The 56,146-nt window shown below is 70.6% G+C and carries 50 protein-coding genes and 1 pseudogene (2 of these 51 only partly in view); 16 read left to right on the forward strand and 35 right to left on the reverse strand.

What is annotated here, in order from left to right; genetic code table 11:
* Positions 1–1,519: the 3' portion of a phosphoesterase gene (locus tag ACZ4WQ_RS11620; RefSeq protein WP_398372641.1), read on the forward strand. It extends 1,232 nt beyond the left edge of the window; only the last 1,519 of its 2,751 coding nucleotides appear in the window; the start codon falls outside the window, past its left edge; the stop codon is at positions 1,517–1,519.
* A 146-nt stretch (positions 1,520–1,665) separates the two neighbouring features.
* A complete protein-coding gene (locus tag ACZ4WQ_RS11625) occupies positions 1,666–3,033 on the forward strand; it encodes an ankyrin repeat domain-containing protein (protein ID WP_398372639.1) in 1,368 nt (455 codons plus the stop codon).
* A 17-nt stretch (positions 3,034–3,050) separates the two neighbouring features.
* On the opposite strand, the gene ACZ4WQ_RS11630 is transcribed toward ACZ4WQ_RS11625, so the two are convergent.
* Together ACZ4WQ_RS11630 and ACZ4WQ_RS11635 are read right to left on the reverse strand one after the other, a co-directional pair.
* On the reverse strand, positions 3,051–3,341 hold the full coding sequence (locus ACZ4WQ_RS11630) for a zinc-ribbon domain-containing protein (protein ID WP_311721530.1): 291 nt from the start codon (positions 3,339–3,341) through the stop codon (positions 3,051–3,053).
* A 200-nt stretch (positions 3,342–3,541) separates the two neighbouring features.
* Positions 3,542–7,819, reverse strand: a complete 4,278-nt coding sequence (locus ACZ4WQ_RS11635; protein WP_398372637.1) for a discoidin domain-containing protein — start codon at positions 7,817–7,819, stop codon at positions 3,542–3,544.
* 381 nt (positions 7,820–8,200) lie between these two features.
* Between ACZ4WQ_RS11635 and ACZ4WQ_RS11640 the strand changes: the two genes are divergently transcribed.
* From ACZ4WQ_RS11640 to ACZ4WQ_RS11650, 3 genes are all read left to right on the forward strand, one after another.
* Positions 8,201–8,560: a BlaI/MecI/CopY family transcriptional regulator gene (locus ACZ4WQ_RS11640; protein ID WP_311721528.1), complete on the forward strand. Its 360-nt coding sequence runs from the start codon at positions 8,201–8,203 to the stop codon at positions 8,558–8,560.
* Positions 8,557–9,237 (forward strand): M56 family metallopeptidase, encoded by a 681-nt coding sequence (locus ACZ4WQ_RS11645; protein ID WP_398372634.1) that lies wholly within the window; start codon positions 8,557–8,559, stop codon positions 9,235–9,237. The genes ACZ4WQ_RS11640 and ACZ4WQ_RS11645 overlap by 4 nt, the downstream gene beginning before the upstream one ends.
* 101 nt (positions 9,238–9,338) lie before the next feature.
* Positions 9,339–10,001, forward strand: coding sequence for a class I SAM-dependent methyltransferase (locus ACZ4WQ_RS11650; protein ID WP_311721526.1), 663 nt, complete (start codon positions 9,339–9,341; stop codon positions 9,999–10,001).
* Positions 10,002–10,025: 24 nt separating this feature from the next.
* On the opposite strand, the gene ACZ4WQ_RS11655 is transcribed toward ACZ4WQ_RS11650, so the two are convergent.
* The 8 genes from ACZ4WQ_RS11655 to ACZ4WQ_RS11690 all read right to left on the reverse strand — a co-directional run bounded on the left by ACZ4WQ_RS11655 (position 10,026) and on the right by ACZ4WQ_RS11690 (position 18,274).
* Complete coding sequence (locus tag ACZ4WQ_RS11655; protein WP_398372632.1) at positions 10,026–11,447, reverse strand: NADase-type glycan-binding domain-containing protein; 1,422 nt, start codon at positions 11,445–11,447, stop codon at positions 10,026–10,028.
* Positions 11,444–12,016, reverse strand: coding sequence for a phage tail protein (locus tag ACZ4WQ_RS11660; RefSeq protein WP_385342707.1), 573 nt, complete (start codon positions 12,014–12,016; stop codon positions 11,444–11,446). Before ACZ4WQ_RS11660 ends, ACZ4WQ_RS11655 begins: the two co-directional genes overlap by 4 nt.
* Entirely contained in the window at positions 12,013–13,980 is a 1,968-nt protein-coding gene (locus tag ACZ4WQ_RS11665; RefSeq protein ID WP_398372629.1) for a putative baseplate assembly protein, read from the reverse strand. The genes ACZ4WQ_RS11660 and ACZ4WQ_RS11665 overlap by 4 nt, the downstream gene beginning before the upstream one ends.
* The gene (locus tag ACZ4WQ_RS11670) at positions 13,980–14,459 is read right to left on the reverse strand and encodes a GPW/gp25 family protein (protein ID WP_358843471.1); all 480 of its coding nucleotides are present in this window, start codon (positions 14,457–14,459) and stop codon (positions 13,980–13,982) included. The genes ACZ4WQ_RS11665 and ACZ4WQ_RS11670 overlap by 1 nt, the downstream gene beginning before the upstream one ends.
* Positions 14,459–16,357, reverse strand: a complete 1,899-nt coding sequence (locus ACZ4WQ_RS11675; RefSeq protein WP_385342713.1) for a VgrG-related protein — start codon at positions 16,355–16,357, stop codon at positions 14,459–14,461. The genes ACZ4WQ_RS11670 and ACZ4WQ_RS11675 overlap by 1 nt, the downstream gene beginning before the upstream one ends.
* Positions 16,357–17,121 carry a CIS tube protein gene (locus ACZ4WQ_RS11680; RefSeq protein ID WP_358843473.1) on the reverse strand — a complete coding sequence of 255 codons (765 nt, stop codon included), beginning with the start codon at positions 17,119–17,121 and terminating at the stop codon, positions 16,357–16,359. Before ACZ4WQ_RS11680 ends, ACZ4WQ_RS11675 begins: the two co-directional genes overlap by 1 nt.
* Entirely contained in the window at positions 17,122–17,559 is a 438-nt protein-coding gene (locus ACZ4WQ_RS11685; RefSeq protein WP_352130082.1) for a phage tail protein, read from the reverse strand.
* A 73-nt stretch (positions 17,560–17,632) separates the two neighbouring features.
* Positions 17,633–18,274: an extensin gene (locus ACZ4WQ_RS11690; RefSeq protein ID WP_398372626.1), complete on the reverse strand. Its 642-nt coding sequence runs from the start codon at positions 18,272–18,274 to the stop codon at positions 17,633–17,635.
* A 2,449-nt stretch (positions 18,275–20,723) separates the two neighbouring features.
* Here ACZ4WQ_RS11690 and ACZ4WQ_RS11695 point away from each other — a divergent pair.
* On the forward strand, positions 20,724–21,044 hold the full coding sequence (locus ACZ4WQ_RS11695) for a hypothetical protein (RefSeq protein ID WP_398372624.1): 321 nt from the start codon (positions 20,724–20,726) through the stop codon (positions 21,042–21,044).
* On the opposite strand, the gene ACZ4WQ_RS11700 is transcribed toward ACZ4WQ_RS11695, so the two are convergent.
* The 5 genes from ACZ4WQ_RS11700 to ACZ4WQ_RS11720 form a co-directional block, all read right to left on the reverse strand.
* Positions 20,996–21,151 (reverse strand): DUF6760 family protein, encoded by a 156-nt coding sequence (locus ACZ4WQ_RS11700; RefSeq protein WP_352130080.1) that lies wholly within the window; start codon positions 21,149–21,151, stop codon positions 20,996–20,998. The genes ACZ4WQ_RS11695 and ACZ4WQ_RS11700 overlap by 49 nt on opposite strands.
* Positions 21,148–21,624, reverse strand: coding sequence for a hypothetical protein (locus ACZ4WQ_RS11705; RefSeq protein ID WP_398372621.1), 477 nt, complete (start codon positions 21,622–21,624; stop codon positions 21,148–21,150). The genes ACZ4WQ_RS11700 and ACZ4WQ_RS11705 overlap by 4 nt, the downstream gene beginning before the upstream one ends.
* Positions 21,624–22,067, reverse strand: a complete 444-nt coding sequence (locus ACZ4WQ_RS11710) for a phage tail protein (protein WP_358843477.1) — start codon at positions 22,065–22,067, stop codon at positions 21,624–21,626. Before ACZ4WQ_RS11710 ends, ACZ4WQ_RS11705 begins: the two co-directional genes overlap by 1 nt.
* 57 nt (positions 22,068–22,124) lie before the next feature.
* Complete coding sequence (locus tag ACZ4WQ_RS11715) at positions 22,125–23,714, reverse strand: phage tail sheath subtilisin-like domain-containing protein (protein ID WP_398372619.1); 1,590 nt, start codon at positions 23,712–23,714, stop codon at positions 22,125–22,127.
* A 148-nt stretch (positions 23,715–23,862) separates the two neighbouring features.
* Positions 23,863–25,320 (reverse strand): DUF4157 domain-containing protein, encoded by a 1,458-nt coding sequence (locus tag ACZ4WQ_RS11720; RefSeq protein ID WP_398372616.1) that lies wholly within the window; start codon positions 25,318–25,320, stop codon positions 23,863–23,865.
* 219 nt (positions 25,321–25,539) lie between these two features.
* Here ACZ4WQ_RS11720 and ACZ4WQ_RS11725 point away from each other — a divergent pair, with 219 nt between their 5' ends.
* Positions 25,540–26,973 (forward strand): RICIN domain-containing protein, encoded by a 1,434-nt coding sequence (locus ACZ4WQ_RS11725; RefSeq protein ID WP_398372614.1) that lies wholly within the window; start codon positions 25,540–25,542, stop codon positions 26,971–26,973.
* 27 nt (positions 26,974–27,000) lie between these two features.
* Here the strand turns inward: ACZ4WQ_RS11725 and ACZ4WQ_RS11730 are convergent, their stop codons facing one another.
* The 7 genes from ACZ4WQ_RS11730 to ACZ4WQ_RS11760 form a co-directional block, all read right to left on the reverse strand.
* Complete coding sequence (locus ACZ4WQ_RS11730) at positions 27,001–29,172, reverse strand: ATP-binding protein (protein WP_398372612.1); 2,172 nt, start codon at positions 29,170–29,172, stop codon at positions 27,001–27,003.
* Positions 29,169–29,819 (reverse strand): Pvc16 family protein, encoded by a 651-nt coding sequence (locus tag ACZ4WQ_RS11735; protein WP_385342733.1) that lies wholly within the window; start codon positions 29,817–29,819, stop codon positions 29,169–29,171. Before ACZ4WQ_RS11735 ends, ACZ4WQ_RS11730 begins: the two co-directional genes overlap by 4 nt.
* Positions 29,816–30,469 carry a helix-turn-helix transcriptional regulator gene (locus tag ACZ4WQ_RS11740; RefSeq protein ID WP_385342845.1) on the reverse strand — a complete coding sequence of 218 codons (654 nt, stop codon included), beginning with the start codon at positions 30,467–30,469 and terminating at the stop codon, positions 29,816–29,818. The genes ACZ4WQ_RS11735 and ACZ4WQ_RS11740 overlap by 4 nt, the downstream gene beginning before the upstream one ends.
* A complete protein-coding gene (locus ACZ4WQ_RS11745) occupies positions 30,447–30,989 on the reverse strand; it encodes a YybH family protein (protein ID WP_358843482.1) in 543 nt (180 codons plus the stop codon). Before ACZ4WQ_RS11745 ends, ACZ4WQ_RS11740 begins: the two co-directional genes overlap by 23 nt.
* Positions 30,990–31,119: 130 nt before the next feature.
* A complete protein-coding gene (locus ACZ4WQ_RS11750) occupies positions 31,120–31,497 on the reverse strand; it encodes a Dabb family protein (protein WP_385342735.1) in 378 nt (125 codons plus the stop codon).
* 174 nt (positions 31,498–31,671) lie between these two features.
* Positions 31,672–34,383: an ATP-binding protein gene (locus ACZ4WQ_RS11755; protein ID WP_398372609.1), complete on the reverse strand. Its 2,712-nt coding sequence runs from the start codon at positions 34,381–34,383 to the stop codon at positions 31,672–31,674.
* 74 nt (positions 34,384–34,457) lie between these two features.
* Complete coding sequence (locus ACZ4WQ_RS11760; RefSeq protein ID WP_398372607.1) at positions 34,458–35,135, reverse strand: GOLPH3/VPS74 family protein; 678 nt, start codon at positions 35,133–35,135, stop codon at positions 34,458–34,460.
* A gap of 118 nt (positions 35,136–35,253) precedes the next feature.
* Between ACZ4WQ_RS11760 and ACZ4WQ_RS11765 the strand changes: the two genes are divergently transcribed.
* On the forward strand, positions 35,254–35,754 hold the full coding sequence (locus tag ACZ4WQ_RS11765) for a hypothetical protein (RefSeq protein ID WP_398372605.1): 501 nt from the start codon (positions 35,254–35,256) through the stop codon (positions 35,752–35,754).
* Entirely contained in the window at positions 35,751–36,104 is a 354-nt protein-coding gene (locus ACZ4WQ_RS11770) for a transcriptional regulator (protein WP_398372603.1), read from the forward strand. The genes ACZ4WQ_RS11765 and ACZ4WQ_RS11770 overlap by 4 nt, the downstream gene beginning before the upstream one ends.
* A 131-nt stretch (positions 36,105–36,235) precedes the next feature.
* Here the strand turns inward: ACZ4WQ_RS11770 and ACZ4WQ_RS11775 are convergent, their stop codons facing one another.
* The 3 genes from ACZ4WQ_RS11775 to ACZ4WQ_RS11785 form a co-directional block, all read right to left on the reverse strand.
* A complete protein-coding gene (locus ACZ4WQ_RS11775) occupies positions 36,236–37,069 on the reverse strand; it encodes a PIG-L family deacetylase (protein ID WP_398372601.1) in 834 nt (277 codons plus the stop codon).
* A gap of 160 nt (positions 37,070–37,229) precedes the next feature.
* Entirely contained in the window at positions 37,230–38,462 is a 1,233-nt protein-coding gene (locus ACZ4WQ_RS11780) for a hypothetical protein (protein WP_398373006.1), read from the reverse strand.
* Positions 38,463–38,515: 53 nt separating this feature from the next.
* Positions 38,516–39,775 carry an MFS transporter gene (locus tag ACZ4WQ_RS11785; protein ID WP_358843489.1) on the reverse strand — a complete coding sequence of 420 codons (1,260 nt, stop codon included), beginning with the start codon at positions 39,773–39,775 and terminating at the stop codon, positions 38,516–38,518.
* Positions 39,776–40,257: 482 nt separating this feature from the next.
* Between ACZ4WQ_RS11785 and ACZ4WQ_RS11790 the strand changes: the two are divergent.
* Positions 40,258–40,359: pseudogene (locus tag ACZ4WQ_RS11790) on the forward strand (integrase); the annotation flags it as partial.
* On the opposite strand, the gene ACZ4WQ_RS11795 reads toward ACZ4WQ_RS11790, so the two are convergent.
* Both ACZ4WQ_RS11795 and ACZ4WQ_RS11800 read right to left on the reverse strand, forming a co-directional pair.
* On the reverse strand, positions 40,360–40,569 hold the full coding sequence (locus tag ACZ4WQ_RS11795) for a hypothetical protein (protein ID WP_361182109.1): 210 nt from the start codon (positions 40,567–40,569) through the stop codon (positions 40,360–40,362).
* A gap of 688 nt (positions 40,570–41,257) precedes the next feature.
* Positions 41,258–41,614 carry a MerR family transcriptional regulator gene (locus ACZ4WQ_RS11800; RefSeq protein WP_398372598.1) on the reverse strand — a complete coding sequence of 119 codons (357 nt, stop codon included), beginning with the start codon at positions 41,612–41,614 and terminating at the stop codon, positions 41,258–41,260.
* A gap of 76 nt (positions 41,615–41,690) precedes the next feature.
* Here ACZ4WQ_RS11800 and ACZ4WQ_RS11805 point away from each other — a divergent pair, with 76 nt between their 5' ends.
* Positions 41,691–42,770 carry an alkene reductase gene (locus ACZ4WQ_RS11805; RefSeq protein WP_398372596.1) on the forward strand — a complete coding sequence of 360 codons (1,080 nt, stop codon included), beginning with the start codon at positions 41,691–41,693 and terminating at the stop codon, positions 42,768–42,770.
* 264 nt (positions 42,771–43,034) lie between these two features.
* Here the strand turns inward: ACZ4WQ_RS11805 and ACZ4WQ_RS11810 are convergent, their stop codons facing one another.
* Complete coding sequence (locus ACZ4WQ_RS11810) at positions 43,035–43,826, reverse strand: alpha/beta fold hydrolase (RefSeq protein WP_398372594.1); 792 nt, start codon at positions 43,824–43,826, stop codon at positions 43,035–43,037.
* A gap of 258 nt (positions 43,827–44,084) precedes the next feature.
* Between ACZ4WQ_RS11810 and ACZ4WQ_RS11815 the strand changes: the two genes are divergently transcribed.
* Entirely contained in the window at positions 44,085–44,852 is a 768-nt protein-coding gene (locus tag ACZ4WQ_RS11815; protein WP_398372592.1) for an alpha/beta hydrolase family protein, read from the forward strand.
* A gap of 254 nt (positions 44,853–45,106) precedes the next feature.
* On the opposite strand, the gene ACZ4WQ_RS11820 is transcribed toward ACZ4WQ_RS11815, so the two are convergent.
* From ACZ4WQ_RS11820 to ACZ4WQ_RS11835, 4 genes are read right to left on the reverse strand one after another with little or no spacing between them, the layout of a single operon-like run.
* Positions 45,107–46,372: an ABC transporter permease gene (locus ACZ4WQ_RS11820; RefSeq protein ID WP_468022184.1), complete on the reverse strand. Its 1,266-nt coding sequence runs from the start codon at positions 46,370–46,372 to the stop codon at positions 45,107–45,109.
* Positions 46,369–47,058, reverse strand: a complete 690-nt coding sequence (locus tag ACZ4WQ_RS11825; RefSeq protein ID WP_311722323.1) for an ABC transporter ATP-binding protein — start codon at positions 47,056–47,058, stop codon at positions 46,369–46,371. Before ACZ4WQ_RS11825 ends, ACZ4WQ_RS11820 begins: the two co-directional genes overlap by 4 nt.
* A gap of 8 nt (positions 47,059–47,066) precedes the next feature.
* Positions 47,067–48,428 (reverse strand): peptidoglycan-binding protein, encoded by a 1,362-nt coding sequence (locus ACZ4WQ_RS11830; RefSeq protein ID WP_468022185.1) that lies wholly within the window; start codon positions 48,426–48,428, stop codon positions 47,067–47,069.
* Complete coding sequence (locus tag ACZ4WQ_RS11835) at positions 48,406–49,041, reverse strand: hypothetical protein (protein WP_398372586.1); 636 nt, start codon at positions 49,039–49,041, stop codon at positions 48,406–48,408. Before ACZ4WQ_RS11835 ends, ACZ4WQ_RS11830 begins: the two co-directional genes overlap by 23 nt.
* 146 nt (positions 49,042–49,187) lie before the next feature.
* On the opposite strand from ACZ4WQ_RS11835, the gene ACZ4WQ_RS11840 reads away from it, so the two are divergent.
* Positions 49,188–49,886, forward strand: coding sequence for a response regulator transcription factor (locus ACZ4WQ_RS11840; RefSeq protein WP_398372584.1), 699 nt, complete (start codon positions 49,188–49,190; stop codon positions 49,884–49,886).
* Positions 49,876–51,660, forward strand: coding sequence for a sensor histidine kinase (locus ACZ4WQ_RS11845; RefSeq protein WP_398372582.1), 1,785 nt, complete (start codon positions 49,876–49,878; stop codon positions 51,658–51,660). Before ACZ4WQ_RS11840 ends, ACZ4WQ_RS11845 begins: the two co-directional genes overlap by 11 nt.
* A 599-nt stretch (positions 51,661–52,259) precedes the next feature.
* On the opposite strand, the gene ACZ4WQ_RS11850 is transcribed toward ACZ4WQ_RS11845, so the two are convergent.
* Positions 52,260–52,823: a dihydrofolate reductase family protein gene (locus ACZ4WQ_RS11850; protein ID WP_311721512.1), complete on the reverse strand. Its 564-nt coding sequence runs from the start codon at positions 52,821–52,823 to the stop codon at positions 52,260–52,262.
* A gap of 204 nt (positions 52,824–53,027) precedes the next feature.
* Here ACZ4WQ_RS11850 and ACZ4WQ_RS11855 point away from each other — a divergent pair, with 204 nt between their 5' ends.
* Positions 53,028–53,441, forward strand: a complete 414-nt coding sequence (locus tag ACZ4WQ_RS11855) for a GFA family protein (RefSeq protein WP_361182007.1) — start codon at positions 53,028–53,030, stop codon at positions 53,439–53,441.
* Between the two features lie 395 nt (positions 53,442–53,836).
* Positions 53,837–54,724 carry an alpha/beta fold hydrolase gene (locus tag ACZ4WQ_RS11860; RefSeq protein WP_358843501.1) on the forward strand — a complete coding sequence of 296 codons (888 nt, stop codon included), beginning with the start codon at positions 53,837–53,839 and terminating at the stop codon, positions 54,722–54,724.
* Between the two features lie 216 nt (positions 54,725–54,940).
* Here the strand turns inward: ACZ4WQ_RS11860 and ACZ4WQ_RS11865 are convergent, their stop codons facing one another.
* Together ACZ4WQ_RS11865 and ACZ4WQ_RS11870 are read right to left on the reverse strand one after the other, a co-directional pair.
* Entirely contained in the window at positions 54,941–55,840 is a 900-nt protein-coding gene (locus ACZ4WQ_RS11865; RefSeq protein WP_398372579.1) for a dihydrodipicolinate synthase family protein, read from the reverse strand.
* Between the two features lie 68 nt (positions 55,841–55,908).
* A protein-coding gene (locus tag ACZ4WQ_RS11870; RefSeq protein ID WP_398372577.1) for an aminotransferase class I/II-fold pyridoxal phosphate-dependent enzyme crosses the window boundary here: on the reverse strand, positions 55,909–56,146 show its 3' portion. 1,082 nt of this gene lie beyond the right edge of the window; only the last 238 of its 1,320 coding nucleotides appear in the window; the start codon falls outside the window, past its right edge; the stop codon is at positions 55,909–55,911.

Here is a 56,146-nt window from a genome sequence, read left to right on the forward strand (position 1 = left end):
CGACGCCCGCCGCAAGGCCACCGGCGGCCGCGGCACCCACGACACGACGTCGAGCGTGCAGAAGTTCACGCTGCCCGACGACAGCGTGATCAAGTCCTACACCGGCAAGGTCTTCAAGCAGAACGGCTGGAACGGCGCGTCGCTCAAGAAGTCCGACGGCTCCCCGGCCAAGCCGGTGCCGGTCCCGGTCAAGCTCGGCGACCCCTCGACGATCAAGCACGTCTTCCTGCTCGTCAAGGAGAACCGGACCTACGACCAGGTCTTTGGTGACATACCGCAGGGCAACGGCGACCCGTCGCTGACCGAGTTCGGTGAGAACGTCACGCCGAACCAGCACGCCCTGGCCCAGCAGTTCGGCCTGTACGACAACACGTACGACATCGGCACCAACTCCGCCGAGGGTCACAACTGGCTGATGCAGGCCGACGACCCGGAGTACACCGAGTCATCGGCCGGTGAGTACACCCGCAGCTACGACACCGAGGACGACGCCCTCGGCCACCAGAAGACCGGCTTCATCTGGACCGGTGCGCAGGCGGCCCGCAAGTCGGTCCGGAACTTCGGTGAGTTCCAGCAGTTCCTGACCAAGCCGGCGGGCGCCAGCTGGCAGAACCTGTACTGCGACACCAAGAACATGGCGGCGACCGGTCAGGACACCGCCTACCCGCTGAACTCGACCTCGCCGATCCCGTCCCTCAACGACGTGTCGGTGCACGGCTTCCCGAAGTTCGACACCAGCGTCCCGGACGTCTACCGGGCACAGATCTGGAAGAAGGACTTCGAGAAGAACGGACCGGCGAACCTGAACATGTTCTGGCTCTCCAGCGACCACACCGGTGGTCCGGTGAGCCCTGCCTCGCAGGTCGCGGACAACGACCTCGCCGTGGGCCAGATCGTCGACAAGATCTCGCACAGCAAGTACTGGAAGGACTCGGCGATCTTCGTCGTCGAGGACGACTCCCAGGCGGGTCTCGACCACGTCGACGGCCACCGTGCCCCGGTCCAGATCATCAGCCCCTGGGCCAAGCACTCCACCGTGGACAGCCACTACTACTCGCAGATCAACATGGCGCGGACCATCGAGCAGATCCTCGGGATCCAGCCGATGAACCAGAAGGACACCGCGGCCACCCCGATGGCCTCGGCGTTCACCCAGCGACCGGACTTCACGCCGTTCAAGGCACTGCCCAACCGGACCTCGCTGACCGACGGTGTGAAGACCCCGCCCTCCTGTGGTCTGGACACCCCCGCGGCGCAGAACCTGAAGGCGGCGGCCGTGCCGTCGGCCTCGGTGCCGGCGGACATGAAGAACGTCGCCGCCCAGTGGGACCAGTGGAAGTCGAAGCAGCGGCTGACCGGTCCCAACGCCGTTCCGGACTACGCTCCCCCCGCCCAGATGAACCATCTCACGTGGTACGAGACCCACAACTGGGCGAAGCCGTACCCGGGTGAGAAGAAGATCTACGCTCCGCAGGACGTGCCGGGCGCCGCCATCCCTTCGGCGGAGAACGACGGCTGACGCGACCTCACGTGTCGGGTGGCCCCTGATCGGCGTTCTCTCCGGTCAGGGGCCCACCTGCGAAACACGAGGCGCCGTCCCGGCGGGCACGGTGCAGGGTGGAGCCGCGCCGTCTTGCCGTGGCGCACTGCTGCTAGCTTGACCCGATGCGAAGCGAAGGTGTGCACACCGAGGTGCTGCGTCAGATCGAGCGGCTCGGCGGGACCCTACCCGGGACGGTCGACGCGGGGGTGCACTGGACCGACGCGCCCAGGCCGCTGCCGCCGGAGATCGAGATGCTGATGGCAATCACGTGGCCGCCGCGTACTTTGCTGGTCACCGCCGAGTACGGCGACCGGGTGAGCTTTCCGCAGGGGATCAGCGGGGGCGATCCGTTCGGGGTGGACCGGCCGTGCTTCGTGATCGGGTTCAACGAGTCGACGCAGTGCTACTGGGTCGTCGACCTCGACGATCCGCGGCCCGGCGATCCCGGCGTCCACCGGATTGACCACGACGGGTCCGACGTGGAGGACGCCTTCGGTCATCCGCGGCGGTTGTCGCGGATGCTGGCCGAGCTGACCGTCTACGCGCCGCCGGACTCCGCCCGGCTGGCCAACGCCTGTGCCTACGGCGAGCTGGAGACCTTGGCCACCGCGATCGCCGCGGGTGTCCCGCTGGGGCCGGCCGAGGATGACCGCTCGGCGATGACCCCGTTGCACTTCGCGGTGATGTCGGGCTCGGCCGAGACGGTGAGCACCCTGCTGGCCGCGGGCGCCGACACCGGCGCGCGGACCCGCCACGACAGCCTCCTGACGGAGCTCGGCCTGCACCCCGCCGACTTCGGGATGGAGCGGATCGAGCGCAAGGTGACACCGCTCTGGATGGCCGTCAGAGGTCCGTTCCGTACCGACCGGCCCGGCCCCTCGGTGGAGGTGGTGCGGGCGCTGCTCGACGCCGGCGCCGACCCACGGGCGACCGACCGCCGCGGCAGGACGCCGCTGCATGTCGTGGCCGAGAGCCGGCTTCCCTACGAACGCGAGCGGCCGGTCGCCGAGCGGCTGGAGATCCTGCGCTGCCTCATCGACGCAGGCGCGGACGTCGAGGCCGAGGACCGGCTCGGTCTGACGCCGCTGCTGGTGGCGGTCGACGCGCCGGAGTTCGTCGCGGCGCTGCTCGACGCCGGCGCGGACCCGGCGCGGCGCACCGCGCACAAGGACCTGTTCGGGATCAAAGGCGTGTCCGCCCTGCACGCCGCCGCGAGCGACAGCCACCAGGAGGTACTCCGGCTGATGCTCGAACGCACCGGCGATCCCGACCCGCGCACGACGGCGGGCGCGACGCCCCTGCACTACGCGGTGTGGCGGGAAGCCGGGACCGGCGTCGTCGAAACGCTCATCGCCGCCGGGGCCGACGTCAACGCCCGGATCGCCGATCCGTCCGGGCTCAGGGTCGACAGCGACACGCCGCTCGGCATCGCCCGGGAGAGGGGCCGCGACAAGATCGTCGAGGTGCTCACACGGGCTGGGGCAGCCTGACCCGGCAGGCTCGGGCCTCAGGGCTGGGACGGCTGCTGTCGCGGTTGCCCGTACGTCTGACCGTCGTGGCCGCTCGCGCTCTGCGCCCGCAGCTGCTCCGCCTGTTCTTTGGTCACTTTCTGCTCCGCGCCGCAGAAGGTGCACTGCGTTGCGTACTTCGTGGAGAACGGAAACAGCGGCACGAAGAACAGCGTGAACTTCGTGACGCGCTTCCTGAGCGTGTGCGCGGAGGGGTTGCCACAGTGGCCGCAGACCAGCGTCAGTATGGCGAGTTGGTACAGGTATCCCTTGGTGCCAAAAATGATCACGCTGCTGGTCCTCCCGGGTCAGTGGCTGCCTGCACAGTGCCTGCGAGCGGCACGGTGCCGTCACGGAGCACAGTCTCACGCATGTCGATGTCCTCGGCGACCAGCACCGCCGACGGTGCCACTGTGCTCCGCCGGTGCACGACGGCGCGGGGTCTCTCTCCTCGAAGAGAGGCCCCGTGCCGTTCGGCGCTGTTCGCGGTCTACTCGACATTGATCCTGAACGTGCTGGTCGTGTTGCGGATGTCCTGGGCGTTGCCGCTCATCCGCAGGTTGCGGAAGGTGGCTTCACCGACGGCGGGGCCCTGACCGGGTTCCGGGAGTTCGTTGGCCCAGATGCCGAACCCGGACTTGGCGTCGAACGCGTCTCCGCTCTTCTTGGAGTTGGTGATGGTGATGTCGGTGAAGATCGTGTCCTTCACCGGGAACTGCGGCTGGCCGCCGACATAGTTGGTCTGGAACATCACGCCTCCGTAGGTGGAGTCGTCGATGTCGACGTCGTTGACGCGGATGCCCTGGAAGACCTTGGAGGCGGAGAACGCCCAGATGGCCGGGAAGACCTGCGCGCCCCAGAAGTGGCCGCCCGTCCTTTCCAGGGAGACGTTCTCGATCGTCGTGGGCTCGGTCCCGAAACCGTTCATCGGGTAGCCGAAGTCGAGCGAGGAGATCGTGATGCCGGAGTAGACCAGGGTGTCGGCGACCCGGATGTTGCGGAAGGTGTTGTTGTAGCCACCGTAGACGGCGATTCCGGCGGCCCGCCAGGTGAGTGTGGACGTCAGGTTCTCGTAGAGGTTGTTCTTCTCGTCGGCTCCGCCCGCGTCGATCGCCGAGAAGAGGGCGAAGCTGTCGTCGCCCGTGGCCCGGGCGTCATTGTTGACGACGTGGTTGTCCGTGGAGCCGTTCGTCATGTTGATGCCGTCGGCGAACATGTCCCGGATGCGGGAGTTCTGGATGGTCATGTTGTCGGTGTTCGCGCCCCAGTAGAGGCACACCATGTGCTCGACCCAGATGTTGTCGATGGTGATGTCGGAGACGCCTGCGAAGTCGAACACCTTGCCCGGGCCGTCGATGCGGGACGTGTAGTTGCCGAAGTAGGCGAATCCGGCGAACGTCGAGCCCTTGGCGGTGGCGTCGGCCCGGAAGCCGATGTCGGTGTTCTCCTGCGAGGAGGGCGCGTGGAAGCGGGTGAACCACGGTCCGGCTCCGACGACCTTGACCGCCTTGCCGTAGACCTGGAACTTGCTGGAGGTCTCGTAGTCCCCGGCGGGCAGGTAGACGCCGACGAGCTTGCCCGTCGTGTCCATGCGGACCTTGTCGAGCGCGTTCTGCACGTCCTGCTGCGAGAAGCCGGCCGGGACCGCGTAGGCGGCCGGGTCCGGGTTCGCAGCCGCGGTGGCCTGCTCGGTGTTGATGAAGTCGATGGCGTAGGCGGAGGTGTTGGCCGCGTCTTTCTGGAGCCGGATCTTGGAACCGGCCGGGACGGTCTTGCCGAGCAGCAGGTTCGCCTCGTCGTAGATGTGGCGGGGCGCACCGGAGCCGGGCGAGTTGCCGGGTGCGGTCTCGTTGCCGTACAGCCAGGCGTACTTCGAGGTCAGATCGATCGCCTTGAGGAACTGGCCGTCCACGTAGACGTTCAGCGTCGTGTTGGTGCCGTCGGGGATGGAGAAGCGGGTCACCAGGGTGTTGGTGGCCGCGCGGGTGGTCCACTCGACGTACTGGCCGGTCGCGCTGAGGGTGACCGCCTTGCGGCCGCTGGCCTCGCCGGCGAAGTCGCCGATGGTCCGGTTCGGGCCGACGACCTTGGCTCCGCCGCCGACCGTGCCGTCCTCGGCCTCGTACATGTCGTACGGCATGTCCGCGCCGCGGCCGACGAACAGGGGCTGCGTGGTGGTGTTGTTGGCCCGTTTGACCGGCACTTCGTTGGCGTCGTCGGCGATCACGGTCTTGACGGTGTACTTGCCGTTGGCGGCCGTCCACGAACCGAGGCTGACGGGTGCGGTCGTCTGACCGGCCGCGATGGCGCCGTTGTAGGAGCCGGTCAGGGTCTTGACGGTGGCGCCCTTGGAGTCCTGGATCGTCAGCGTCACGTCGTGGGCGCCCGGGGCCGAGGCCGTCGTGCCCTGGTTCTTGATCGCGACGGTGAACTTGACGTCGTCACCGGCCGACGGGCTGGACGGGGTCCACGAGACCGGTGCGGCGACCAGGTCGGAGCTGGAGACCGGCTTGACGACAAGGGCGTCGGAGCGGGTGAAGGCGTTGTTCGCCTCGTTCTGCTCGATGACCTTGTTCGACGGGTCCACCTCGGCGCCGACCGCGTAACTGCCGGCGTCCCGGGTGCCGATGCTCGCGGTGACCGTCTTCGACTCGCCGGCCGCGAGGGCCGGGACGTCCGCCGTGGCGGCCTTCGTGCCGCCGAGCGTGAAGTTCAGGTCGGTGGCCTTCGAGGCCTTGGTGCCGCTGTTGGTGACGGTCGCCGAGAGGCTGACGGCGTCGGTCTCCACCGGGGCGGCGGGCGTGTTCGTGATGCCGGTGACCTTGAGGTCCGGGTTGGCGGCCGGGGTGCCGATCACCTGGAACTCGGCGACCTGCGCGCCCGGAGCGCCGGAGTTGGCGGTGAACTTCAGCTGGATGTCCGCGGCCGTGCCGGTGACCGGGATCGTCACGGTGTTTCCGCCGGCCGGGTTGAAGGTGTAGTCCTTCGCCGCCACGAGGCTCGTGAAGGCCGTCGCGTCCTGGTCGCGGCCGAGCACCTGGATGTTCTGGGTGCGCGTGGACCAGGCCGCGTCGGGGTTGAGCTTGACGACGACCTGGCCGAGGTCGGCGTTGGCACCCAGCTTGGTGGTGAGGGTGGCCGGGTAGGCGCCGCCCGCGCTCTCCCAGTAGGTGCTGGTCTGGCCGTCGTTGGCGTTGGCGGCGACGTAGGTGAAGGTGTACGAGGAGGCCTCGATGGGCTTGCCCTGGGCGAGGTCGGAGCCGGAACCGGAACCGGGCCGGGTGACGCTGTTGCTCGCCGCCGACACGTTCCCCGCGGCGTCCTTCGCCTTCACGTAGTAGGTGACCGTCGCCGCGGCCGAGGGGGTGTCGGTGTACGTCGTGACGTCGCCCGCCACGGACTTGACGACCTCACCGCCCGCGTAGACGTCGTAGCCGGTGACCTTGACGTTGTCGGTCGACGCCTGCCAGGTGAGCTTCACGTCGCTGCCGGACTGTGTGTAGGCGAGGTTGCCGGGCGCCGTGGGGGCCTGGGTGTCGCCGCCCGTTCCCTTGCGGGTGACGCTGTTGCTGTTGGCGGAGACGTTGCCCGCGGCGTCCTTGGCCCGGATGTAGTACGTGATGTCGCTGTCGGCCGGCTGGGTGTCCGTGTACGTCAGGACGTTCCCGGCGACACTCGCCCGCAGCTGGCCGCCCGCGTAGATGTCGTAGCCGGTCACACCGGTGTCGTCGGTGGCCGCGTTCCAGGTCAGCTTGATCTGGCCGGTGGTCGGCTCGGTGTAGCTCAGGTTCGTCGGCGCGGTGGGTGCCTGGGTGTCGCCGGTGGCCGGTCCGTAGACCTCGAGCTCGGACAACTGCCCTGCGGGCCAGCCGGTGTTGGCGGTGATCAGCACGCGCAGGTAGCGCGTCGTGGTGGTGTCGAAGCCGATGGTCGCCGACTGGTCGTTGCCGCTGTCGTCCTCGAAGGTATATGCCTTCGAGGACGACAGGTCGGTGAAGTTCTGGTTGTCCGTCGAGCCCTGGATCTTGAGCGTCTGACTGCGGCTCGGCCATCCGCTGGGCAGCCGCAGGGTCACCTGGTTCACCTTGACCGACGATCCGAGGTCGACCTGGAGCCACTGGGGGAAGGCGTTGTTCTTGCTCTCCCAGTAGGTGGCCCGGTTGCCGTCACCGGCGTTGGCCGCCCCGTAGACGTCGGCGTGCGCGCTCTCGGTGAAGGTCTTGCCCAGGGCGAGGTTGGGGGTCGAGGCGGCGCCCGTGAAGACCTGCATCTCGCCGAGCTGGGCGGTGGAGGCGACCGAGTTCTTGCTGAAGTCGGCGCGCACGTACCGGGCGAGGGTCGCGGGGAAGGAGATCTTGACCGTGTTGCCGTTGCCGGGGCTGAAGACGTACTGGGCCGACGGCTTCAGCGTGGCGAAGCTCTTGCCGTCGGCACTGCCCTGGAGCGCCAGCGTCTGCTTGCGGGTCTTCCAGTCGGCGGGCAGACGCAGCACGACCTGGCGGACGCGCTCGGTCCGGCCGAGGTCGGTCTGCACCCACTGGGCGGACTTCTTTCCGGCCTGCCAGTAGGTGTCGGCGTCGCCGTCGGCGACATTGGCGGCCGAGTGGGTGCCGAGGGCGCTGCCGGACTTGGCCGGGGCGTCCGCGGCGGCGTTGGGACCGCCGGCCGCCTGCGCGCCGACGGCGGGCAGGCCCAGAACCATGACAGCGGAGGCGAGCGCAGCAGTTGCTGCGCGCCGTCTCCAGGATCTCGGCTTGTGTCGAGTCATGCGGGATCACTCCCTGCGGAGGTTCGCGCGCGCCGGAGGGGCGGCGAGGACGGCTCTTTCCTGGTCAGAGCGGTGGCGCGGTACGGCAAGGCGGCGAGAGCTCCCCGTATGGAGAGGACGAACCCACACGGGATGCCATGTTCGACTTTTTGCATTGTTTCCATCGGAATATTGCAGAACCATGTGCGTGCGTCTACGGTCACGACGGCATACTTTTCACCGCATACACCGAGGCCTCGGCCTGCCCTCGACAGCGCAAGCGCACGCAAGTAACGCAAATTCTTGCGTAGGCCAGTCAAGCGCGCATCCCATCGTCTTTCTCGGCGAACCCTCACGACCCCGCACGTCCTACGCTTGCGTAGTAGACAACGTTTCGAAGGGATGGTCGCAGTGGCCCTAGGAGCATTGGAGGGCGCGGTCATGCGGGTGTGCTGGGAGGTCCAAGCGCCTGTAACCGTCCGCGCCGTACTCGGCAGGCTCAATGAGGGCCGGGACCAGCCGCTGGCCTACACCACGGTGATGACGGTGATGAGCCGCCTCACCGAGAAGGGCCTGCTCGACCGGGCCCCGCAGGGTCGCGGCTACGTGTACACGGCGGCCGTCGCCGACGAGGCCGCGATCGCCGTACGGGAGGTCCTGCGGGCGCACGGGGATGCCGCGGTCACGCATTTCGCCGCCGAGGCGTCACTGGACCCGCAGCTGCGGGACCGTCTGCGGCGGCTGCTGGAGCAGTCGCCGTGACCGGCCACCGGGCGTTCTGGACGCTGGTCGCCATATCCGCGACCATCCGAGCGGCGGTGGCCTGTCTCGGCTGCTGCCTGGCGATGGCGCCGGCCTGGCGGATCACCCATCACGGGGTCGGTCCCGGCTTGCTGTCGAGCGCCGTATGGGCCGGTGCGGCGTTCGCCTACGGCTTGCTGCGTCCCCGGGTGGCGGTCAGCAGCGGACTGGTGGAGTCGGCAACCTCCGAGGAACTGCGCGCGGTTCTGGTCCATGAGGCCGAGCATGTCCGTGGCCGCGACCCGCTCAGAGCCCTGGTTGCCAGTTTTCTGACAGCACAGCACTTCGCGCTCCCATTGCTGGGCCACCTGCGGGCGGCGGTCGTTGCCGATCGCGAACTGGCCGCGGACCGCTGCGCGATGGCGCGCTGCGGCGCGGGCGCCGTGGCAGGGGCGCTGCTGAAGGTCGGCGACGCGCCGCGGTGGGCGCACGCCGCGCCCGCCGCGGCGATGGGGGGTCGTGCCCTGCTCGCCGCGAGGATCACCCAGCTGGAGGGCGATCCGCCACCACCCCCGCGCCCGGACCGTCGACAGGTGGCGGTCACCGCGGCCGGGGCCGCGCTCTACGCATGGGCGATCGCCGGCTCTGCCTGGCTGATTGCGGCGACTCCCCTGATCTGCCTGGGACGGGGGCACTGAGCGTCGAGTGCACGACGAGCCCTCTTCTACTACGAGCAGGTAGTAATTACTACGCGAGCGTAGTAGGTTATGGATGTTGCGCCCCGAGAGGAGTCATTGCCATGGCCGCCGCCCGGAACAAGCAGATTCGCCACCCGCTGTTCGCTCGCGTCTATCCGAGGATCAACGCCTTCGCCGAAGCTCACGGCGCGCTGGAACACAGGCGGGAACTGCTCGCCGGCGCCACCGGCCGAATCGTGGAGATCGGCGCCGGGTCCGGTGCCAACTTCCGGCACTACCCGCCGGAGGTCGAGCAGGTCATTGCCATCGAGCCCGAGCCCCGGCTGCGTGCACTCGCCGAACGCGCGGCGGCCGATTGTCCGGTGCCCGTGGAAATCCGGGCGGGCCGGGCCGAGGCGCTGCCCGTGCCCGACGCCTCCGTCGACGGCGTGGTGGCCTCACTTGTCCTGTGCTCGATCGCCGACGTCCCCGCCACACTCGCCGAAGCGGCCCGCGTCCTGCGGCCGGGCGGATATCTGTACTTCTACGAGCACATCAGGTCGACGCGGCCCGCCTTGGCCAGGCGACAGCGGATCGTCAACGTGGTGTGGCCGCTGCTGGGGGGAGGCTGCAACCTGACCCGGAATCCCGAACCAGCCATCACTGCCGCCGGATTCACGATCGAACGCGCAAGGCACTTCGATTTCCTCATCAACAGCCGCACCACACCCAGCTCTCCGTGTGTCATCGGCGTGGCCCGTAAAGCCTCGAGCCCAGCTGAGTAAGGGGCGTCCCTCGACGCATCGAGCTCAGCGAGTGGCATTGGAGGGGCCGAAGAACTCGATCTCGGCGATGGCCACCTGCTTCTTGGCGTCGGCTCCGTAGGCCGAACGGATCGTGAAGCGGACCACGGTGACGTTCTCGGCGCGGAAGGGGCGGTGCTGGAAGCCGACGCCCTGGTCGAGGTTGAGTTCCCTGGTGATGGTTTTGCCGTCGTCCGTGGTGATGCGGACCTCGACGCGGTGCGGGAGGGCGGACTTGGTGAGGGTGTCACCGCGGGCCGACTGGCCGGGGGTGATGCCGATGTCGAGCAGGCGTACCGGGTCCCGGAAGCGGGCCTCCAGCCATTCGCCCTCGGCGGACTGGGGGACCCCCGGACCCCACCAGGAGTTGCTGACCGCGTCGAATGCCTTGTCGGGGCCGTGCTCGGGGTAGGAGCGGGAGGCCTTGACGGAGTCCGGGACGAGCGGGGCGCGCTTGGCGAAGTGGTCGCGTACGGCAGTGACGGCCCGCGGGGTCTGGAAAAGGGCCCAGGCCACCAGCCCCAGCACCGCCGCGAGGGCCACCCAGCGCAAAATGCGGCCGATCTGGTGGCGCAGGCGGGGGCGGTCGCCCGCCCAGGGCACCTCCCTGTTGCGGTGGTCGAGCAACCGCCGCCACCAGGGGCGGCGGGCCGGGTTCTCCGGGCCCTCGGCCATCGGCATGGCACACCGGGCGCAGAAGTGGCGGTCGGGGCGGTTGGCGGTGCGGCACCAGGGGCACGCGACGCCGCCGTGGCTCTCCGGTTCTCCCGGGGTGCGGACCTCCGGGCGGGCTGGGGCGGGGCGGCCGGGGAGGACCGGGGCCACCGATGGGGGGCGTTCCGGTTCGCCCTGAGGGTCGGCCACGGGCACCAGGAGGTCTCTGGCCCGGTCCCGTTCCTGAGCCCGTTCCTGGTCCCGTTCCTGGTCCCGGGCGGCGGTGCCGTTTCCGGTGGTGGCCCACGCCCGGGGCGCGGGTCGGGTGGGGTGGTCGTCCGCGCCGGGATCGCCGGTGCCCGGCCGGTCCTCGGCGTCGGCCGAACCAGGCCGGCCCCGCGCGAGGTCAGGCCAGTCGGATCCGGGCGGGGCGGGGTGATCTGCCGTCATCGGGCCCGGCGAGCCGGGGACACCGGCCGCCGAGCGGCGTAACGCCGACGCGTCACCGGCCGGCCCGCTGCCCTCCGGCTCACCACCCACCGTTGCCCGCCCCGGCCACGGCTCGTGGGCGGCGCCGGACACGGGCTCGCCCTCGGAGCGGGACGCCGTCTCGCGGTCGGGGTGCGGGGCCGGGGGCCGGGCGGGGGGCCAGGGCAGCACCGCGCCGCAGCCGTCGCAGAAGGACTGCTCCGGCTCATATCGCGTACCGCACTCCGCGCAGGCCAGGGTCGGCTCCCTGGTGTCGCGGCCACCGGATGCCTGACTGGCGGTCATGTCTGAGGGGTCCTTTCCGCAGCGGTCACCTGGACCGTGTAGGGGACGTGGGCGGGGCGCGCGGCTGCCACGATCTCGTTCAGGCGGTGCTCGTCGGCCGGGGTCGGCGACGGGAGGCGCAGGGTGACGTGGAGCCCGGGGCGGGGTTCGCCGGGGAAGGCACCGCGGGGGCGGGCGCTCCAGGTGGCGCCGCCGCTTTCGGTGATCTCCGCATCGACGCCGAAGGCGAGCCGTATGGTCTCGGCCAGGCCGCCGCGGGTGCCGCGAACGCGGTGCAGATACGCCGCGGCGGCGACCGCGTCGCGCAGCCGGGCCACGCCCTCCGGGTTGTCGTCCTCGATGCCGTCGGTCTCGGCGCCGATCCAGATGCCGAGCCAGCGGGTGAAGTCGGTGGGGGCGAGGGCGGGGGTGAAGTAGCTGTCCTGGCAGTCCAGGACGTTGTGGAGGGGGGCCAGGACCTCGTCGAGCCCGGCGATGAAGCGCTGCATCAGGTCGTCGTCGGCGAAGACGGCGGGCAGCATCAGGGCGAGCGGGGTGGAGGAGGCAAGGCCGTCGATGGAGCCCCTCATGAGGCGTCTCCGATCACCCGGACACGGTGGTCGTAGGAGAAGACGAGGGACGGCGGGTCGAGGTCGATCCGGTCGGTCGGGTTGCCGCGTTTGCCGGTCAGCGGGTCGGCGGCGTGCAGCCGTACCTCGTCCACCAGTTCCACCCCGGGGACGCGCTGGAGTACGGCGAAGATCTCGCCCGCTTGGACGGGGCGGCCGAAGGGCCAGCCGGTGCCGTCGGCGCCGCCGGTGAGCGGGTCGATGTGGCGGTGGAGGGCGTCGTGGGCGTCGCGCCGGACCCGGTCGGCGTCGACGCCGCGGAAGGCGTGGACGGTGGCGACGACGGTGACGCCCTGGTAGTACGGCGGGCCGACCGCGAGCCGGGTGCCGATCAGCCGCCGGTCGTCGAGGTAGCGGGTGATGCGCTGGAGCAGCGCGTCGGCGGGGACGAGTTGTTCGAAGCGGAGCCGTCCGCCGGGGTCGGGGACGGCGCGGGGGACGACGAGGACGCGTACGGCGTAGGCGCCGTGGCTCTCGGGTTCGCCTTCCAGGCAGGTGATGCGGGCGGTCTCGGGCGCGGCGCGGCGGGCGAGTTCCTCGTAGTCGCGCAGGGTGACGGCGCGGTCCTGGGCGCGCAGCGTGATGGGGGCGCGGGCCTTGGCCTCCTCGACGGTCTCGCCGTCCACTCCGCCGTGGGCGGCCTCGCGGTTGACCACCTCGGCGACGTACGGGACGGAGTCGCGCAGGATACGGATGACGCCGCGGGCGACGTTGCCGGTGCGCCCGCCCCCGGTGCGGTAGCGGCGGGCACGGATCACGGCGCCCTTGGGCGGTACGGCCCCGTACTGGCGCAGGGTGCCGTCGGGTTCGCGGACGGCGGGGCCGAAGGCGATCTCGCCGGTCGCGGCGTCGAGGGTCAGGTGGCGGTCGTGCGGTCGGGAGGCGGCGAAGTGCGGGACGACCTCCCAGTCGATCCAGCCGTCCTCCCCGGCGTGGCCGGCCACCTGGAGGTGGAGCGGGGGTACGTCGCCGACGACCGGGGCGTGGGCGAGCCGCAGCCGCTGGCCGGGCAGCCCGGTGGACTCGCCCAGGGCCTCGTCGTCCACCGTCTCGGCGTGGACGGCGGGGACGGTGCCGCCCATGGTGAACGACTCGGCCGACCGCACCGTGGGCGAGGTGGCGTAGAAGGGCTGGCCGGGCTCGGGCTCGGTGACCCGGCAGCGCAGCCAGCCCGCTTCCTTCCGCCCGGTGCGGGAGAGAACGTGCCCGCCGGGGACGTGCAGGACGACGTCGCCAGGGCGGTTGAGGCCGCCGGTGGTGTCCTGGTCGACCTCGCAGACCACCCAGCCGTCGGCGGTCCACGCCTCCCAGACCAGCGGCGGCTGCCGGGGGTCCACGCCGACGCCGTCGACCTGGCTGTCGAGCCGCAGCGCGACCGCGCAGTGCGGGACGGCGGCGCTGAGCCCGAGCAGCATGCAGTCCCCGGGCGCCGGGGACTCGGCGAAGCACAGCACGTCGGTCCCCTCGACGAGGTCCGTGGTGCGGTCGGTGACCTGCTGCCCGCGGTGCTGCACGGCGAGATGGCGCAGTTCGCTGGGGACAACGGTCAGTTCGCGCTCGGTGGCGAAGACGACCGCTTCCTCGCTGTCGCCGCGCCGGGTGGCGGTCTCGGTGCCGAGCGGGACGCGGACCGGGTCCGCCTGCGGGGCGGACAGCCAGAAGGTGACGTCGGTGCGCGCGGCGGACGGCGGGAAGAGGGTGATGCCGACCAGGTCGAGGAAGGCCAGGTGGTTCTTCTCGGGGATCCGGTTGAGCCGGTAGACGATCTGGTCGGCCATGTGGGCGACCGTTTCCACGAGGGTGACACCGGGGTCGGACACGTTGTGGTCGGTCCACTCGGGGGCGCGCCGCTGGATGTAGCGCTTGGCGTCGTCGACGAACTGCTGGAAGCGCCGGTCGTCGAGTTTCGGGGAGGGCAGTGCCATCAGCGATCGCTTTCGGTGGCCGGTCCCGGTCCGCCGCCGGGGCCGTCGCCGTCGGGGCCGGCGGCGTCGGAGGACGGATCGGGTTCGTCGTGGGAGGGGATGACATAGAACGGGAAGACGAGGCTGCGCGGGTTGTTGGTGCCGCGGATGACGTACCGGACATCGATGAAGAGCACCCCCTGGTCGTCGCCCGCGGTCACCTCCACCTCACGCACCTCGATACGGGGCTCCCAGCGGTCGAGGGTTGTGTACACCTCGTGCTGGATCCGGCCCGCGGTGGCCTCGTTGACGGGCGCGAAGACCAGGTCGTGGATGGCGCAGCCGAACTCGGGGCGCATGCGCCGCTCGCCCGGGGCGGTCGCGAGCACCAGCCGGATGGCCTCCTCGATCTCCCGCTCCCCGCTGACCAGGGCGATGCCCCCGATCGGGCTGACGCGCAGGGGGAAGGACCAGCCGGAGCCGACGAACTGCCCGGCCATCAGAGGGGCACCGGCTTGGCGTTGACGGTGACCAGGCCGGTCAGCGCGACGGAGGTGCCCCCGATGGTGATGACGCCGGGCGTCATCATCTGGAGGGTCCCGGGGCGGACGTTCACGTTCCCGCCCGTCACGCTCAGGGTCCCGGCCTGGATGGATCCGGTGGCACCCTTGACGCTGAAGGCGCCGCCCGCGGTGGCGGACAGGGCCCCGCCCGCCGTGAAGGTCATCGCTCCCCCGGCCCGCAGGTTCATGGTGCCGTGCGACCTGAGGCTGAGGTCCGTGCCGGCCTCGACCGACACCGACCGGGTTCCCTTGATGACGACGGAGCCCTTGCTGTCCACGGTGATCTCGGTCTTGGTGCGGTCCAGGTTGATGGTGAGCCGGTCGTCGCCGGTCCTCAGCCGCACGCCACGCCTGCCGAGCCGCTGGCTGAGCAGGTCCAGGCGGTTGTTCTCCCGGTCGGCGACGGTGTGCCGGGTCGCCTTGCCCTTGAGGGAGTCGTACAGCGGTACGTCGCCGGGCTCCGGCTTGTCCTTGCCGCTGTAGAGGCCGCCGATGACGTACGGATGGTCCAGTGCGCCGCGGTCGAACGCCACCAGCACCTCGTCTTTGACGTCCAGCGGGAGGATGCTGCCGCCGTCCACCCCGCCGAACTGCACGGTGCGGGTCCAGTCGCTCTCGTAGGTGGCGTCCAGCCAGGGGAACTCCAGCTTCACCCGGCCCTGTTCCAGCGGGTCCTTCACGTTGGTGACGATCGCGTTGGCCACGGACGGCATCCGGGGCGCGGCCGCCGTTCCGCCGGAGGCGAGGCCGTACAGCGACCGCCACTGGCGGCCGCTGACGGTCACCCAGGTCTGGTAGTGGTTGCCCGGCTCGAAGACGTGGCGGACACCGGTCATCGTGTACTTGCCCTCGAAGGGTTTGCCGACGTCCTTGAGCGTCACCGGGATGTCGGGGCGCAGCTTGGGGTTGCCGCGGACGGTGACCTCCAGTTCGGCGAAGGCCGATGTCACGTCGTCGGCCAGCGACTCCGCCGCCCGCTCGACCTGTCCGTCCTGGTCGTACGGGATGGCCGTCTCGACCAGGTTGACCGGTTTGAACTTCGTCTTGCCGGAGCCGGGTCCGGTGCCGATGGCGAGCGCGGGGTTGCTCTTGGTCGACGCCTGGGCGGTGAGGGGCGCCTTGTCCTGCACGTTCCATCCGCGCGCCTGCGCCCGGGGAACCTGGTCGGCGGAGGTGACGGAGGTCCGGCAGCGCAGGATGTCCCGGCCGCCCTGGAGCACGAACGGGCTCCTGTCACCGTCCATGCTCAGCGGAGGCGCCCCGGCGGCGCTCTCACGGCTGACGAACTGGAACTTCCCCCGGGAGTCCAGGTACATCACCTTCTTGTTCTCGTCCGCCAGGCGGGCCAGGAAGTCCCAGTCACTGACGTTGTCCTGGGTGACGTGGTCGTACGCGGACCCGGTGGATTCGATCCGTCCCGCCCGGATCCCGCTCTTCTTAATCAGCTTCCTGACGATGTCGCCGGCGGACAGGCCCAGGTATCCGGCCACACGGCGCTGGCGCACCATGCGGTGGCCGAGGTCGTAGCCCCGTACGACGGTGAACGTGCCGGTGCCGTCGTAATCCGTCTCCAGCCCGGTGACCTCGCCGGTGAACAGCGGATCCTGCGCCCCCTGGCCGTCCGCCACGGGCGCCAGCACGACCTCGCTGCCGATGGTGACGCGCGCCTGCTGCAACACCTTCCGCCGCTGATCGCGGAAGGTGAGCTGGAAGGCACCGGGCACCCCCGCCCCGAAGTCCACCCATGCCTCGGTCAGTCGGCTCGCGACTTTCGGGGTCAGGACGGTGTCGTTCAGTTTCACGTGGATGACGCTCGAGTACGCGATCTTCGTCATCAGGCGGTCACCTCCTCGACCGCGGGCAGGATGAGTTCCGTGCCGGGCTCGAGCCGCGACGGGTCGTCGATGCCGTTGGTCTCGGCGATCACCCGCCAGACGGTGGCGTCCCCGTACTCCCGCCAGGCCAGCGACTGAAGCGAGTCGCCCGCCACCAGCCGGTGGACGCGGCGCGCGGTGAGCGCACCCGACGTGGGGTTCTGTCTCTCGGTCGTGCTCGGTATCTCATGCAACCGGACCTGGCAGGTGGCCCGGATCGGCACCCCGGTGGTGGAGAAGAGGGTGTACGTCGCGTCCACGGACTCGACGTAGGCCGTGAAGCGTGCGGTGGAGAACGAACCCCACTGGAACACCACCCACGGCGTCGACGGCTGCTTGGCGGCGAGGCTCGCCGCGGTCACCTCGCAACAGGAGAAAAGCGCCTCGACCTTCTTCAGCACGCTGTTGCCGTCCGGCTCGTCGGAGGAGTCCAGGAACACGTCAATGCCGAGCCGTCGGGGCTCGGGGCCCATGAACTCCGGCTCCGAGCCGTCACGGACGGCCGCGCTCGGGGTGGCCTTCCAGGTCGTGCGACGGCTCATGGTGAGCTGGGACGGGTTGAAGTCGAAGGTGAAGTTCTTGATCAGCGCGCCGGGGGTGGTGCTCTCCCCGACGGGGGGCTGGTGGATCGCCAGCGAGGCGCGCACCAGGCTTTTGCCGGCGCCGCCCTTGGATCCCCCTTTCGCGCCGCCCCTTCCGCCACCCCTGCCTCCGTGCCCGGCCATCTACGCCGCCCCCGCATCCGTGAAGCCGTGGTGGGTGATCTCCAGCACCTCGGTGGCCACCGCCGGGCTCTCCGGGTTGAGTGAGGGCCCCTGCCAGCTCACCGGCAGCACGTCTATCAGCCCCCACTGGGCGACCAGCGAACCGTCCGCGCGCAGCGCGGCGATCTGGCCGGTGGGGCGGGTGACGCCCGTGGTGACGGACGAGATCCAGGCCGCGACCTTCGCCGTGTCCGGGGTGAGGGGCCGGGCCAGCCGGATGCTGGAGAACGTCACGCGGGACGGCAGTTGCCAGACGAAGCCGTTGTTGCCGCCTTCTTGGTGCTGCTCGATCTCCACCGCGGACGACAGGCCCTCGCAGCTGTTGAAGTACCCCAGGCTCTCGCCGTCGATGGTGAGGGTGAAGAAGATCGTGGATCCCGGGTCGAGATCACTGGGCATCGGGGTCGGCCTTCTTTCTTGCTACGGGTGGTGCGGTCTGGGTGCGCTGCGGCCTTGAGCGTCGGTCCGGTGGTCAGCGGCGTGGGTCACGGAGCCTGCCGACACGCTCGCGGTCGAGGCGGAACTCGGTCCTCAGCAGCCGGGTCAGCGGGCCGATCAGCCGGTGGACCAGCTCGTCGAGCTGGCCGTCCGTCAGCGCCCGGGGGTCGAAGCCGGCGGTGGGCGTGCGCTCGGAGGCGGCGGACTTGCGGGTGTCGGTGCGTTCGCCTGCCTCTGTTTTGGTGGTGTGCGTGCTGGTCCTCGTGCTCGTCGTCCGTGGGTTCTGGGACGCGGTGGGGGTGCGCTGGACGGTCCGGGCCGGCGGGGGCTGGGCTGCCGGGGTTGGCAGCGTTGTGCTCGGGAAGGGCAGCGGGGGGCGCGGTGAGGCGGTCGTACGGGCCGGTGTGGCGCCGCTCCGCTGCACGGGCAGCGGTACGGGCGGTGCGGGTTCCGCCCGCCGCGGCCGTACGGGTGCGGCGGGCGAAGCGTGCCGGGGCGCGGGCGGCTGGGGCCGCGGGCGGGACGGGGCCGGGCTGCGGGGAGGGGCCGCCACGCGCTGCACCGGCAGAGCGGCACGTGAACCACCGCCCGAGGCCCGCCGCGCGAGCGCGTGGCCGGGCTGCGCGAGCGACTGTGCCACGCCGGGCGTACGGGCCGCGGCCGTCCGCTGCGTCACGGACCCTACGAGCGGCGCGGCGGACGACGGCGCCCGGGGCGGCGCGGCCACCGGCATCGTCACCCCGCCAAACGCCGCACCCTCAACACCCGCCGCCGAGCGCGCCTCCGGCTGCCCCTGGGGTGCTGCGGGCGTGGATGAACCTCCTCCCCCGTCGGCGGGACCGTTGCGGGGTGTGGCCACTCTGCGCTGCACGGGAACGGCATCGGCCGCGGAGGGCCTGGGGGGTGGCGCCGCCGCGGGCCCGCTGTCCGTATCCGTCCGGCCAGGCGCGGGCTGCGAGGGGGACGGCACCGTGACGGCCTCGCGTTGCACGGGCGTACGGGACCCGACCGGCCCGGCCGCAGCACGCGGCCCCGGCGGAACCGCGCTCGCGCCGCCCTCCCTGTCTTCCCGCCGCACGGGCGGAGGGGTTTGCGGCGAGCGCATCGGCGCGCCGGCGCGCGGTCGGGGCTGTGGGGGCTGTGGGGCCGGTTCGGCCTCGGCGGACCGCACCGCTCCTGACGTGGCCGCCTTGCGCTGCACAGGAACGGCATCGGCGGCGGGGGGCCTGGGGGGTGGCGTCGCCGCGGGCCCGACCTCCGCAGGTGCCGGTGCGGCTGTGGGCTGACCCGGTGGGCCGTCCGTACCCTCCCGACCCGACGTGGGCGGCGAGGGTGACGGCGCCGAGACGGCCTTGCGTTGCATGGGCGTACGGAACTCGGCCGGTCCGGCCGCGCGGCGCACCGACGAGGCCACGCTCGCATTGCCGTCCGCGCCTGACGGCGCGACGGCTCGGGGGGCGGAAAGGGGCTGACCAGGTGTCCGTGACGGTGCCGCCTGGGGGATACGGGTGCCGGTCGCCGCGGTGCCCGGCGGCGTCGCCGACACGGACGGCGCGGGCATGGCCTGCACCGGAGAGACCGCCCGGGGACCGCGACCGGTGGTCGCGGCGCTGGGGACGGGGGCTGCCGCCGAGCGCCGGGTCACCGGCCCGGCCGGTGAACCCCCCGGCTGTGGTGCGGTCCTCCGGCCGACGCGGCGCAGCGGCACCGCCGTTGGCGCACTGGCGCGCTGTACGGGGGTGGCCCCGGCCGGGGCCGCCGTCGCCAGCGCGGAGGTAAGGGCCCGCGCCGACGCCAGGGGAAGCGAGGCGGGGAGCCTGGGACGGCTGGTCTCCCGCCGGGGCCCGGCCGATGCGGAACCGGCGTCCGCAGCGGGGGCGGGGGAAGGGGCCGCCAGTACCGGAACCCTCGCCTCGGGCCGTACGACCGGCGCGGCAGTCGCGGTCGGCGTGGCCCCCTCGGCGGGGGTGGGTGGTGTGAACGCCTGCGGGGACGGGTCGTGCCGTCCTGGCTCCGGCGACGGTGTCCGCGCCTGCGGACCTGCCGAGGGTGCCGGTGTCGCGGGAGCCGGTGTCGCGGCGCCCGGTGTCGCGGGGACCGGACTCGACGGCAGGGGTGCGCCCAGGCCCGTGCGGAGGCCGGGCCCGGAGGGGGTGGCGGACGGCGTACCCGGCGCGGACGAGACGCGCCGATCAATGGGTGCCGGGGGCTTCCCGGTCATGGGCGTGCCCAGGCCCGTACGCCGCCGACCCGGGGCCGACCCGGCGGACGGACCGGCGGACGGACCGGTTCCGCCATGCCCCGCCGAGGGGCGCCGGTGCATGGGCTGTGACGGAGGGGCAGGTGACGGGACGACAGATGAAGGGGAGGCGGAGAACGGGGGCGTTCGGGTCGTCGGCGCGCCCGGGCCGCCCGGCTGCCGCTCGGCCGAGCCGACACCGGGCTCCGGTGTCGGCGACGGAGCAGGGACGGCCGGAGCGGGAGCGGCCAGAGCAGAGACGGCCGGAGCGGCGGCGGCCGGAGCGGAAGCAGGCAGAGCAGCGACGACCGGAGCGGCGGCGGCCGGAGCAGGGACGGCCGGGGCGGGAGCGGCCGGAACAGGGACAGCCGGAGCAGGGACAGCCGGAGCAGGGACAGCCGGAGCAGGGACGGCCGGAGCGGGAGCGGCCGGAACAGGGACAGCCGGAGCAGGGACGGCCGGAGCGGGAGCAGGCGGAGCAGAGACGGCCGGAGCGGCGGCGGCCGGAGCAGGAGCCGGCGGAGCAGGGACAGCCGGAGCGGGGGCGGGCGGCCGGAGCTCCGATGGGGCCGTCGGCAGGGAGCGGCGCTCTACGGCGCGGGCCGCCGGGGCCGTGGTCAGAGTGTTCGGGCGGGCGGTACGTACGGCGCTCCGTTGCACCGGCCGCACCCGGGGCCCCAGCGCCCTGGCGGACGTCGGCGCCGCGGGCGCCGCACCGGCGGGCCCCGCGGGTTCCTCCCGCCGGGCCACCGGCAGGGTCAGCGCGGGCGCGCCGAGGGCCGGGGACGGGTTGCCCGACGTGACGAGGGCGCCGCGGACCAGGCCGCCCGGTGCGCCGTCGAGCACAGCGTGCGACAGCGTCCCGGCGAAGGAGGGGTTCTGCCAGGTGGTGAGCGCGCCGCCGAAGCCGGGGTCGGCGACACCGCGCGGTGGCCGGGCGGCGGCGATCGGCCGGATCGGGGGCAGGCCGGCCCAGCCGGCCGCCCCGCGCTCCACCACCGCCTGGGCCGCGCCGTCCGCCGTCGCGGCCGTCCCGGTCGTCGCGGCCGTCCCGGTCGTCGCGGGCGTCGCGGGCGTCCCGGTCGTCGCGGCCGTCGCGGGCGTTTCGGCGCGGGCCGCGCGGGCGCGGCGGCCGCGCAGCCTGTCGAGCAGTCCCATCTACCCCTCCGTGGCGCGGGTGACGAGGGCGGCGATCTCCTGGGCGTAGCGCCGCCGGTCGCGGTGTTCGAGGTCCAGGAGGTCCTCCAGACTCCAGTGGAAGTGGTAGGCGATGTACGCGATCTCCTCGTGGATACGGTCGGCCGCGTACGTCACGATTCCCCCAGGCGGCTCCCGCCGAGCTCCACCTCGAAGGCGTGCTCGCAGTGCGGGCAGGTCACCCCGGCCCTGGTGTGGCCCTCGGCGTTGACCTGGCGGTAGAAGTCCTGGAGGAAGGCGAGGTCGGAGGCGAACATGTTCTCCACCACCCCGTCGTGCACCATCGGCAGCGTGCCGAGGCGGGTGATGACCCGGCCGAGCAGCACCACCGACAGGTAGGCCTGGTTCTCCTGGACCCGGACGTCCCGCAGGGGCACCAGTTCGTCCCGGGCGGTGGCCAGCCGCATGGCCCCGGTGCGGTGCACGGTGCCGGACTCGTCGACGTATCCGCGCGGCAGCTCGAACTCGAACTCGGTGCGCAGCCGCTGCGGTTCGGCGACGTGCTCCGCTGCCGCGGGCTGCTGGGCCGGGGGTGCGGCCGGGTCGGTACCGGTGGCCACGGTCGCGGGCCGGAGGGCGGTGCGGCGCATTATTCGATGACCAGCTCTTCGTAGGTGATGGTCACGGTCTCCGTGAGCGCCGTGGCCGCGCCGGCCTCGACCGAGCTGGCGTCGATCTTGCAGCACCAGGCGTTGCGCAGGTTGTACCGCTTGACCGGGTTGCTCTCGGGGTCCATCACGAGAATCGTGGCGTTCTTACGGGCCGTCGACATGCGGCCTTCGATGGACTCCTTGATCCATTCGGTGAACGCCGAGGAGTGCGTCATGCCGCGCACGACGGTGCACTCGCCCGCCTTCTGCACGCCCGGCATCTTGCTGACCTTGGGCTGGCCGGTGGCCGAGACCTGCTGGTATTCGATGACGTCCTGCTGGTAGCTCAGGACTTCGACCTTCTGTAGGTATTCGACCATGACGCCGTCGATCTGCAGGCCGAAATTGTGTGAGGTGAGGGTATCGCCGGGTGCCATGGTCATGAGCCGCTGTCTGTCCTTCTACTTGTTTGCTGATCGGAGGTCGGGCTACGTACGGCTCTACTCCTCCAGTTCGCCGCTTCCGCCGGAGAACTGGGCCAGCCGGAAGATCACGAACTCGGCGGGCTTGACGGGCGCGATGCCGATCTCGCAGACGACCCGGCCCAGGTCCACCGACTCCGGCGGGTTGGTCTCCTCGTCGCACTTGACGTAGAAGGCCTGCTCCGGAGAGGAGCCGAAGAGGGCGCCGCCGCGCCACTCGTTGACCAGGAAGGCGGAGACGTTGCGCCGGATACGGGCCCACAGGTGGTGGTCGTTGGGCTCGAAGACCACCCACTGGGTTCCGATCAGGATCGACTCCTCCAGGTAGTTGAAGTACCGGCGGATGTTGATGTAGCGCCAGGCCGGGTCCGAGGAGACGGTGCGCGCGCCCCAGACGCGGATGCCGCGGCCGGGGAAGGCGCGGATGCAGTTGACGCCGATCGGGTTGAGCAGGTCCTGCTCCCCGCGGGTGACCTGGGTCTCCAGGTCGATGGCGCCGCGCACGACCTCGTTGGCCGGGGCCTTGTGCACGCCGCGCTCGAAGTCGTTGCGCGCCCAGATGCCCGCGATGTGACCGCTCGGGGGGACCAGGCCCGACTGGCCGGTGGCCGGGTCGAAGACCTTGATCCAGGGGTAGTAGAGGGCCGCGTACTTGGAGTCGTAGCCCGCGGTCTCCTGCCGCCAGACCCGGATGTCACGGGCGTTGAGGCCGGGCGGCGGGTCGATGACGGCAACGCGGTCGCCCATCAGCTCGCAGTGCGCGATCAGTCCGAGCTGCACCGCCTTGACCGACTCCAGGTCGATCGCGCCGCGCTGGTAGGCCGCCATCAGGTCGGGGACGGCCACCATGGAGATCTCGTCCACCGCCTCCAGGCCGCCGAAGCCCGTGCGGTCGGCGGAGTCGCCGAGGTACTGGGCGGGGCCGGGGTGACCCTCACCCGCCTCGGCCGGAGCGCCGGCCGGGGCGGGGGCGGCGGGACGGGCCAGGGCCACCGTCTGGTTCTCCGGCCGCGCGAGTTGCGCGGCGGGGGCCGCCTCCTGGACCGTGATGAGCCTGGAGCGCTCCTTGACCTGCGTGACGACGTAGGAGCGGTTGCCCTTCTTGGCCGTCACGTCGAAGGACTCGGCGACCTTGCCCTCGTCCTTGACGATCAGCTTGAACCGCTCGGCCGGGCCCTCCCCCTCCGCGTCCGCCACCTCGACGCTGAGCGCGCCGCCGGGTGTGAGGGCCCGGACGGTGAACGTGCCCAGCTCGGCGGGGGCGCCCGGGGGCAGCTCGGCCGGTCCACCGGCACCCCCCACCACCGCGGCCGGTCCACCGGCGGCCCCGGCCTCCCCTTCGGCTGTGCCACCGACCCGCACGACGTAGGCGGCGGAGCCGCCGTTGTTGAAGAAGCCGTAGACGGCGTGTGCGAGGTAGAGCCCGTCGCTGAACTCGCCGAAGGACGCGACGTACTCGGACCAGTTGGTCACCGGCGTCGGGGTGTTCAGCGGTCCGCGGGGGGCGAGCCCGACGAAGGCGGCCACCGAGGTGCCCACCCCCTCGATCGGTCGGGAGCCGCTGGCGACCTCCTCGACGTAGACGCCGGGCGACAGATACGACGGCATGCGCTGTGCTCCTCGGAGGGTGGGGAAACCGTGCCACCCTCACTCTTGACGGGACGCCGCACCCCCGCCCAGGTCCCTGGGTACCTGGCCCGGTGCAGAGCCGGTGCACGAAGGTATAGCGGCGGCCAGGCTCCGGGCCTCGCTCTGCCTAGAAGTTCGGCTCTCTGGTGACCGTGTAGATGTCCGCGCCCACGTAACCGGCACCGCCACCGCCGTAACCGCTACTTCCCCCGCCGTCGCCGTAATCGCCACCGCCGTACGAGCTGGTGCCGCCCGGAGCGGCCGTCTGCTCGTTGGCCTGCGCGTAGTAGGGCTCGCCCCACTCCTGCATGCTCCTGTCCATGTCGCGGGACTCGCTGTCCTGCCCGTCTCTCCGGTTGCAGCGTGCGCACTTCGCCCTGAGGTTCGTCGCTTGGCTCGCCGCCGCTATGGCGTCGTCTTGGGTAATCGCCCATAGGTCGCGGTAGATCCCCGCGAAACTCTCCTGGTACAGCCCCAGGTCCACCTGGAAGTACGTGAAGTTCGCCGCCCGGACGATGTAGGCGATGATCCCCTCGACGTGATCGATGTCCATTTTGTCGGCGGTCTTGTACTCCTTGCATCGCCCCCGGCAGCGGTAGGTCAACTCACCCCTGCTGTTCAGCCTCTTCTTTGTTTCATCGCTGGCGAGAATCTGCTCCCTGACGCCCGGGGCAAAAGGCACCCGGTCTCCATCCCACAACCGCGTGCCGTTGATCCTTCTCCTGCTGGGTATGAAGTTCTCGGCCGCGGTGAGCAGGTCTTCCGTGCCATCGTGATTGCGCTGGCGCTCCGCCTCCCGGGTACGACCGCGCCTGTCCACCGGACGCCGCCGCGCGTCGCGGGTGGACTGCCTGGCCCCGGGCCATCGCTGGACAGCGACGTCTCCGGTCGGCGTCGCCGTTCCCGCGTGGGCCGCCGTCCCCGTCCCCGTCCACGTGGGCGTGAAAGCCGCTGCGGCACCGGCCGGGACCGGCCTGCTCATGACCTCGTCCGCCTTGGCGTCGGCGGCCTTCTCGCCGGCGTCGCCCGGGCTCGACATCCGTGTCCCGTCGCCCTGGTCCGTGCCGGGGACCTCCCCCTCCTCCTGGTCGAAGGTGTGCGCGATCTCGTGGGCGACGACACGCTTGTTCCGCAGGCTCTGCGGCTTGAAGACCATGTGGTGACCGGAGGTGTACGCCTCGGCGTTGATCTCCTCCGCCGAGCGCTGCGCAACGACGTCGGTGTGCACCCGCAGATGGGACAGGGGCCGGTCGAAGCGGGCCTCCATCTCCGTGCGCAGCGGGCCGTCGAAGGGCTGCCCCGGCATGGCCAGCACGTCGAGCACGGTCGAGCGCTGCACAGAGGGCGTGTGTCCGCAGGCCCCGTCGTGCTCGTGCCGGTCCTGCTCCTGGTCCTGTGCCAGTCTCTGGACGACGGCGGCGTTGCCCGCCAGGCTCTGGAGGGTGCCCATCTGCCCCGGGGTCACCGGATCGCGGAACGCAAGGTGTGCCGTTGGCCCTGTGGTGGTGTGGGCCGCCGCGGGGCGGATCCAGGGCCTGGAACGGCCTGGGGACCGCTCGTTCTCCGGCGTCTGTCGCTCGTGCATCGCCTCGCCTCTCCTTGCTCCGATACGTCCTCTCTCGATACGCCACGCGTCCGCGTGTTCAGTAGATGCCCCGGGGCAGCCCTCCCCGTTCTCGGGGGCAACCACCCGGCCCCGAGGGCCACCGGCCGCCCGTCGGGGCACGGCGCCACACCTTCCAGGCAACGGACCCTGCCCCCAGGCCTGGGACGGCGGGCGGCCGCCCGCCATAGCGTCCGTACGGTGAGCCTTTGGACCTCCCTCGAACCTGCCTCGACCACCGTGAACCCCGGTGGCTCGGCCACCGTGCGGCTGCGGTTGCGCAACACCGGCGACGTCGTCGACGAGTACCGCTTCGTACCGGTCGGCGCCCTGTCCCCCTGGACGACCGTGGAGCCGCAGACGCTCCGGCTCTACCCGGGCACGACCGGGACGGTGGAGCTGACCTTCGCCCCGCCCCGGACCCCGGAGGCGACGGCCGGGCCGAATCCGTACGGGGTGCAGATCCTCCCGGCCGAGCACCCCGAGGCCACCACCGTCCCCGAGGGGAACGTCACCGTCACTCCGTTCAGCGAGGTGCGCGCCGAGCTCGTGCCGCAGACGGTGAAGGGCAGGTTCCGGGGGCGGCCGAAGCTCGCGGTCGACAATCTCGGCAACGTCAAGCTCACCGCCTCCGTCAGCGGCAGCGACAACGGCGACCAGATCGCGTACGACATCCACCCGGCCAACGTCCAGATCGAGCCCGGCCGGGCCGCCTTCATCAAGACCACCCTCAAACCGCGCGGGATCATCTGGGCGGGCCCCAAAGAGGCCCGGCCTTTCACGCTCTCCGTACAGCGATCCGGCGCCGAACCGCTGCCGGTGCGGGGCACCTACGAGCAGCCGGGGCTGATGCCGCGGTGGCTGGGGATGTTCCTGAGCGTTCTGATCGCGCTGACCATCGCGTTCGTCAGCATCTGGTTCGCGAAGAAGCCGCAGGTGAACACCCGGGCCCAGCCCCGGACCGAGCAGGTCAACTCCTCCGCGCTGCCGACCCCGGGGCCATCGGCCTCCAGTCCTTCGCTGCCCACGCCGAGCCCGGAGCCCGAGCCGAGTCAGCCAGCAGGCGGCGACGGGAACGGCGCCGGTGGCGGCGGCGAGCCCAAACCGGAGAAGGAGCAGGAGCGGGAGCCGGACGACACGTTCACCCGCGTCCTGCTCCGGAACGGGACGACGCAGAAGTGCGCCGCCCCGGTCGAGCCGAGGGGCGAGCTGGGCGGGAAGACCGCCCAGTTCCCCTGCGACGAGGCCAAGCCGCGGCAGCGGTGGAACCTCGAAACGGTGTTCAAGGGGAAGGGGCCTGGCAACGCCGACCTCCTCCAGATCCGCAACACCATGGACGGCTACTGCATGGACCTGCCGGGACCGGACCCGGCACCCGCCACAACGGTCGTGCAGGAGGCGCCCTGCAACCGCAAGATCGACGACAACCAGCTCTGGTGGGTGGAGGAGCGGCCGAACACAGGCGGCCTCTACTGGATCCACAACTACGCCAGCAACCAGCTCTGCCTGGACGTCTCCGGCTACGCCTCCCGGGGAACGGACCGGGCGGACGGAGCCAAGCTCACCCTCTTCGACTGCTCTGATGACGACGATCAGAGGTGGTTCATCGTCAAGCCCGAGAACGAGGGGAACTGAGCGAGTCCGCCTGGTGCGGGCCGCCGCTCACCAGGACACCTCGTCCAGCACCAGGCGGCCCGCCTTCCGGTACTCCCGCCGGGCACCGGCCAGCAGATCGGCGCCGGTGACCGGCTCGCCGCGGTCGGCCGCCGCGTAGGCGGCGGTCACCACCGCGCTGCGGATGGAGCCGCCCGCCAGCTCGAACTCGCGGGCGCACGGGCCCGGGTCGATGCCCTCCTCGCACGGCACATGGACCAGGATCCGCCGCCACAGGGCCAGCCGCTGCCCGGCGTCGGGGAAGGGGAAGTCCACCACCAGGTCGAGCCGGCGGGTGAAGGCATCGTCGATGTTGGCCCGCAGATTGGTGGTGAGCAGGGCGATGCCGTCGAACGCCTCCAGCCGCTGGAGCAGATACGCGCTCTCCATGTTGGCGTAGCGGTCGTGGGAGTCCTTGACCTCGGAGCGCTTGCCGAAGACCGCGTCGGCCTCGTCGAAGAGGAGCACGGCATCGGTGCGGTCGGCCTCGGTGAAGATGCGCTCCAGGTTCTTCTCGGTCTCCCCGACGTACTTGTCGACGATCGAGGAGAGCTGCACCACGTACAGGTCCAGTCCCAGATCGGCGGCGACCACCTCGGCGGAGAGGGTCTTGCCGGTGCCGGACTCCCCGGCGAACAGTGCCAGGACGCCGTGTCCCCGCCCGCCGCCCGCGCTCAGCCGCCACTCCCCGAGCACCCGGTCGCGGTGGCGGGCGCGCCGGGCCAGCTCGCGGAGCTGGTCGAGCGGCTCGTCGGGCAGCACCAGGTCGTCCCAGCCGACGGCCGGCCGGATCCGGCGGGCGTGTTGCTCCAGCCCGGAGGCGGAGAGCTGACGCGCCGCGCGCTTCAGATGGACGGCGGCCAGGGGGGTGCCCTCCAACGCCGCCAGCGCGAGCGCGGACCGCGCGGCCCGGTGGATCCGCTCACCGCCGACACGGTACGGGGCGACGGTCGCCGCCAGATCGAACCCGGGGTCGTCCGCCGGGTCGATGCCGAGCGCGGCCGACCACACCTCCACCCCGCCCGAGGGCAGCCGTTCGACGTCCAGCACCAGCGGGTCACGGTCGGACCACTGCGGATCGTAGGGCCGCGCTCCGGTGAACAGCACCGGTACGTCGCGTACGGACAGCGCCCGGATCAAGGGTCCGGGCCGTCCCGGCAGTTCGGAGACGACGATCCCGCAGCCGCGCAGCCGCGCCTCGCGCAGCAGTTCCCGCACCGGGCCGTGAGGAGCGGCGCCATGACGCTCAGCGGCGTGGGCGGCATGGTCGCCGTGCCCGGCGCCGCCCTCGCCGCCCGGCTCGTGTCCGTCCGTGTGCCCCACGGGGACGGGGGTGTAGTGCAGCGCACCGTATCCGGCGGCCCGCAGGGCGGTGGCCGCGCACAGCAGGCCCTCGCCCTCCCGGTGTTCGCGCAGGTAGACGGTGAGGGGCGCGGCGTCGAGGTGCTCGGCGAGCCGGTGGGCCAGTGGACCGCCGTCGCCCGCGTCCGCCCCGGCGGGCGAGGCCGGCAGCGGGCGGAGGTGTCCGTCGAGCGCGGCGTCCGGCGCCTCGTCGCCCAGCAGATGGGCGGCCAACCGGTCCGGAACGCGCAACGAGCGGCTGAGGAAGGGCCGTTCGGGCTCCTCGACAATCAGCAGGCCGAGCGCGGACAGGGGCGCCGTGGGGTGGAACCGGTCACGGGCGGCGGCATGCGTCGCGGGCAGCCCGCAGACGTCGAGCACCAGCCCGATGGTGGCCCGCCGGCGGCTGACGTCGTCGTTGAGGTAGCCGTAGAGCGGCTCGAATCCGCGGTCGAGGTCGGGGGCGAGCGCGATGAGGAGGGCGGCGGTGTCCAGCTCGGTCAGGCCCAGGCGCTGGGCGAGCCGGGGCAGGCGGTCGTCTGCCCGCGGTGGCTCACCGGCCGGCGAGGGCCCTTCGGTGGGCTCCGGGCTCCCGTCGTCCGCCAGGGGCGGCGGGTCGCCGTCGCCGGGCCGTCGCAGATGGTGGCGTATGGCCTCATCGGACAGGTAGAGGCCGCGCAGCGGGTCGGCCGCGGTGGGGTCGCCGGCTCTGCGCCGTTCGACGAGGGCGGTGATCCGCGTCCGCAGCACGGCGAGCCGGGCGACCACCGCGCTCGCCGGGTCGCCGGCGCGGCGGCGGGGTGAGGGGACATCGGACGCGGGCGTCGGGCTGTCGGTCACCGGAGGCGTGCTCCCTCGGCCACCCGGGTGAGGTGGCGCGGCTGGTGTGTCCGGCCGTCATCCTCCAGAGGGCCGTCCAGTTCGCGGACGCGTACCAGAGCGCCTTCGGTGACGGGCGGTCCGGCGTCGTAGTCGGGGTAGGACGGGAACGGCACGGTGATCACGAGGTCGATCGACGGTTTGAGCATGCCGCCGAGCGCGGACCAGATCTCGGCCAGCGAACGGGACTCGGCCTGCACCCCGGCGACCGTGAGCGGCACGCTCAGGCCGAGCCCGGCGAGGGGTTCCGGAAGGCCGCTCGGCGGCAGCACCTCCTGGGGCATCAGGGTGGCCAGCGCGGCCGACAGCAGCCTGTGCTCGTCCTCGGGCCGTTTGGCCCAGGCGGTGAGCAGGTACGACAGCCGGAACCAGCGCGGGGCGCGGCGCCGGCTCACGGTGATGCCCCGCTCGTCGCGGACGGGGGCCATGCCGCGTTCGCGACGCTTGACGTCCTCGCGTATGTCGTACAGATAGCAGTCCAATACCGGCGCATTGCGCCGGGCGGCCCATTCGCCGGTCGGGGCGTCGAAGACGATGTCGATGTCGCTTCCGGTCAGCGCGCCGCCTTGAAGCAGTTTCCGCAACAGCCCGTCGACTTCGTGAATCACGAGATGTACCCCTCACGCAGTGCGTACGCCACGGCATGCGCGCGATTGCGCAGATTCAGCCGTGTGGTGAGTCCTTGCATGATGTTCTTGATGGTTCGTTCCGAATAGGACAGCTTCTCGGCGATCTCATTGGTGTCCATTCCTTCCGAGACCAGCCGCAGGACGTTGATCTCGCGCGGGGTGAGATGACTGGTCTGGGCCGCGGGGTTGGCCACCGCTCCCGGACGTAACATGCTGACCTGGTTCATCAGCCGGCCCAGCAGATCGGAGGGCAGGTCGCCGTCGCCGTGGAAGGCCGCGGTCACCGCCCGCAGCAGTCGGCTGCTGGTGGCCTCGTGCCGCCAGACGATGGCGCCGACACCGCTTTCGATGACGTCCAGCAACTCGGCCTCACGGATCAGGCTGATCACCAGGACGGAGCGCAGGCCCTCGCTGCGGACCAGTCTGCGTAATCGGGACAGCAATGCCTGGTCGAGTGATTCGGCGAGGAGCAGGGCCACGCCGTCGTCATGAGGGGTGGCCTCGTCGACGAGGTCGACCTCCGGGTGCCGCCGGAGCTGGCTGATCGCGCCTTCCCGTAGGATCGGATCCGGCGCGTGGACCACCACGGGAATCTTTTTCTGCCGTTCAGCCGGCGCGGCGCGAACCATTCTCGCCAATTCCCCGTTTTCCACCGACCCGACCAGGGAAATGCTTTGGTGCAGCATGTGAACTCTCCTTTGCGGAACCGTTTACGGGCTCCCCCGCGGGCAGAACCTTGGTCGAGTTGTGTTCGCGGACAATCCGCCAGCCGTCCGGCGTTCGTCGCCAGACCAGCGAGGTCGTGGTGCGAATGTCCGTGGTGACGTCGGGCATCGTGATCCGCGCTACGAATGTCAGGGTGGACGCGGCCAGATCGTGGCCGGCGATGACGTGCGGGCCGTCGTCGACGGCATGATGCGCGGAAACCATCTTGTGAAAGTTGGGCTCCCAAATCGAGCCGTACCCGGCAGCTGTCGTCGCCACACGCTGCTCGGGGTCGAAGTCGTCGTAGAGCCGGACGTCCGGAGAGCTGAAGTCGTAGAACTCGCCGAAGGTGCGCCGGAAGTCGAATGGCGCGTCCCCCTCATTGCGCTCCCAACCGAACACCCAGCGGCTGTGCAGGTCCGCGATCAATTGTTCATCGTTCATAACTCGACGCTAAGGCCGTGGGCGAGGTTCAGGGAGGGTCCGTCGCACCCCCCATCCGTAGGGACAGCCGTGACATCCGACAACACCTGCGGCTGGGGGTGCCTGCGGGCCGAAAGGCGGGTCCCGGGGACTAAGGCAGCTTGCTCAGCAGCGCGGCCAGCTCGGGGTCGCTTTCGTACCGTCGCCGGTGCAGTTCGGCGATCTTCGCGCCCATCTGCGGGTCGTCATCGTCGGTGATGTCGTACGAGTCATACTTCTCGACCAGCGGCATACCGACCCGGTCGGTGTGCGCGTGCGCCGGATGCGTCAGATACTCCCAGTAGCTGTCGAGGTCCTCGATGACGAACACGGCGCCACAGTCGAATTCGCCTCCGAAGTCGCGGCCGACGACGAACGACTTCACCGCCGGGATGACCCGGCCCTGGTTGCGCATGCTCTCCAGCGCCTCTTCAATCTGCTCCTGCGTCACGCCCGCCCTGGCCTTCAGCCGGATGCTGTGGTAGATCATCGTGCTCCCTTTCACAGGTGGCGAATTCATAGGTGGCGAAACGTATGCCGCCGACACGGTGCAGAGCAGGAGCGCCGCACCTGAGCCGACTATGAACTGGCCTGGTGTCCCGTCACATCGGCACGAGTTGCCTATTCGACGGCGCCGGCACGTAGGCACGTGCACGATCCCCTCTCACCGGCTGTCGGGCCTGTCCTTGATGACGAGGTCGGGGTGATCTTTGAGCTGCCTGCGTGAGTTGATGCCGAGCTTGCGGAAGATGTTGCGCAGGTGAGCGTCAACGGTGCGTTTGCTGATGTAGAGCTGGACGGCGACCTCGTTCGAGGTGGCGCCCGAGGCCACCAGGCGGGCGACGGCAACCTCCTGCATGGTCAGCTTCTCGTACGTCTGCCCGGACCGGGCCTGGACCTTCTCGCCGGTGGCGCGCAGCTCGCCGGCGGCCCGCCGGGCAAAGGCATCCGCCCCCGCCCTGGACAGCAGTTCGTGGGCGGTGCGCAGGTGCTCGCGGCAGTCACGCCGACGGCCTTCGCGCCGCAGCCATTCGCCGTACAGGAGGTGCGCCCGGGCCAGGTAGGGAAGCAGCGGGCCCTCGGTGAGCAGGTCGATTGCTTCCCGGTAGTGATCCTCGACGCCGGTCACAAGTCCTCGTGAGTAGGCCGCGATTCCCCGGCCGGCGACGGTTCCGCCGGCCTGTGTGCGCTCGGTGAGGGAGTCCACTGCCTGCGCCGCGGTGATGTGGTCGCCGCAACGGACCGCGGCCTCGACCAGTTCCGGCAGGGCCGCTCCGGTGAGGAACAGATCACCGTGCTCGGTGGCCTTGCGAGCCGCGGCCAGCGCGGCCGGGTAGTCGGCCAGCCCGTTGTTGAGCATGGCTGTTGTCCAGTGCAGGTTCGTGACCTGTCCCGGACCTCCGGCGACCGGTGCCGCGGCGGCTGCCTCGCGCAGCTGGAGAACCTCGTCGCGGCGGCCGCGCAGCGCGGCGAGATGCAGCCGGTGATGGAGCAGCGGGGGTGCGCCGGTCGCGTCGGCGATCGCTGCCTCCTCCGCGGTGGCCGCGATCGCCTGCCCGATGTCACCGATCAGGGTGGCGTCGACCGCCTTCTGCGCGAGGCCGAGCCTGAGCAGCAGCGGCGAGCCCGAAGCCCGGCCCGCCTTCACCAGCCATGCGGCGATGGCGGCATGGGTGTCCGGGTCCCACAGCTCGATCGCGATCATCGTGGCGAGCGCGGGACGCCGCGTCCAGAACGCGTCGCCGATGTCGTAGAGGGCGTGGCGAAGCAGCGGAACCGCGGCTTCGTACCCGTCGGTGGCGAGCACCATCAAGGCGTCAAGGGCGTCCGGCGAGCCCGGTGGCGGCGCCGTGGACCGGGCCGCGGTGAGAACCCGGTCGATGACGACACCACCGCGGCCGACGGACAGGCTCATCTCGACGGCGTCGAGGAAACAGTCACGTGCCCGGTCCGGATCCAGACTCGCCAGCCGCCCAGCGGCGCGCACCATCAGCATCGGTCCGGAGCCGTCGCCGTGCCGGGTGAAGGCGATGCGGCCCTGGAGCAGGCCGACGTCCGCCTGCTGGAACTCGTCCAGTGTGGTGGTCTCCAGGGTCGCGAGCAGGTTGGCCGCCTTGCCGGGCGCCCCCGCGTCGAAGCCGGCCTGGGCGGCGTGCAGAGTTCGTCCGATCCGGCGTGCGGGATCCAGCGACAGCGCCACCGAGCGCTCGAGGAAGGCCGCCGCGGCCGCCACGCCCCCGCGCGCCTGGGCACGCGTCGCGCACCGCTCCAACTCGTCGGCGACGTCGTCGTCGGGGCCAGGGCTGGCTTGGGCGCGGTGCCAGGCCCGGCGGTCCGGCGCCATGACCGGGTCGGTAACGGACGCCAGAGCGGCGTGCACCGTGCGGCGTTGGCCGGCGTCGGCGGCTCGGTAGACCGCCGAACGCGCCAACGGGTGGCAGAAGCGGATGCGGGTACCGAACTCGACCAGTCCCGTCGCGTCCGCCTCCGCGCCGGCCGGTGTCACATCGAGGTTCAGTTGACGCGCGGCCGGCCAGAGCAGGCCGGGGTCACCGGTCGGGTCGGCGCTCGCCACGGTCAGCAGAAGCCTGGCCTCGGCGGACAGACCGGCCAGCCTGGCTCGGAAGCCGTACTCGATCCGGGTCGGCACCGAGGACATGTCAGGCGGGACGAAGCCACCGGCACGGTCCAGCTCCAGCAGCGCCAGCGGGTTCCCCTGGGCCTCGGCGACGAGCCGCTCCCGGACCTGGTCATCGAGGGGGAACGGGCTTCGCTTCGCCAGCAGAACCTTGGCGTCCTCGTCACTCAGACCACGGACGGCCAGCTTCGGCAGCTCGCCGAGTCCGGTCGCCGTGTCCGTTGACCGCGCTGCGAAGATCATCGCCACCGGGTCGGCGGCGACCCGGCGAGCGAGGAAGACCATCGCCCTCGCGGACGCGCTGTCAACCCACTGCGCGTCATCGATCAAGCACAGCAGGGGCCGCTCCCGGGCCGCCGCCGTTACCAGTCCCAGGGCCGCCAGACCGATGCGGAACGGGTCGGGTGTGCCCTCGGCCAACCCGAAGGCCACCTGAAGGGCGTCACGATGCCGGCCGGGCAGCTCGGTGAGGTGCTTCAGCATCGGCACACACAGTTGGTGCAGCGCGGAGTACGGCAGTTCCTGCTCGAACTCCGACCCGGACGCCCGGACCGCCCGGAACCCGGGCGCCGCGTTGTGGGCGTGGTCCAGCAGGGCACTCTTGCCGATGCCCGCCTCGCCCTCCAGCACCAGCGCGCCGCCCTGTCCCGTAAGCGCAGCGCGGGTCAGTTCGTCGACGCGTTGCTGTAACTCGTGTCTGCCGACGAGCGGATCGGCCGGGAGCGAAGGAGTCCGCATAACGCGAACGGTAAGTGATCGCCGCTTACTGGGCACAGGCCCTCTCAGGAGTGCAACCAACGTCTCAGACCTGCTCAGTTGGTGACGGCGGCCGCGGTCACCACAGCTCCCGCGGTGGTCGCCGCGAGGGTCCGTATCACCCCGGTGTTCACCGCTTCGGCGCCCCAGCTGGCCTGTTCCAGCCGCTTCGCGCGCTTGTGGACCGCGCCCGACCAGGGGATGACGCGGTGCAGGCTCGGCAGCGTGCCGCTCGCGGAGAGCAGTCCGATCACCGCCGCCGTACGGGTATCGGGCTCCGCGCCGTCCACCAGCGCCGCGCGCACCCGCTCGACGAGGGCCTCCTTGTGCCGGGTGTCCGCGGCCCGCGTGGCCGTCGTCCGGAACACGCCCAGCGTCCTCTTGCTCTCCCGGCGCAGTAAACCCCGCTCGACGAGCCGGTCCAGCACGGTCTCGCGAAGCCCGGTGCCGATCTGGATGAGGAGGGTCTGTACGCCCCGCGCTCGCTCGGCGACCTTCTCGTTGGCGGCCTGGAGCAGGGGGTCGGGCAGCGGCTCACCGGCAACGGCGTGCACCCGCAGCCCGTTCAGCCCCTTGTCCTGCTCGTCGAGCCTGACGCGGCCGGCTTGGGCGAGCTCGACCAGCACCGCGCCGCCCAGGGTGTAGTACAGGGTGCCGGCCCCCGCGATCGCCCCCGACGAGTCGTCGAACATCAGCAGCATCAGGTCTTCGACGATGAGCAGGTCCTTCTGCATGAGCCCTCTTCCCGTTTCCACCGGTGCCGGCACCGACCGACCACCGACTTGCCTGCGAGGAAAGCCAAGGATAACTTTCCTCCTGGGAAAGTAAAGTGAGGGCAGGAGGGCACGGGTCATGAGCACGCCGGTAGATGCCGAACAGGCATGGAGCGATCTACAGCGCATCCGAGTGCCGCAGGAGCGGGTGTACGACGAGGTCGAGCGGTCCGCTGCGGGCGGCTCGGGCACCACCTGGGCCACGGCCGCGCTCATGTGGCTCTTCCTGGCCGGTCTGGGCCTGGACCTGCCCGGGTGGGGCGTATGGCTGGTCCTCGCCGCGTACATCGCGCTGATGAGCGTGCTGGCCCTGCTCCACAACCGCCGCGGCCGGGTGCGCCTGCACCACACCCGGTGCACCCGGCGGATGTTGGGCACCTTCGCCGCGGGGGCGGTGGTGACCGGCGGGACGGCCCTGCTGTCCGGCCGTCTGGTCGATTCGCTGGAGCCGATGTCCGCCAGTCTGATCCAGGCCACCATCTCGGCCGGGGTGTTCGTGCTGTTCGTCGCGCCGACGAACCGCTGGGCGGCCGGGTCGGCGCGGAGCCGCACCGCACGGCCGGCAGGCGCGGGCCGATGAGCATTCCCGCCGGCTTCGACGAGCTGATCCATCCCGCCACCCGGCTGTCGGTGGTCGCGCTGCTCGCCGCAACGGAATGGGCGGACTTCGCGTTCGTCCGCGACAGCCTCTCGCTCAGCGACTCCGCGCTCTCCAAGCAGCTGCACACCCTGGAGGAGGCCGGATATCTGGAGCTCCACAAGGTGGGCGGCGGCCGCAAGCGGCGCACCAGGGTACGGCTGACGGCCCGCGGCCGCACCGCCTTCGAGGGGCACGTCGCGGCGCTCCGGGCGATCGTCGAGGGCGCCGGTCCCCCGGCGGCGACCGAAACACCACCACAACAGCGACACGAGTCGGGGGCGGGACGATGACGCCGAAGCACACACCCGCGGTGTCGAACGTTCCCGCTCAACGGCCCTGCCCGGGTGAGCGGGGGGGACCGGCGTCCTCGTAACCGCCACGCGACCGAGCAGGGCCACTGATGATCAAGGGGGCGGGCGGATCAGCGCAGTCCGGCGAACAGGTCGTTCTCGGGCACGGCCGCGCCGGTGGTGTCCTGGACACGTACGAAGGTCTCGACGCCCATCAACTCGGTGAACCTCTCCTGGCCCATCGCGAGGAAGAAGATGTTCTCGCCCTGGCTGGCGTGCGCGGCCAGCGCATCGAACTTCTGGCCGCCGAACGCGGTGGTGTCCACCCAGGTGGTGATCTCCTCGTCGGGGAGTCCGATCTCGGCCATCGCGGCGGCCTCAGCGGGATCCGGCTCCTGCCAGTCCGCCCCGAACTCGCGCATGACCTCCCCGAACCGCTGCATCATCGAGCGGGGCGCCGTCGTCCAGTACACCTTTGGTGTCAGCCCGGTCATCGCCAGCGCCGCCATCGTGATGCGGTTGGCCTGGATGTGGTCGGGGTGGCCATAGAAGCCGTTCTCGTCGTAGGTGACGACCACATCGGGCTCGTAGCGCCTCAGGAGTTCCGCGAGTCGGGCAGCGGACTCCACCACGGGTGTCTGCCAGAAGGAGCCTGGGGCGTCATTGGCCGGCCAGCCCATCATCCCGGAGTCGGCGTAGTCCAGCGTCTCCAGATGACTGACCTTCAGGATTTCGCAGCTCGCCTCGAGTTCCTGACGCCGCATCAAGGCGACGGCCGCCGGATCGTGTCCGGGATCGCCCGGCTTGACACCCCCCGGTCCGTCACCGCAACCGCCGTCGGTGCACGTCACGAGGACCGTGCGAATGCCCTCCGCCGCGTACCGCGCGAGGACACCTCCTGTTCCGGTGGCCTCATCGTCGGGGTGGGCGTGTACCGCCATGAGCGTCAAGGGCAAGTCATTCATGAATCAGTCCTCCTGTGTGAAACGGCCTCGGTACGGTCCCCCTTCAATATCGGATATCGGATGACCGGGCGTACCGCGAACCCGAGGGTGAAGGGTGTCGATAACGAGTACATGCCGGCGCGTGCGGGTGCGGGTCGTGGAAGCCGACCCCACGCGGGGCTCACCTGGTGTAGATGCCCTGGTGCTCCCAGGCTCGCAGGGTCTCGTAGTCGTGTATCAGTTCCGTGAGGTTCGAGGCGGCGAAGTAGGCGTAGCCCGGAGACGTCAGAAGGTCGGTGGTCGGCTCCAGGAGCGTGCCCGGGTCGGCGGCCGGGGTGGCGAACACGACGCTCGGCAGTTCCGAGATCTTGGTGAGGGCCTCGGCGCTGACGCGTCCTCGGTGGTGGTTGATGAACTCCACGCAGCGAAGCCACCGGCCGCCGGAGACCTCGGCGGCACCGTGGCTGCCCAGCGACTGCGGATCGGTCACGGCGGCGACGGCCAGTGATGTCTGGGACAAGCCCAGGTAGGTGTCCACCACGTCGGGTGCGGTGGCTCCGCCCAGGCGGGCGCCCGTCTCGATCAGTACGGGGCCCTCGGGGGTGAGCATGACCTCGGTGTGCGCCGGTGTTTCGGCGATGCCGAGAGCGTCCAGCACCTCCCCTGCGAAGGCCGTCAGCACCTGTCCTTCGGCACTGGCAGGTGCGACGGGCTCCTCGAAGTCGTAGATGGGCGTGGCCGCCGGGCCGACCCGCTTGGTGTAGCGCCAGATCTCCGCCGTGTGATGGATGCCGGCCGCCGAGACCGTGTTGATGTAGTACTCGGTGCCGTGCACGCGTTGTTGGACGAGCACGACGCGGTTGGGCTCGCCGAAGGCGTTGGGCGCGCTGAGGACGGCGTGGCCGGCTCGGGCGGCTTCCTCCGGCGAACCGCAGAACGTGACCCCGTCGGTGCCGGCGCTGGCGAGGGGTTTGACGACGGCTTCGGCCAGCCCGGATGCGGCGAACCAGTCTGCTGCGGCGCGGGCGGATCGCACCACGGTGCTGTGCGGAGTCGCCAGGCCCGCGGCACGGACGGCCTCGGCCATGAGTGCCTTGTCCCGACGTGCGTGCAGCAGTTCGGGCACGTTCGTCGGCAGGCCCAGCGCGTGCGAGAGCGTCTCCGCCAGGAGGACGCCGGACTCCGTGCCGGCCAGAACGCGGGAGACGCCATGGCGGCGGAGCTGCTCCGCCACGCCCGTCACCTCCTCGGTGAAGCCCAGGTCGAGCACGTAGTCCTCCGGGCGGAACGCCCGGAGGAAGAAGGGCTGGACGTCCGGGCGGCTTTGCACGTGGACGCACGCGACGCCCGCTCCGGCAAGACGCCGGGCCAGGGCGGCCCCGGTCGAGTACCCGTCGACGATCGCGATCTTCATGTGGTTGTTCCTCTCACAGCGGGGAAGCGGCGCGGCATCGCGATACCGCGTGGTCAGTGCTGGGCCTGGACGGGCTCGGCGGCGGGGCGGGGCGGGGCTGACGTACGCAGGGAGCGGGACAGCGGCACGCACGCGAGGGCGGCGAGAGCTGCACTGGCTGCCAGCAGGCCCGCGACCAGTGGGCGGCCACCGGTGTTGAGGGCGAAGGCGATGCCGAGCGGGGTGAGCGAGGCAATGGCGCCGGCTCCGCTCAGTGCCGCCTGATAGCGGCCGATCGCGCCGGGCGGAGCGGCCGTCGCGAGGTAGGCACCGATCGCGACGCTGTAGCAGACCTCTCCGGGCACCATGGCCACGGCCGCCGTGGAGTAGCCGAGGGTGGTGTGCTGGAGGGCCGCCAGCCCCATGGCGGCACCCAGGATCAGGCTCCCCACCGCGAGCACCGGAGCGACGGAGTAGCGGACGCGGTCGTCCCGGCCGACCAGAAAACGGGTCAGAGGCGGGCTGAGCACCAGGACGGCGACGGTGTTGGCGATCATGGCGGTGCCGTACGCGGACGGGGGAAGGCCGTCCGCGTTCATCACCAGAGGGAGCACGCTGACCAGGCCGTAGGCACACACCATCGCGCCGATCGCGGCGGCGACCATCCACCGCAGGGGGGTGTCGGCCAGCATCTGCGCGTAGAAGCGGTGTTCTCGTCCGGCCCGGACCGGGGACGGGCGGCCGGACAGCACTCGGCGTGCGAGCACGGCTGCCGCCACGCAGGCGACACCGTTGGCGACAAACAGCGCCCGGTAACCGTGCTGGTGGGCGAAGTAGCCTCCCACACCACCGCTGAGGGAGACACCCACGTTCGATACCCAGTACAACCAGCCCTGGGCGCGGGTGCGAGCGCCCTCGCTCGTCACCCGGTCGTTGATCTCCGCGGACAGGGCGGGCCGCGATACATCCATGGTGCATCCGAGGCAGAACGCAAGCAGCAGCAGCGACGGCAACGTGTCGGCGGCGGCGAGGCCGGCGCAGACAACGGCGGCCAGCAGCAGGCCGATCGAACACGCCGTCCGAGCTCCCAGCCGGTCGGTCACCGCACCGCTGGCCAGTTGCCCGACGCACCAGCCGACGCCGAACACCGTCAGTGCGGCACCGGCCGCCGTCGTCCCGTGGGCGTCGCCGATGTAGTAGCCCAGGAAGTCGTAGGCGAACCCGCATGCCTTGATGAGGAGGGTGGTGCCCAGGAGCGTGGTGATGACAGTGCGGGCGGACGGTGCGGAGGGACGGGCACGTATGAGCGCGGGGTGCGAGGCGGGGACCGTCATGTCGAAATGCCTGCCTGGTGATGGTGGTGTATTGCCTGGTGAGGTTGGGGACGCGGCCGGTGGGTCGCTGGCCCTTCAGCGCGGTGTGTCCACGATGGTGATCGTATGTATGCAGATGGCCGACAAGCCTCCGCATTCCCACGACTAGTCGTCCCGAGCGCGAACAATCCGCCCAGCCGGGAGATGATGCCGGGTCGTGGCGATGCGTCTGATCTGTCTACTCGGGTGTCAGACCACCCGATGGCTCGCACTGCCGGCCCGGTCAAGCGCGGCGAAAGACATGGAGAGCTTGGTGCCACGACACCAACTTGCCGCCGTACAGCGCATCCCACGGCGGACCTGGCACAAGGAGTCAGGCCGGCACAGCCTGCTCGTCCGGCTGCGCGCAGGGGACCCGTTCTTCATCCCGAACGGCGTCATTCACAACGCCGGCGGTGCGGGACGAACACCACCTGAGCACCGCCCTCGCGTGCGCCGATTATCCGCACACCGTGCAGACCCGGGCTCTGCACGCCTACCTGCGCCGGCGCAGCGCCAACGCCCGCCACCACGACGTCCTGGCCACCCAACGCAAGGAACGTGCCTTAACTTTCCCGGCCGTCGTCGACCACCTCCACCCGCGGTGTTCGCAGGTTTCTCGGGTCGACGCGCAGCGCGCGGCGGTCCGTGTTCCGCATCGCGACGAGGCGCACGCGGTCGGTCGCGTCGGTGAGGTCCCACATCCCCCACTTCTCCCCCATGACCCAGCTCGTGCCGTCCTCGGCCCGCAGGGCATACGCCGTCCAGCACCCCATGCCAGCACGATAGGGGAATGGGCAGGCTGTACCTCCACCAAACGAATACCAAATGAGACGGGCCTCTTACGCCGCAATCGGCTGGTCACCCCTGGCACACTGCTGGCCTGGCACCGCCGCTTGGTGCGCTGGAAACGGCGAGGGGCGCAGAGAGGAGCTGGCCCAATCCTGGGGACGAAAACAAACTGTCAGTTCTCCGCTGTCGGGCGCCTGTTCAAGAACTGTTTCACCGCCTCGATCGCTTCTCTGTTGAGTTCCTCGAAGGAGACGCCCCAGCTCTTCTCCCAGCCGTCTAAGTTGTGCGCGCAGTGCACAAGTGGTTCCAGCTCTTCGGGGTAGCCGAGGTCGCGGACAGAAGAGTAGCGCGCGGTCGAATTCGCCGATGGCCGCGGGGTCGGCCAGGAGCGGGTTCGGGCCGCCCCGACGACGTCGCGCGCACCGTACTGTTCGCCGCGAGTGACCTGGCCTCCTGAACGACGGCCGTCGGCCGTCGGCCGGACCAGCACGTCCGGCCGGCGGCCCGCGCTCCCGGATACAGCGACCTCCGGCATTGCCGCCTGCCCGGGCCTCAGATCATCGCCGATACGGCCACAGGCCGCACAGAACATACCCGGCGACCCGGCCGCAGATCCGGCACCCCCCAACGCCCGCCCGCCACCCGACCAGGGCTGCACCGCCGGCGCCGGACTCAGCCGCGCGCCCCGGCGATGACGTCGTCCAGCACCTCGCGCGTGTACCGCAGACCCTCGATGGAGCGGTCGATCCGGGCCCGCTCGGTCTCCAGCTGCTCGACCAGCCAAGGCGTTGCCGTCTCGGCCGGGCCGCCGTCGTGGTCGCGCATGCAGGGCAGGATGCTCGCGATCTTGTCACCGCTCAGCCCCGCGGCGAGCAACTGCTGGATAAGGACGACACGGTCGAAGGCAACCTCCGCATACACCCGGTGACCTCCGGAGGTGCGCTCCGAGGCGAGCATGCCCTTCTGCTCGTAGTACCGCAGGGAACGGACGCTGACGCCCGTGCGGAGGGACAGATCACCGATCTTCATGAGCACCTCCCGGCCCCGGCCAGGCCGCGCCGCCGGGCTTGAAGCTGACACCGGTGTCAGATCCTACAGTTCCCGCATGTCGCACACAGTCACCTCCCCGCTCCTGACCCCGTACACCTCGGCCGCCCTTCGCCTCCCCAACCGGCTGGTGATGGCGCCGATGACCCGGTTCCGCGCCAAGGAGGACGGAACGCCGCTGCCCATCGTGGCGGAGTACTACGCGCAGCGCGCCGCGGCCGGTCTCATCGTCACCGAGGGCATCTGGCCCCACCGCCGCGGACAGAGCGGCTGGCGGATGCCGGGCCTGGAAACGGAGGACCATGCCGAGGGCTGGCGCGCGGTCACCGATGCCGTGCACGCCCGGAGCGGGCGCATCTTCGCACAGCTCATGCACGGCGGTCGGCAGGGGCACCCGCGCTCACGACTGCTCGGCGACCTGCCCGCCGGGCCCTCCGCCGTCGCCGTGCCGGGCCCGCTGCACGTCAAAGATGGCAAGGTTGAGGCGCCGACACCGCGGACCATGACGACCGATGACATCCGGGTCGCCGTGGACGACCATGTGAACGCCGCACGCAACGCCCTGCGGGCCGGTTTCGACGGGGTGGAACTCCATGGCGCGAACAGCTACTTGATCCACCAGTTCCTGGCTGACAACACCAATCTCCGTAGCGACGGATACGGGAAGGACCGGGCCCGGTTTGCCGTCGAACTGGTCGAGGCGGTGGCCGCGGCCGTCGGCGCCCATCGCCTGGGGCTGCGCCTCTCGCCGGGCAATCCACAGTTCGGGATGGTGGAACGGGACCCGGGCCCCGTCTACCGTCCGCTGGTCGAGGCGCTGAACCCGCTCGGGCTGGCCTACCTCCACCTCACCGATAACGACAACTATCCGGCCCTGACCGACCTTCGCCCACGCTGGACAGGCACCCTGATCGCGAATGTCGGCGAGAACCATGCCCCCACCACCCGGGAACAGGGAGAGGGCGTGGTGACCGAGGGCCACGCTGATCTCGTCTCCTACGGGCGGGCGTTCCTCGCCCACCCCGACCTGCCCGCACGCATCGCGGCTGACGCGCCGTTGACCACGCCGATCGACACCGAGCACCTCTATACAAACGGCGCCCGAGGTTACACCGACTACCCGACCCTGGAACGATAGAGCCCTCCCGCTCTCGCCGCTGCGGCGACCCGCTGACGCTCCGGCCCGAGGGCTGATCCGCCGCAGCCGGCCCATCACCTTCCGCGGTCTGGCGCGGAGCTCCGACGTCTCGCTCGACTTCCTCTGCCGAAACACCGAGATCCGTCGCCGCCTCGGCCCGCAGCACACCTCCCGCCTCCGAGCTCTCCGGACGTTGATCTCTTAGAACGTCCGCCAGTAGGTGGCTGACGTGCTCCTCGGCGCCGTGCAACGTTCGACCTCGGCTCACTGAGCCAGGTGTCGCTCCAACGCAGCCAGGAATGCGTCCGGGTTCTCGAGGTGACAGGCGTGGTCGCCGGGCAGTTCGAGAACCCGGGTATCGGGCAGCCGTTCGTCGAGGACGGCGACGACCCGCTTGAGCCAGTCGGTGGTCGCGGAGCCGTGGACCAGGAGGACAGGGCACCGGATGCCGGCGAGTTCGGCGACGTCGCGGTCGGGCCGGTCGGCCTGCTCCGAGCTCCAGGACAGGGCCATCCGGTGCGGGACCCAGCGCGGCCAGGCGGGGTGGACGCGGGCCTGGTCCTTCGACGTCACGAGTCCGGCGAGTTCGAGGAACTCAGCCAGGTCATCCTCGCTCACCTCCTGTCCGGCCAGTGCATGCAGGAACTGGTTCAATCGGGCGACCTCGGGGGCGGACTCGCCGCGGCCGTCGAGGATCCAGTACGCCGCCGGCTCCACGAGCGTCAGCGTCCTCACCCGCTCCGGATGGGCCAGGGCGAACTCGATGAGGGCCCGCCCGCCGCCGGACCACCCCGTGAAGTCGGCCGTCTCGACCCCGAGGGCGTCCACTGTGATGAGCAGCGATTCACGCTCGATCGCCGCGGTGTACCCGGCGTCCCCGCGCTCGCCGGCCGAGCCGAGCTCATTGTGGATCGGCTGCACCCTGACGGTCCGCCATCTCGCCGACAGGGCGTCCGCGAGCGGCGTCCACGACACCCATCCGGTGAGCTGGCCAGGTACCAGGACGACCGGCGGCCCCTCGCCCTTCACCTCGTTGACCAGGACCCTCGGTTTCATCGTCCACCTCTGACGGGTTCACAGCAGATCCCATCAAGGTAATCACGATCCCGACTTCGCACAGAGGACGTCGACTACGAAAAGCTCGAAGCATCAGACACTTACAGACGCGACCGCAAACGCTCTGGCTGCACGAACACCCACCGGTCACCCGTTTGCCCCGGATACGCTGTGGCTCGGTCTCTACCTGGGCCGGGCGGTCAAGCAGCTCGCCGTGAACAGATTTAACCGTCATCCGAGTGGTTCTCTGCCGCCCGTTTGGCCGACGCCCGGCGGCAGCCGGGAGGATCGTGTTTACACCTGTCTCCGAGACGGGACCGGGAGGAGGCCTGGTCGGTCCGGTGGGCAGCTACGGCAGCGCGCATCGAGCGCATCGGCCGGGACGCGCTGGCCGCCGGTCACCGCGTCAGCGCCCGGGAGGCGCTGCTGCGCGCGTCCAACTACTACCGGACCGCCGACTTCTACCGCCGCGAGAACCCAGCCGCTGACGCCGAGTCGGCGCGGCTCGCCGAGGCCTCCCAGCAAACCTTCGCCGACGCCGCCGCCCTGCTCGACACCCCGGCCCGCGCCCTGCGCATCCCGTACGAGGACACCACGCTGCCCGCGTACCTGTTCCTCGTCGACGAGTCGGGCACCCCGCGCCCGACCCTGCTGTACCACGGCGGATACGACTCCACGCTGGAGGAGAATTACCTGGCGCTGGCCGCAGGTGCGCTGCGCCGCGGCTACAACGTCCTCGCCTTCGACGGCCCCGGCCAGGGCAGCACCGTCCGCGAACAGGGCCTGCACTTCCGGCCGGACTGGGAGGCCGTGGTCACCCCGGCCGTCGACTTCGCCCTCACCCTGCCCGAGGTGGACCCCGAGCGGCTCACGCTGGTCGGCACGAGCCTCGGCGGCTACCTCGCGGCGCGGGCGGCCGCCTTCGAGCACCGCATCGCCGCGTGCGTGCTAAACTGCCACGAGGGCGCCCTCGCCCTGTTCCACCAGCGCACCTTCGACTGGCTCGACACCGTGCTCGCCGACTGACCTCGGCCCCGTCGGCCAGGACGTGGGTCGGATTGCCGCTCTGGTCCGGGCCCATGGCTGTCACCAGCGCATGCCCGTCTCATCACGTTCGGTCGGTGGTCTCATTCCCGGGAGACGCTCGGCCGGAGAGGTGACGACCTCCGGTCGCCCGGACACGTTCACCCGTCCACCTTGTGCGCGACATCCCAACCGACGTGCTGTCCGGGTTCGTCCTCGCCGAACCCCCGCTTGCGGTCGCGCCCGCGGCCGACCGCTCACGTCGACGCCAGCGCCTCCGTAGGAGGAAGGCGTGCCGCGCGGACCGAGGGATAGACGCCGGCCGCCACCCCGATCAGCACGGCACCGAGGCAGCCGCCCGTAACCGGGACCAGGGGGATCACCGTTGGCCAGCCCTGGTAGGCCGCGTAGCCGACGTTGACGAGGACACCGAGCAGGGTTCCGGCGATGGCCCCGAGCAGCGACAGTCCCACTGACTCGGTGAGGAACTGGACGCGTATCTGACCGCGGGTCGCGCCCAGCGCCCGGCGGAGCCCGATGTCCCTTCGGCGCTCCAGGACCGAGATGACCATGGTGTTGGCCACGCCGATTCCGCCGACCAGCAGGGCGACACCGGCCAGGCCGAGGAAGAGGGAGGAGTAGGTGTTCTGCGTGGCGCGCTTGGCCGCCAGGGCGTCGGACGGGCGGCTGACCTGGACCTGTCCGGGCTGCTCCGGGAAGACGGTGGCGGCGAGTACGTTCCGTACGTCCTCCAGATGGGACTCCCGTGCCTTGACGTAGATCACCGTGGGGTTTCCCCCGAAGCGCAGTGTCTTCTTGGCGGCCGGCCATCCCGTCAGTACGGCGTTGTCGAGGTCGTCGGCCAGCGGTATGGGGTGCAGGATGCCGATCACGGTGAACCACGACTTGTCGATCTGTATCTGTGGAGCCGGTTCGTTTTCGGGGATTTCCCCGATGCCGAGCCGGCTGGCGGCCCGGTAGCCCAGTACGGCCGTGGGGAACTGCTCGTCGGCGCCGCTGAAGAACCTTCCCGAAAAGACTTTTCCGCCCACCACGCTCAGCAGGTCGCGTCGGGCCGCGAGCACGCTGAGTCCCGTACTGGAGAAGTCGTCCTCACCGATGAGGTCGGAACGCTGCACCACGGCACCGGTGTTGGCCACCGCGCTCGCCTCGGTGACCGGTCCGACGCGGCGCACCATGTCGACCGATTCCTCGGGAATCCTGACCGGCACGGTCTGTCCCGAAAACGGCTGCACCCGCAGCATGTTGGACCCCAACGCCGACATCTCGTCCATCAGCGCCCGGTGGCTTGAGGCCGGGATTCCCGTCACCACCACCATCGTGGCGACGCCGATCGAGATGCCGAGTGCCGACAGCGCGGCGCGCAGCTTGCGGGTACGCAGGCCGAGGAGGCCCAGACCCAACAGGTCGAGAAAGGCGAGACGTACCGGCTTGATCTTGTCCTCGGCGCGCCGGGGAGCGTGCCGCAGCGCGGCGCGGGACGGCTTGGCGGGGGCGGTCATGATGGGCTTTCGGTCAGGGCGGTGTCCGCGACCAGCCGACCGTCACGCAAGTGAACCCTGCGTGGCAACTGGTTGGCGATGTCACGGTCGTGAGTGATGAGCGCGATCGTGGTGCCCGCCGCGTTGAGTTCGGTCAACAGGGCGAGCGCTGCGGCGCCGTTGACGGTGTCGAGTGCGCCGGTCGGCTCGTCGGCGAGGACCAGAGCCGGCTCATGGACGACCGCGCGGGCTATGGCGACCCGTTGGCGCTCCCCTCCGGAGAGCTGTTGCGGCAGGTGGCCGGCCCGACGGGTGAGTCCCACCCGGGCCAGGGCCTCCTCGGCCAGTTTCTTCCGGTGCTTCCTGGGCACACCGGCATACAGCAGGCCGGTCGCCACGTTCTCCGCCGCGGTGAGGCCGTCCGTCAGGTGGAAGTGCTGGAAGACGAAACCCAGACGCCGCCCCCGCAGGGCGGACAGCTGACGGTCGGACAACTCCGTCACGTCCTGCCCCTCGATGACCACGCTGCCGCTGGTGGGCGGGGCCAGCGTGCCCATGATGTTGAGCAGCGTGGACTTGCCGGAGCCGGAAGGGCCGAGGATGGCGAGCAGTTCGCCCTGCGCGACGGACAGGGAGACCCGGTCGAGGGCTCTCACCTCGGGGGGATAGGTCACGCTCGCCTCGTGCACGCTGATGACCTGGGTCATGCCGTGGTTCATGCCGTGGTTTCCACCTTCATGCCCTCGCTGATGCCCTGGCCGCTGATCTCGACCAGTCCCTTGGCGAACATGCCCGTGTCGACCGGGACGAGCCTGCCGCCGGAGAGCCGGACTGCGTACCCTCCCTCACGCAGGGCGAGCAGGGCGCCGACCGGGACGGCGAGTACGCCCTTCTTGGACTCCCCCTGGAACTGGGCCCGTACGGGAGCGGAGTCGATACCCTTGACGGCCTGTGGGTCGTCCAGCGACACGGTGACGTTGATCCTGGTCTGCCGGGCGTTGCCCGTGTCGTCCTGGTCTCCCTGCACGGTGGTGCTGATCGCGGCGACCCGGCCCGCGGCGGTGGACCGGTCGGGCAGCACCACGGTGACCCGTTGGCCCGACTTGATGGACCCGATGTCGAGTGACTGCACCGGAACGGTCACGGACTTGGTGGTGGCGGTCACCGTCATCAGGTCTCCCGACGCCTCGTCCCCGGGCTGGGCGAGGACGTCCGATACCCGCACCGCCGACTTCGTCACGACCACGTCGGAGATATCGAGAATGCCGGTCGGCTTGATGCCCACGGCCTTCTGCCAGCGCTTGATCGCGGACATCAGGGACGTGGTGAGCACACCGTCGCCCTCCCTGACCGTGGACTGCGACGGACTTGGGCTCGATGGCCGCTCCTGTGACGCATCGGTTCTTGGGCCGGCTCCGCCCTCCGGAGCCGAGGACTGTCCGGCCGCGGGCTGGCCTGCCGGGGGCGTGGTCTCCCCCTGCCCAGGGTCCGTTGTCATGGGCGGGGGGTCGTCCGCGGGGGCCTGCTGCCGGACGACCGTGCCCGGCGCCGGCTGTGCCCCGATGTCGTAGCCGAGAGCCTTGAGGTTGTCGGCGACGACCCATATGTCACGGCCGACGCTGCCAGGGGTGTCGAGCCTGCGGTACAGGGGTGTGCTGCCATAGAAGATCACGGCGGAACGCTCATCGACGCGGTACAGCTGCCGGCCGCGTTTGACCGTCGCACCCCGGTTTGGAAGCCACGTCACCCGTCCTTCGCCGGCACTGCGGATCGTGCGCGCGGAGTCGTAGCCCAGGGTGCCCTCCATCTCTCTGCTGCCCGACAGATCCGTTTTGACCACGGCGATCTGTTTGATCTTCGGGCCGGACTCGGGTTCGGAGCCGTTCCCGCCCTTGTCGACCCACAGCAGCCCGGCCCCCGTTCCTCCTGCCAGCAGTACGGCGACGACGGCGAGATACACGGCCTTCTTCTTCCGGCGGCCCGCCGCCGGCTCGCGGGGGCCTGCCCCTTCCTGGGCTGTCACCCGCAGGGGCATGGTGTCCCCGGCGTCGCGCTCACTTACCACTGAACGCCTCACGCATGCATTCCTCGTCGATCTGTTCGGCATTCCTGGGCGGATTCACGCCAGGCTTGTAGTTCCAGCCGCTTCCGTCGGGAAGGGGGTCCACCTTGAGCCCTCTGCGGTTGTTGCACTCGATATACTTGCGGTAATCGTTCAGGTAGTCGGGGTTTTTCTTCGGATCCAGCTCAGCAGGCTGCATCGGCTTCTTTCCGAGACATGCCTTTTCCGCTTCCGGATGCTCTTTTGCCACATCCTCACCGGGGTACCCCAAAGAATCGGGATCGGCCCAGTCCGCGAACTTGTCCCCGGCCGGAAGAATGGACACTCCGTGATCCTTGAGGCAGCGCAGGTAGCCCTGGTACATACGCAGTTCCTCGGCGTCCGTACTGTCCAGCCGAATCTGGGGGCGACCGGACTCGGAATCGTCGGCCGCCGGGCTCTTCGTCGCCCCGCCCTCTCCACCTCCAGCGGATTCCGTGACGGAGACAACTCCGCCTCCCTGGCTGTCGACGTCTCCCCCGGAACAGCCGGTGATCAGCGTCACCGCCAGCACGGTGCAGGAAAGGAACAGGATCTTCTTGTCCGGGCGGCCCGGACCGGGGTCAGGGCGGCCTGAGTTGTTTCGCATGCCCGGAAGCATGACAAGACTTTGTCAGAAAGGTGTCAGCACCTTCCCCCCACCGGACCCCTTCAGGCGATTGTCAGGAAGTTGTCAGGGAATTGAACCAGATATGCCGGCGCTCACCCCGCGCCCCGCAGGTTTATCATCGGGCCATGTCCACATACGTGCTGGTGGCCGAAGACGACGAAAAGCAGGCAGAACTGATCCGTCGTTACCTGGTGCATGACGGCCATGCCGTAACCGTGGTGCACGACGGCCCGACAGCCCTCGAGGAAGCCACCCAGCGGCCACCCGACCTGCTCGTTCTCGACTGGATGCTGCCGGGTCTGGACGGGCTGGAGATATGCCGCCGCATACGCGCCACGGGCGATATGCCCATTCTGATGCTCACCGCCCGCTCCACCGAGGACGATCTGCTGCTGGGCCTGGACATCGGGGCGGACGACTACATGACCAAGCCGTTCAGGCCACGCGAACTGGTGGCCCGCATCCGGACCCTGCTGCGGCGCAGCCGACATCCGGAGCATACGGAGGAAGTGGTCCTCAAGGCCGGACCGCTGACCGTGGCCCCGGACCGGCACGAGGTGTCCGTCCACGGCCGGCCGGTGAACTGCACTCCTGGCGAATTCCGCCTGCTCAGCACGTTGGCAGCCGCACCCGACCGGGTCTTCACCCGGGCTCAGCTGCTGGGCTGCATCACCGACCACGGCCGAGCCGTGACCGAACGCACCGTGGACGTGCACATACTGAACCTGCGGAAGAAGATCGAGACCTCGCCGCACAGACCTGAGTTGCTGCTGACCGTCCACGGCGTCGGATACAAGCTGTCCCGAGGCCACCTTGACGTCTGAAGTCCCGCTCCGCAACAGCCTGCTGTTCCGGTTGCTGATCACCTCCGTGCTGATCTCCCTGGTGTCCATCGGGGCCACGGCCTGGCTGACGGTACGCGGCACCACCCTCGCCATCGAGCAGGAGCGAGGCCAGGTCCTCGCGGACGACGCCACCATCCAGGACACGCTGGAGGGCTTCGCCGCGGCGCACCGGAACTGGAACGGTGTCGAGCGCACCGTCCTGGATCTCTCCCGGTCGACGGGGCGCACCATCATCCTGACCACGCGGGCGCGCCAGGTCATCGCCACGTCGCATCGACCGGCCGCGGAACGGCTGCCCCTCAACGCGAGCGCCGTGATCGATCCGCTGCACGTCGCTCCGTTCACGGATCAGGGAGTCGGCCCGGCGGGGCAGGTCTCCCGCATCGACCCACGAGCCGTCGGCCCCTACCGCCTGCCCGCCGAGGAGCGGGCGCGTCTGCGACAACTCGCCCGTGAGGAGGTCACCTGCCTCTACGACCGGGCGGGAGTACGCGCGCACATCGTTGAGGAGGCCAGTGGCAGACCCGCCGTGCGCACGCTCAGGCCCTCGGCGGGCTCCACCCAGGCCTGCGCGTCCAAGGACCTGTTCGCCCCCACCCCGACCGAGGCCGCGGCCCTGGCCGAACTCACCGAACTCGTCCGCAGCTGCGCGGAGCGCAACCACGTACGCCTGCCCGCCGCCCTGACCATCACGGTGGACTTCCGGGTGGACGGCGACGACTCCGCGCAGGGTTCCGCCGCAGCGGACGACTGTGTGGAGGAAGGCCGGCGGGAGCAGTTGGCGGCGCACGTCGCCCCGGCGGCCCTCCTGTTCGTCACCGGCCCGCCCCGCACGGCCACCGCCGTCTTCGACCTGTCACCGGCCGGCACCCTCCGGGTCCTGACCACCACCGGTCTGGTCCTGGCCGCGACCATCGCCGTCACCGCCGTCATCGCGATCAGGCTGGTACGTCCGCTGCGCGCGCTGACCAACGCGGCCCGCGCTCCCTCGGGCCGGCACCTCCGTATCCCCGTCACCACCAAGGACGAGACCGGCTATCTGGCCGCCGCCCTCAACGACCTGTCGGAACGCCGCGAACGCACCGACGAGCAGCGCCGGGTCATGGTCAGCGACATCGCCCACGAACTGCGCACGCCCCTCACCAACATCCGCGGCTGGCTGGACGCGGCGCAGGACGGCCTGGCCGAGCCCGACTCGGCGCTCCTCACCTCGCTCCAGGAGGAGGCGGACCTCCTCCAGCACATCGTGGACGACCTCCAGGTGCTCGCCGCCGCAGATGCCGGCACCCTGCGCCTGCGTCCGCAGCAGCTGAACCTCCGCGAGCTGATCGAGCAGGCCATGAGCGCGCACCAGGCGACCGCACACGCCGGCGGTGTCGAGACCGCCGTCCATGCCCCGGACGGCCTCTCGGTCCATGCCGACCCGGTCCGCCTCCGCCAGGTCCTGGGCAACCTTCTGTCCAACGCGATACGCCACACCCCGCCGGACGGCCGCGTCACCCTCACCGCCCGCCGCGTGGCAGGCGCCGTCGCCATCGAGGTGAGGGACACGGGCGGCGGCATCCGCCAAGAGGACCTGCCCCGGGTGTTCGACCGCTTCTGGCGGGCCGAACAGTCCCGCAGCAGGCGGACGGGAGGCAGCGGGCTGGGGCTGTCCATCGTCAGACAACTGGTGCGGGCACACGGCGGAGATGTCACCGTGACGAGCCGGCCGCGCGTGGAGACGGTGTTCCTGGTGCGGTTGCCGTGCTGATCCGCGTCACGGTCCGGCGGCTGCCCCGCGGCCGACGGATCACCTACCGGCTCAGCGACCCCGAGCGCAGGTGTCGGCCGTTCTGTTCGGGCACCGCGCAAGTCAGTCGCCTGGCCGCGCTGTCCGACCTCCCTGGTGCAGCTAAGTGGTTTTACGGCGAAGTCAGGTACGGATCCTTTGCCGGCATCTGGCGCGCCGGCGCCGGGGTGGTCAGGCTGCGGTTGCGAGGGGGCGTCCGCCCCGGCGGATGCCCTTTTCACTGCGGACGCGGGCGCTGCGCCGGTCCTGTGGCCCAAGCGTGCAAGCTCTGCCTGGATCCTGCGGCAGCCGCAGCACCAACTCCTTCACGCCTCTCGCTGTCGGCGGTCTGCCTGGCTCGATCCGGCGCTCGCTGTAGTCCCGCCTGAGTGCAACGAGACATCGATGCCGGCCGAGCAACGCCTGCGCCCAGCGCCGCCGAGGGATCAGCGAGGACAACGCCGCGAACCACAGCCGGTCCGCCCACGCATACCGCACCGGACGACGGCCAATGGAAATGATCTCCGTTGCGAGAACCCCACTGGCCGTCCCGTTCTTCCCGGGGCTCGGCGGTGAGCCGGCTAGCGCGCCACGCGATAGCGGAGGTAGACGAATCTCGAGTTGAAGGTGCGGGTCTCGACGAGTTCGAGATCCTCCCGGCGCTCGTGCTGGGGAAAGAACGGAATGCCACCGCCAACCAGCACCGGGTAGACCACGATCCGGTACTCGTCGATCAGCCCCGACGCGGCCGCCTCGGCGGCGAGAGTCGCGCCGCCGATCGCGATGTCGCCCTCCCCCGGCTCGGCTCGCAACCGCTCGATCTCCTCCGCCAGGCCGCCGGAGGCCAGGCGGGCATGGCCCTGCACCGCTGACAGCGTGGTGGAGAACACCACCTTCGGGAGCGGGTTCCAGAGCGCGGTCCACTCGAGCTGTGAGTCGTCGAGCGATGGATCCTGGTCGGCCGTCTCCCAGTACAGCATCGTCTCGTACAGCCGTCGTCCCAACAGGTGGACGCCGACCTCTCGGATCTCGTCGATCCAGAAGCGAAAGACCTCCTCGTCGGGCGCCGTCCAGTCGAAGTTGCCGTCCGGCCCGACGATGTAGCCGTCAAGTGAGACACTCATCGAATAGGTCACGCTACGCATCAGAAGTCCTCCTCGGTAACGGGTTCGACAGTACGACCGCCGAACGCCGCAGAACTCATCGCGACTCGCGGAATCTCCTGGGCCAAGTCTCCTCACGAGATGATCCCGTCTGCGGGGCGTCGAATTCCCAACACCAGCACGGGACCTCTCGGCCGGTAGCACACTGACACCCCAACCGCGCTCCGCACCACAGGAGACATTCACGTGACCGAACCGACCGCCGCCCGGGACCAGCGGACAGGCCGCTGCCAGTGTGGCGACATCGCGTACGAGGTAACCGGCGCTCCGGACGACCCCCACCTGTGCTCCTGCGAGCACTGCACGCTCCTCTCCGGCTCGCCGGCGATGGCATGGGTCGGCTTCCGCCGGGAGGAACTGACCTGGACCGGCCATGGAGGTGAGCCGACCTGGTACTCGACCTGGCCTACACTGCACCGCGGCTTCTGCCCGCGCTGCGGGACCCATCTGGTCTCCGTCGCCGACGACTCAGAAATGATCATGGTGGCGACCTTCAGCCTCACCGAACAGAGCGGCATCGACCCGGTCGGGCACAGCTTCCGTGAAGCCGCCGTGCCATGGATGACCATCACGCTCGCCCCCGACCCGCTTCACCCGTAGCGACGCCCGAGCGGATCGTGCTCGAGCCGCCGGATCTGACGTGTCATTCGCGGGCTGTGTGACTCCCTGTCGGCGGGCGCACGCCGAGATCGAACCCTCTTGGGCCACCGCTACGAAAGACGCGAACAGGGTGCGGCCGAACCATTATTCGACATCATGTGGATCATCTGCCCATCATGGCAGTGGGCTCGACCGGAGCCGTCCTCCGAAGGGACTTATTGCGTGACCATGACAGGCCAGGCGCGGCGCCGAGCGCAGCGCCTTGGAACCGCCTGCATCGCCACCCGCCGGCAAGCGTGGAGCGGACCGGAGCCTGCCGGAGGTCTCCGGACTCCCGTCCTCCGCTCCGACGCCTCGTTCTCAGAGACCCCGGCACACGAATCGAGGAGTACACCGTGAGCAAGCCCGGACAGACCGTCGAGATCCCTCACCTCGGGGGATCTACCGTCGGGTACACCTTCGGCAAGCCGTACGACCCCGCACTCCCGACGCTGGTCCTGATCAACTCGTACACCACCTCGGCCGAGTTGTACCGGCCGCAGTTCGCCGACCCGGAGCTCGGGTCCGCGGCCAACCTGCTGGCCCTCGAACCCTACGGGCACGGCCGCACGAGGGCGGCGTACCAGCACTTCACCTACTGGGACAGCGCGGTCGCGAACCTGCAGGCCCTCGAGGCCCTCGGGATCGACGAGGCCTTCGTGCTGGGAACCTCGCAGGGCGGCTGGGTGGCGGTCCGCATGGCGCTGCTCGCCCCGGACGTCGTGAAGGGCCTCATCCCGCTCGGCACATCGATGGACTTCGAGAGCCCGCGCAGCCGCGAGCTGGGGTGCTGGGACGGGATAGCGTCCAACACTCCGCTCGTCGACGCCCTCGCCGACCCGGTCGGCGAGGACTGGGTCGTGCCGGACGAGGTCGTAGACGCCGTCCTCACCGCGGCCCTGGGCGGCGTCTCGGCCGAGGAACGCGAGTTCTGGCTCACCGCCTACCGTGCGAACTACACCGGTGACGCCGGACGCCACCGTCTGCGCCTCAGCACGGTGAACCTGCGGGACCGCGACGGGCTCCACGGCAGGCTCGACGAGGTCCGCTGCCCCGTCCTGTGGCTGCACGGCACCGCGGACCAGGTGTACTCCGTGCCGAACGCCCAGGAGGAGATCCGGATGTTCACCCGCTCCCCCGAGGCGCGCCTGGAGATCATTGAGAACGGGCAGCACTTCCTGAGTGCCTCGCATCCCGCGGAGGTCGGCTCCGCAGCGATCGAGTTCCTGAAGCGCTGGGCCTGAGCCTGAAGACACCTGTGCGTCGGCGGGTTGCTCTTCTGCCTGATTGCTGATCAATCCGGGCGGAATGGACGGGGAGGTGCCCGGGACCGGGCCGCCGGGCACCTCTGAGTGATGGCGGTCCCGGCTCCGAAGAAGGCCGACGCCGCCCGTTCCTGAGCAGCCGCACGGGCACAGCCCATGGCGTGCGGCTGTGCGGGACGACAGGAGCTGTGGTGCTCACGAGGAGGCATCGAGGTTCAGGCCGTCCAGCACGGTGACGAGCCGATCGCGGGCGTCGGGGGCGAGGCCGCGCAGCGGCAAGGGGAGATTCGTCTCGGAGGCAAGGCCCAGGTGGGAGGCGGCACCGGAGATCACGCGCAGGCTGCCGTGATGGCGGAACAGCTCCCACAGCGGTTGCAGCCGATCGGACAGGGCCGTGGCCCGTTCCGCGTCCCCGCTCTGGGCGGCACGGGTGAGGGCGAGCGCGGTGCGGGGAAACAGCCCGCCGACGACCGAGTACCACGCCCCGCACCCGGCCGTCAGCCCGGTGGCCGCCGCCCAGTCCCCGCTCACCCCGATGCTGACGGTGTCCGGGACCAGCGCCCGCAGCGCCTGAACGCGCTCCTTCGCGGCGGCCGCCTCGTCAGGCACGGGCGGGATCTTGATGGCGGCAACCTGGGGCAACCCGGCGATGCGAGCGTGGAGTTCATCGGTGAAGTGGACGTGGGTGGTGTTCGGGTTGTCGTACACGCACAGCGGAACGGACAGCTCGCGGGTGACGTCCTCGTACAGTCCGAACACCTCGTCCTCGGTCAGCGGCTGATACGTCATCGGGGCCAGCAGCACCGCCGACGCGCCCGCCTTCTGGGCATCCTCGGCCAGCGCGAGGACCTGTGAGGTCCGCAGCGCGCCGATACCGACGATGACGGGGGTCCCTTCGGCGGCCTCGACGGCGATCCGCGCGGCCCGGGCGCGCTGCTCGCGGGAGAGATAGGCGTAGCTTCCGGTGGACCCGAGCGCACCGATCGAGTCCACCCCCGCGGAAGCGAGGCGCGCGACAAGCCGGGCGTACGCCTGCTCGTCGATGCCCGACTCGCTCATGGGGGTCAGGGGGAAGGCGCTGAGACCGGTGAACATGGCAGGAGGTTCCTTTCGCGGAGTGACATGGCCTGGTGCGTTCGGCCGGGGGCGGGCGGCGGTTGTGTTCAGGCGGCGTCCGGGTGGTCAAGGACGGCGGCGAGGTCGGCGGCGAACTCGCGGGCCCGTTGTTCGGTCAGCGTGGCGGTGGTGACCCGGAGGGCCTGGCGGTCGGCCTGTGCGGTGGCGAAGAGGTCGCCGGGCCTGACCAGCCAGCCGCGCCGGGCCAAGGCGTCGACGACCGGCCGCGCCTGTGTGTCCAGGTCGATCCACACGTTCAGCCCGTCGGGCCGGTAGGCGGCCGGT

This window comes from Streptomyces sp. NPDC028305, from assembly GCF_055569495.1.

Bases quoted from the DNA above. Each gene is read 5' to 3' on its own strand.
- ACZ4WQ_RS11625 (WP_398372639.1), top strand. From the start codon at position 1,666: ATGCGAAGCGAAGGTGTGCACACCGAGGTGCTGCGTCAGATCGAGCGG.
- ACZ4WQ_RS11635 (WP_398372637.1), bottom strand. From the start codon at position 7,819: ATGACTCGACACAAGCCGAGATCCTGGAGACGGCGCGCAGCAACTGCT.
- ACZ4WQ_RS11640 (WP_311721528.1), top strand. From the start codon at position 8,201: ATGGTCGCAGTGGCCCTAGGAGCATTGGAGGGCGCGGTCATGCGGGTG.
- ACZ4WQ_RS11650 (WP_311721526.1), top strand. From the start codon at position 9,339: ATGGCCGCCGCCCGGAACAAGCAGATTCGCCACCCGCTGTTCGCTCGC.
- ACZ4WQ_RS11655 (WP_398372632.1), bottom strand. From the start codon at position 11,447: ATGACCGCCAGTCAGGCATCCGGTGGCCGCGACACCAGGGAGCCGACC.
- ACZ4WQ_RS11660 (WP_385342707.1), bottom strand. From the start codon at position 12,016: ATGAGGGGCTCCATCGACGGCCTTGCCTCCTCCACCCCGCTCGCCCTG.
- ACZ4WQ_RS11665 (WP_398372629.1), bottom strand. From the start codon at position 13,980: ATGGCACTGCCCTCCCCGAAACTCGACGACCGGCGCTTCCAGCAGTTC.
- ACZ4WQ_RS11670 (WP_358843471.1), bottom strand. From the start codon at position 14,459: ATGGCCGGGCAGTTCGTCGGCTCCGGCTGGTCCTTCCCCCTGCGCGTC.
- ACZ4WQ_RS11675 (WP_385342713.1), bottom strand. From the start codon at position 16,357: ATGACGAAGATCGCGTACTCGAGCGTCATCCACGTGAAACTGAACGAC.
- ACZ4WQ_RS11680 (WP_358843473.1), bottom strand. From the start codon at position 17,121: ATGGCCGGGCACGGAGGCAGGGGTGGCGGAAGGGGCGGCGCGAAAGGG.
- ACZ4WQ_RS11685 (WP_352130082.1), bottom strand. From the start codon at position 17,559: ATGCCCAGTGATCTCGACCCGGGATCCACGATCTTCTTCACCCTCACC.
- ACZ4WQ_RS11705 (WP_398372621.1), bottom strand. From the start codon at position 21,624: ATGCGCCGCACCGCCCTCCGGCCCGCGACCGTGGCCACCGGTACCGAC.
- ACZ4WQ_RS11710 (WP_358843477.1), bottom strand. From the start codon at position 22,067: ATGACCATGGCACCCGGCGATACCCTCACCTCACACAATTTCGGCCTG.
- ACZ4WQ_RS11715 (WP_398372619.1), bottom strand. From the start codon at position 23,714: ATGCCGTCGTATCTGTCGCCCGGCGTCTACGTCGAGGAGGTCGCCAGC.
- ACZ4WQ_RS11720 (WP_398372616.1), bottom strand. From the start codon at position 25,320: ATGCACGAGCGACAGACGCCGGAGAACGAGCGGTCCCCAGGCCGTTCC.
- ACZ4WQ_RS11740 (WP_385342845.1), bottom strand. From the start codon at position 30,469: ATGGTTCGCGCCGCGCCGGCTGAACGGCAGAAAAAGATTCCCGTGGTG.
- ACZ4WQ_RS11745 (WP_358843482.1), bottom strand. From the start codon at position 30,989: ATGAACGATGAACAATTGATCGCGGACCTGCACAGCCGCTGGGTGTTC.
- ACZ4WQ_RS11750 (WP_385342735.1), bottom strand. From the start codon at position 31,497: ATGATCTACCACAGCATCCGGCTGAAGGCCAGGGCGGGCGTGACGCAG.
- ACZ4WQ_RS11755 (WP_398372609.1), bottom strand. From the start codon at position 34,383: ATGCGGACTCCTTCGCTCCCGGCCGATCCGCTCGTCGGCAGACACGAG.
- ACZ4WQ_RS11760 (WP_398372607.1), bottom strand. From the start codon at position 35,135: ATGCAGAAGGACCTGCTCATCGTCGAAGACCTGATGCTGCTGATGTTC.
- ACZ4WQ_RS11765 (WP_398372605.1), top strand. From the start codon at position 35,254: ATGAGCACGCCGGTAGATGCCGAACAGGCATGGAGCGATCTACAGCGC.
- ACZ4WQ_RS11770 (WP_398372603.1), top strand. From the start codon at position 35,751: ATGAGCATTCCCGCCGGCTTCGACGAGCTGATCCATCCCGCCACCCGG.
- ACZ4WQ_RS11775 (WP_398372601.1), bottom strand. From the start codon at position 37,069: ATGAATGACTTGCCCTTGACGCTCATGGCGGTACACGCCCACCCCGAC.
- ACZ4WQ_RS11780 (WP_398373006.1), bottom strand. From the start codon at position 38,462: ATGAAGATCGCGATCGTCGACGGGTACTCGACCGGGGCCGCCCTGGCC.
- ACZ4WQ_RS11785 (WP_358843489.1), bottom strand. From the start codon at position 39,775: ATGACGGTCCCCGCCTCGCACCCCGCGCTCATACGTGCCCGTCCCTCC.
- ACZ4WQ_RS11795 (WP_361182109.1), bottom strand. From the start codon at position 40,569: ATGGGGTGCTGGACGGCGTATGCCCTGCGGGCCGAGGACGGCACGAGC.
- ACZ4WQ_RS11800 (WP_398372598.1), bottom strand. From the start codon at position 41,614: ATGAAGATCGGTGATCTGTCCCTCCGCACGGGCGTCAGCGTCCGTTCC.
- ACZ4WQ_RS11805 (WP_398372596.1), top strand. From the start codon at position 41,691: ATGTCGCACACAGTCACCTCCCCGCTCCTGACCCCGTACACCTCGGCC.
- ACZ4WQ_RS11810 (WP_398372594.1), bottom strand. From the start codon at position 43,826: ATGAAACCGAGGGTCCTGGTCAACGAGGTGAAGGGCGAGGGGCCGCCG.
- ACZ4WQ_RS11820 (WP_468022184.1), bottom strand. From the start codon at position 46,372: ATGACCGCCCCCGCCAAGCCGTCCCGCGCCGCGCTGCGGCACGCTCCC.
- ACZ4WQ_RS11825 (WP_311722323.1), bottom strand. From the start codon at position 47,058: ATGACCCAGGTCATCAGCGTGCACGAGGCGAGCGTGACCTATCCCCCC.
- ACZ4WQ_RS11835 (WP_398372586.1), bottom strand. From the start codon at position 49,041: ATGCGAAACAACTCAGGCCGCCCTGACCCCGGTCCGGGCCGCCCGGAC.
- ACZ4WQ_RS11840 (WP_398372584.1), top strand. From the start codon at position 49,188: ATGTCCACATACGTGCTGGTGGCCGAAGACGACGAAAAGCAGGCAGAA.
- ACZ4WQ_RS11850 (WP_311721512.1), bottom strand. From the start codon at position 52,823: ATGCGTAGCGTGACCTATTCGATGAGTGTCTCACTTGACGGCTACATC.
- ACZ4WQ_RS11865 (WP_398372579.1), bottom strand. From the start codon at position 55,840: ATGTTCACCGGTCTCAGCGCCTTCCCCCTGACCCCCATGAGCGAGTCG.